This is a genomic window from Xanthomonas sp. NCPPB 1067 (genome assembly GCF_020783795.1).
In the GTDB taxonomy this organism is placed as follows: Bacteria; Pseudomonadota; Gammaproteobacteria; order Xanthomonadales; family Xanthomonadaceae; genus Xanthomonas; species Xanthomonas melonis.
Genome location: NZ_JAJGQG010000014.1, coordinates 57,300 through 114,970, shown reverse-complemented (window position 1 = coordinate 114,970; position 57,671 = coordinate 57,300). Strand labels below are relative to the sequence as shown.

Genomic DNA, 57,671 nt, shown 5'->3' with positions numbered 1-57,671 from the left:
CATCGGACGCCTGCTCCCGCGGGTGGGAGAGGGGCGCACCTGCCTGTCGGTGGGTCTGCCTGTCGGCGGGAGACGGGTCAGACTGCCGGATAGCCGGTCACTCGACGCTGATGGTCTGACCCAGGGTGTGGGTGGCGCCGGGGGCCAGGTCGATCACGTCCGGACCGGCGTTGGCCGCTTCCAGGCAGACGTAATCGCGCCAGCCCTCGCCCACATCGGCCATCTGCTTGCCGGCCTCTTCGCCCGGATTCCAGGCCACCAGCGAGCGGCTGCCTTCGGTGGCGATGACGATGCGACGGCCGAGTACCGGGTCGGTGAGCGTGTAGCGGCCGCCGGCGTCGACGTAGATGCGGTCGCTGCGACCGGGATCGCGCGGGTCGCGCAGACTCCAGTCGCCTTGCTGGCGATGCGCGGTGGCGTAGTTCTCGTACTTGTCCAGGTAGTCCAGGCCGTCCAGACCCTGCACGCTGACCTTCAGCGCATCGCCGACACGGAAGTAGTTGTGCAGCGCCTGGGTGAAGCGTACCGGCGCGGGGCTGGTGTTCTCGGTGATCAGGCGCTGTTCGAGGGTGCGACCGATACGCAAGGTCATGCGCAGCCGCAGGGCCAGGTCGTCGAAGCTGGGCGGGGTCAGCGTCAGCACCACGGTACCGTCGTCTTCGCGGCGGCTTTCGGTCAGTTGCCACGGTACGGTGCGCACGAAGCCATGCGCGGGAACCTCGCCGGTCTGATCCTGGCGGCCGAAGTACGGCCAGCACACCGGGGCGCCGCCGCGGATCGGGGTGGGTCGCTGCTTGGCGAGCGGTGACAGCCACATCACGTCCTGCCCGCCCTTGGGCACGAAGGAGAGCAGCTGGCCACCGAACAGACTGATGGCGGCGGTGGAGAACGGCGTGTCGATCAGCAGCGACGGGAAACCGTGGAAGTCGCCTGTGCTCAGGCCGGTGGTGTCGGACATGGGGGATGCCTTGTGGACGATGGGAGAGTGGACGAAGGCGGGATAGGCGGCCGGCAGTTTGAACGCGGTGCCGCGCACGGCCGCCATGCCGGTGAGCGGCGGGGCAGCGCGCAGGGCAGTGAGGATGCGCTGGCCGGGACGGCCGTCGGCCGGCTGTAGAGCCAGGCGGGTCTGTTCGACCTGGATGGCGCGACGGGTGGCGCTGCCGACCATGCCGTCGGCCTCGCCGATCTGGTGGCCGCGAGCAAGCAGCAATTGCTGCAGTTCGCGCCGTTCGGGCCGGCCCAGGCCGGGGTCGTCGGTGGGCCAGGCCGCACCCAGGCCGGGGCCGCCACGCAGGCGATCGGCGAGCAGGGCGATGGACAGGGCGTAACTTTCGGCGGCGTTGTAGGCGTAGATCGCGTCGTAGTTGCGGAACACCAGGAACGCCGGACCGCTGGCGCCGGCTGGCAGCAGCAGCGCGGCGGGCGTCTCGGCCGGCAGTCCGGTCAGGGCCAGCGGCCTGCCGTCGGTGCCGAGCAGCCCGGCGGCCTGCCAGGCTTGCACGGGTTGCCGGCGGGTGCGCCCGGCCTTGCTCGCGTCGAAACCGGGCGGCAGCCGCACCTCCGTGCCCCAGGGGCGGGCGCGCTCCCAGCCCGCCTTGACCAGGTAGTTGGCGGTGGAGGCCAACGCATCCGGGATGCTGGCGACCAGATCGCGGCGGCCGTCGCCGTCGCCATCGACCGCGATGCGTGCGTAGGTCGAGGGCATGAACTGGGTCTGCCCGAACGCACCGGCCCAGGAACCGGTGAGGCCATCGGGGGACAGATCGCCTTGCTGCAGCAGGCCGAGCAAGGCGAGGAACTCACCGCGGAAGAACGGCTGGCGGCGGCCTGCGCACGACAGCGTGGCCAGCGACACCAGCAGCGGACGCTTGCCGGTGACGCGGCCGTAATCGCTCTCCACGCCCCACACCGCCACGATGGTGGCCGGGTCCACGCCGGTCTGCTCGGACAGGCGGGTCAGCAGCTGGCGGTGGGTGACCAGCATGGCCTGGCCATCGCTCACCCGCTGGCTGTCGACCAGGCTGGCGAGATAGTCCCAGATGGGCGTGGTGAACTCCGGTTGCGCGTCCAGCAGCGGCAGCACGCTGGGATCAGGCGCCAGGCCGGCGGTGAACCGCTGGAAACTTGCGGCATCCACGCCCTTGGCGGCGGCCTGGGTCTGCAGTCCGGCCAGGCAGCGGTCGAATGCCGGATCGGCCCAGGCCATGGCCGGCAGCAGGGCGATCACGAGCGGCAACGCGCGCGGTGTCGGCATCATGGCCCGGTGGCCGGAAGGTGGACGGACGGCATGCGGTAGGGCGCTCCTGTCGCGGCAAGTCGATCGGCGAGGATAGCCAACCTGGCCAGGTCCAGGCGTGCAGAGTGGGGAAGCCGGCGCGCTGCGTACCGTCTGCTGCGCAAGCGACAGGTGGTGACGCCTTGCGCTGCAGGGGGTCGAGCGCCCACCCTGCACGGCGGCCGTTGCCGGCACACGGCTCGCCATGCCGAAGGCGGCGGATCGATGGACGCGAACCGTCGTCACGCGGCCATCGTCGCCATCACCCTCCATTGCGCTGCGCTGACAACCCTGCCGCCGACGCTGTCAGGCAATCGCTGCAACGGCCGGGCGCTTGCCGCCGGCACGAGGGTTGGCGGTGGGGTGGCGCCGCGGACTGCGTTTCGCTTCGCCACGGCGCGGCGCATCGGGTGACATGACGCCTGGGTGCGCATTGACCTGCGCATGACTTGCGCATCGGTAGGGTGAGGCTCTGTTCCCGTCAGGCGTGTCGATGACCACCGCAAAGAATCAAACCCGTCTGCTGGCCCTGGGCCTGTTCGTTTTTCTGGGGACGTTCGCGGCGATCGTCTGGTCCCTGATGCGGCCCTACGGCACAGCGTATTTTTTCCCGGTGCATTTCTTGATCGGTGCGGGACTGCCGTTCCTGATCTATGCCATCGGCGCGACGCGCCTGTGGTTCTGGCTGGGCATGGTGGTCACTGCCGGCGTGCTGCTGTGGTTCAACCTCTGGGGCCACGACCTCGACGGGGCGGCGCCGCGTTTGCTGGACTGGAGCCACTTCGCAGCGGGGGCGGTGGGCATGGCCGGGGCATTCGCGGTGCAGTTGCTGTACCGCCGCGCGCGGCCGCCGCACCGCCCGTCGATCGGCTGAGCACCGGCGCGTGGATCGCGCCGGTCGCGCCAGGCGAGAGGTGCGCGGCGCGCTGCCTGCCCTGCCGTAAGTGCCTGGGCCGATAGCTTTGCTGCGCCGCGTTCGGCGACACTCGGGGATTCTTTTTGGTACTCCGAGGTCCACATGTCGTCTTGGCTACGACGCAAATCCATCGACCAGGTCACCGTGCATGAGGCCGGTCGGCAACTGGTCCGCAGCCTGAGTTGGCCGCATCTGATCGCGCTGGGCATCGGCGCCATCGTCGGCACCGGCATCTACACCCTGATTGGCGTGGGTGCCGACAAAGCGGGCCCGGCCGTGCTGCTGTCGTTCGTGGCCGCCGGCATCGTCTGCGCCTGCGCGGCGCTGGCGTATGCGGAAATGGCCACGATGATGCCGGCTGCCGGCAGCGCCTACACCTACAGCTATACCGCGCTGGGCGAGAGCATCGCCTGGGTGGTGGGTTGGAGCCTGGTGCTGGAGTACTCCCTGGTGGTCAGCACGGTGGCGGTGGGCTGGTCGGGCTATTTCGTCGGCTTCCTGCAGTGGCTGGGGGTGGAGCTGCCGCAGGCCTTGATTGCCGGGCCGCATGCCGGCGGCATCGTGAACCTGCCAGCGGTGGTGATCACCTTCCTGGTGGCCGGCCTGTTGATGGCCGGCACCAAGGAAAGCGCCACGCTCAACGCGGTCCTGGTGGTGCTGAAGATCGTGGCATTGGCGGTGTTCGTGGCCATCGCGCTGCCGGCGTTCAACAGCGCCAACCTGCAACCGTTCATGCCATACGGCTTTTCCAAGACGATGGGCCCCGACGGCGTGGAGCGCGGGGTGATGGCGGCGGCGGCGATCATCTTCTTCGCCTTCTATGGCTTCGATGCGATTTCCACCGCGGCCGAGGAAACCAAGAACCCCGGGCGCGACCTGTCGATCGGCATCGTCGGTTCGATGGTCGGCTGCACGCTGATCTACGTGCTGGTGGCGCTGGCCGCGGTCGGCGCGATGAGCTTCACCGTGTTCGGCAAGAGCCCCGAGCCGTTGGCGCTGATCCTGCGCGAACTCGGCCAGGGCAAGGCGGCGTTGGTGATCGGTGCGGTGGCGATCATCGCGCTGCCGACCGTGCTGCTGGCGTTCCTGTACGGACAGAGCCGCATCTTCTTCGTGATGTCGCGTGATGGCTTGCTGCCGCGCGGCTTGTCCAGGGTCAATGCGCGTACCGGTACGCCGGTAGCGATCACGCTGTTCACCGCGGTGCTGGTGGCGGCGTTGGCAGGCGTGGCACGGCTGGACGAGATCGCCGCGCTGGCCAATGCCGGCACGCTGGCGGCGTTCACCGCAGTGGCGGCCTGCCTGCTGGTGTTGCGCGTGCGCGAGCCGACACGCGTGCGCGCTTTCCGCACGCCGCTGGCCTGGGTGGTAGGACCGGTGGCGATCGGCGGCTGCCTGTATCTGTTCTGGAGCCTGCCGAGCAGAACGCAGGGCTGGTTCCTCCTGTGGAATGCGCTGGGCGTGGTGGTGTACCTGGCGTATGGGCGGCGGAATAGCCGGTTGAATGGGGCGAGCTGAGCGTCCTTCTCCCTGCGGGAGAAGGTGCCCCCGCAGGGGCGGATGAGGGTCCGTGCGAAGCCTCATGCAGTGTGATGACACGAGGGCTTCGCCTCGTACCCTCACCCCAACCCCCGCTCCGCGCCCCGGCCCGCGCCAGCAGCGCGGGCGCTCCCAGGCACGCGCGCCAGTGGCGCGCAAGCTGTGCCTTATCGCCCCGCAGGAGAGGGCTTCAAGCTGCACTCCACTGGTCAGCGCTTGCGCTCACTGCACCGCTGCAGGCGTGGCGCAGAACGAGGTTGGTAACGCGTCCGCTTGCGTGCCCCAGCCTTGGGTCGGCGCCTGCCTGGTGAGCGCAAACGACAACGTGCCGCCCTGCTGCAGTTGCGCCCAGTCCAGGAATACCTGCGGCTGCTGCTTGCCGTTCCAACGGACGCCCTCCACGTATTGCAGCGCGCGCCCATCGGCGCCGGGGGCGTCGATGCGCAGGCGCTTGCCGTTGCCCAGGTCCAGCGTGGCGCGTTCGAACCGTGGCGCGTGCAACAGGAACTCGCCACTGCCCGGCACCGCCGGATACAGTCCCAGCGCGCTGAACAGATACCAGGCCGACATGGTGCCGAGATCGTCGTTGCCGGTGACGCCGTTGGGCGCGTTGGTGAACAGCTGCTGCGCGGCACGCACCACGGCGGCGGTCTTCCATGGTTGCCCGATCAGCGTGTACATCCACGGTGCGTGCAGATCCGGTTCGTTGTTGGGGTTGTAGCGGTACTGGTTGTAATAGCTGTACGGGCCGACCACCCAGTGCGAGCGCGCGCCGTCGAGCGGGTCCTTCAACAGCTCGTCGTAGGCGAAGAAGGCGTCCAGCCGCTTGCCCGCCTGTTCGCGCCCGTGCATGGCCTGCAGCATGCCGGGGATGTCCTGCTGCACCAGCCACTGGTATTGCCAGGCGGTGCCTTCGTGGAAGCCGTGCTGCGAGCGTGGGCTGTAGCGGTCATTGGACGGCGCGTACCAACTGCCGTCTTCCAGCCGCGGACGCGGGAAGCCGGCGAAGCCGGTATCGGCATCGCGCACGTCCGCGTCCCAGACGCGGTGCCAGTTGCCGCCGCGCGCACGCAACTGCGCGCTGTCCTCGCTATGGCCGAGCGCCTGCGCCATCTGCGCGAGCGCGCAGTCGGCCAGGGCATATTCCAGCGTGGCCGAGCCGCCGTGGTGCGGGTCCACGTCCATGCCCTTGGAGGGAAACGCACGGTCGTACTGCACGAAGCCATTGGCCAGGTAGCTGGCATTGCCCGAACGCCCGGCATGGCGTGAATTGATCGGCGGTTGCCCGAAGGCGTTCTGGCGTAGTGCCGCGTACGCTTCGGCTTCATTGCCCTGCAGCGCGCCGAAACGCCACAGATCGACCAGGAACGGGGTGACCGGATCGCCGGTCATGATGTTGGTGTCGAAGCTGGCGTAGCCCCAGCGCGGCAGCCAACCGCCCTGCTGATGGATCGCCAGCAACGAGCGGCCGATATCGCGTGCACGTTGCGGGCGCAGCAGCGCCAGCAGCTGATTCTGCGAGCGATAGGTGTCCCACAGCGAAAAGTATTCGTAATAGGTCCAGCCATCGGCGCGGTGGATGGCGTCGTCGTAGCCGCGATAGCGGCCATCGGCATCGCTGCCGGTGAGCGGCTGCAGCAGGGCGTGGTAGAGCGCGGTATAGGCCACGCGGCGGTCGTCGTTGCTGGCGCCTTCCAGCTGCAGGCTGGCCAGCTCGCGGCGCCAGACCTGCTGCGCGCGCTGGCGTATCTGCTCCAGGCCCAGCAGTTTGCCGCCGAGCATGCCATCGGCACGCAGGTTGGTGCGGGCGCCTTCGGCATCCACGTGCGAGATGGCGCTGACCACGGTGACCGCGCGCGCGCGCTTGTCCTTGCCCAGCGGAAAGCTGAGCCAGGCGCCATTGGGTTTGAGTTCGCCACCCATGCCGTGGCGCGCGCCCGGCACGCCGCCGTCTTCGCCCCAGATGCCGTGCGCGGTGAACGGGCGATCGAATTCCAATCGAAACCAGGTGGTGTATTCGTGGCCGCCGCAGAAACTCTGCGTCACCAGCTTGCCTTCCACGACGCGGTCGCCGATCACCTGCACCTGGCTGCCGATCACCACATGGCGATCGTTGGCCTGGGCCACGTTGACCAGCACATGGCCGGTGTCGGCGCCCGGCGCGAAGGTGTAACGCTCGGCGGCGGCGCGGGTGAGCGCGCTGGCTTCGGCATCGATGCCGCCGTAGTCGGTGAGCCGCACCTTGTAGTAGCCGGCCTGCCCCACTTCGCCGTCGTGCGTGTAACGCGCGGCGTAGCGTTTCTGGTCGAAGGCCTTGGCATCACCGGTGTCGAAGTCGCCGCCAGGACCGATGCGGCCGGTCACCGGCAACACCGAGACCTGCCCACCCTGCTCCCAGCAACCGGCGCCGGACAGGAACGAATGGCCGAAGCCGCGGATGCTGGGATCGTCGTAGCGCCAGCCGGCATAGTGCGTGCCGATCGGGCTGACCTGGATCAGGCCGAACGGTGCCGAGGCGCCGGGGAAGGTATTGCCCTCGTCCTTGCTGCCGATGAAGGTATTGACCTGCGCCGGGTCCTGCGCGGCCAGCGGTGGCGTGATCGCCATGCCAAGCAGACACAGGCTGGCCGCGGCGCGGCGCCATAGCGGCAATGATGAAAGACGCAACGGTGAGCGATGGGGGGCAACAACACAGAGCATGCAGGACACCTCGGAGGAGAGAGCGACCGAGGCCGCAGGTGGAATGACGCAGGCTGACGCGCTGCCAGGCGCGTGGATCAGCATGCCACGCGTGCGCCCGCAGCACGCGATGACATCCCGCCGGCGCATCGCCCACGGAAGGGCCTGGTCGTTGGGGGGGCCAGCGGTACTCGAAGACACTGGCGCCCGCGCTGGTCAGTGCCTGCCTTCGAAGGGTTGAGGTTGAGGCTGGTGCTGCCCTCGCCGTGTCCGGATGACCGGCGTCGCTGGCGCTTTCGCCCGTGCGCAGGGCCGGGGGATGCCCCGCGCGTTACCGAACGTCAGCGGTGGTCGTTGATGCCGGTACCGCGCCGCGCGCGCCGGATCGCGTACAGCGAATGGTCGGCCCGGTCGACCACCGCGGTCAGTGCCTCGCCCGGCTGGCGCAAGGCGGTGCCCAGGGTGAACAGGATCGGCGCCTCGTCGCTGGCCGCCATGTAGGTGGCTACCAGCTCCTCCAGCTGCGGCTCGCTGGCTTCATGCAGCAGCACCAGAAATTCGTCGCCGCCCAGCCGCACCAGATGGTCCTGGCGACGCAGCGGGTGGTTGAGGAACCAGGCCATCTGCACCAGCACCTCATCGCCACGCTGGTGGCCGTAGGTGTCGTTGACCAGTTTGAACTTGTCCAGATCCACCACCACGCAGCCCCAGCGCACGCTGGCATCGCGCTTGTCCAGGTCATCCAGGAAGCGGCGGTTGAAGCAATTGGTCAGCGGGTCGGTGAACGACCATTCCAGCAGCTGTTTCTCCTGCTGATGCTGGCTGGTGATGTCCTGGGCATGCGCCAGCACCATGGTGGCATCGGCTTCCACATCGAGCATGTTGTGGTACTTCCAGTGGCGCAGGCTGCCATCGCTTGCCACCAGTTCGATCACGCCCGAATCCTGGCCATCGAGCACCATGCGCGAGAGGTAGCCGCGCAGGCCGCCATGCCGCTCCGGGCGAATCAGCTCGAACAGCGAGCTGCCCTCCATTTCCTCCACGCTGCGGCCCAGCGAGCGTGCCGCCGCCGGGTTCACGCTGACCAGCCGGCCATCCATGTCGTGCGTGCAGATCAGGCCCAGGCTGTACTGGAACATCTTGCGGAACTTGCGCTCGCTGGCGGCCAGCGCGTCCACCGCGCGATGGCGGTCGGTGACGTCCTGGATCGCGCCGATCAGGCGCATGCGGCCATCCACATGTTCCACCGCGCCGGTGCTGTGCACCCACAGGTGGCGACCGGTGCTGCTGATCAACGGCAGTTCCAGGTCCCAGGGAATGCCTTCGTTGACGCAGGTGTCCACCGCCTCGGTGATCACCGCACGCGCTTCCAGCGGATAGAACGCGATGGCTTCGGCGAGGGTGGGCTGATAGCCCGGCGGCAGGTCGTGCATCCGGCAGGTTTCGTCCGACCAGGTCAGCGTGCCGGTGCCCACATCCACCTCCCAGCCGCCCACACCGGCCACCCGCCCGGTACGCTCCAGGAAGGCCTCGCTCTCGCGCAGCCGTTGTTGAAGCCGGGTATTGGTGTCGGCGCGCTCGAGCATCATCCGGCGCTGTTCCAGCCCTTGGGCGGCCACCCTGGCCAGTTGCTGCAGGGCCTCCAGCTGGGCCGGCTGCAGCTGGCGTGGGCGCTGGTCGATCACGCACACCGTACCCATGCGCAGGCCGTCCGGCAGCACGATCGGTGCGCCGGCGTAGTAACGGATGCCGGGCGCGTCGGTGACCAGCGCGTTGTCATGGAAACGCGGATCGGCCGGCGCGTCGGGCACCTCCATCACCGCATCGTCCTGGATGGCATGGGCGCAGAAGGCCAGTTCGCGCGGGGTTTCGGACACGCCCGGCAAGCCGATGTTGGCCTTCCACCATTGCCGATGTTCGTCCACCAGCGACACCAGCGCGATGGGCGTGCCGGCAATGGCCTGCGCGGCGGCGGCCAGCGCATCGAAGAACGGTTCGGACTCGGTATCGAGCACCTGCAACAACGCCAGGCGGGCCAGGCGCTCGGCTTCGCCGGGGGGAACGGACGACGCGGCGTCGCGCCGGTTCAATGGAAAGCTGGCTCGGCGAAAGTCATCGGCGCAGTCTAGCCGAGCTGGATCAGTCCGCCGCTACTGGCAGGCACAGGCAGGCGTGGCCGCTCGCCTAGGTGCCCCCGGAAACGGGCGAGGGCGCCGCAAGCCTCATGCCCACCTGCAGCGCGGCGGCCGCATTGCGGGCGGCGATGCGCACGTTGCCGGCCGCCTCGGCCAGGGCCTGCTCCAGCGTACAGGCGCCATGCACGGTGGCGAACATCGCATCGATGCCGTGCGCGTGCAGCCGCCCGGCGCCATCGCCCAGGCAACCGACGATGGCGATCACCGGCCTGGCATGCCGCCGCGCGAGCTGTGCCACCCCCAACGGGGTCTTGCCGTGCAGGCTCTGGCTGTCCAGGCGGCCTTCGCCGGTGATCACCAGGTCGGCATTGGCGATGAGCGCCTCCAGCCCGAGCGCCTGCATCACGATCTCCACGCCGGGCCGCAACTGCGCACCCAGGAACGCCACCAGGCCAGCGCCCAGGCCACCGGCCGCGCCGCCGCCGGGCTGGTCGTGCAGGCGCAGGCCGAGATCGCGCTCCAGCAGATCGGCATAGTGCCGCAGGTTGGCATCGAGCTGCCGCACCGTGGTCGCGGTGGCGCCTTTCTGCGGTCCGAACACCGCCGAGGCGCCGGCCGGGCCGATCAGCGGGTTGTCCACGTCGCAGGCCACTTCGAACTGGCAGTCCTGCAGGCGCACGTCCAGCCCATCGGCCTCGATCCGCGCCAGTGCCGCCAGGCCGCCGCCACCCGGGCCGATCGGCTCGCCGCGTGCATCCAGCAGGCGCGCGCCCAGCGCCTGCGCCATGCCGGCACCGCCGTCGTTGGTGGCGCTGCCGCCGATGCCGATGATGAAACGCCGCGCACCGGCATCCAGCGCGGCCAGGATCAACGCGCCCACGCCGGCGGTGCTGGTGTGCAGCGGGTCGCGATCGGCCGGCGGCACCAGCGCCAGGCCACTGGCGGCGGCCATTTCGATCACCGCCGTCCGGCCGTCGCCGCTCAACCCGAAGAACGCCGGCACCGGCGTGCCCAGGGGTCCGCCGACGGTGCAGTCCAGCACCCGGCCACCGGTGGCCGTGACCAGCGCCTCAACCGTGCCCTCGCCGCCATCGGCGACCGGCACCTTGGTGTAGCGCCAGTCGGGGAACACCGCGCGGAAGCCCGCCTCGATCTGGGTGGCCACCTCCAGCGCAGACAGGCTTTCCTTGTAGGAATCGGGTGCGATGACGACGTTCATGGCGGAACTCGCTTCAGTGCAGACCATGGGGAATCACCGGATCGACGTCGACCCGGTCCAGGTGATCGAACAGGTAACACACGAACAGGAACGGGATCAGCCGCCACAGGATCCTGCGGTAGGCGGGGTCCAGGCTGTCGGGAGGCGGCAAAGGCCGGGTGGCTTGGGTCATCGCACGCTCCAGCAGTCGGTCGGCGCCGGACGCGAGGCGCCGCAGCGCCCGCACCGCAACGGGGATGGAGGCATTCTAGTTGGGGCTTTTCCCCGACATCTTCGGCAGAGCGTTGGCGATCGAAGGCCGACGACCGCCACTTCTCGTGCAATGTCCCAACCGGATGGCGGTTCGGCCACTGCCATCGGACCGCGCCCAACGGACCGCCGCCCGTGCATCGCCAGCGGCGTGATCTGCATAGGACCGGAGCGGTGGAGCTTGGACGGTGCGACTCGAGGTGGTGAGCGCCCGACACCTGCCGGCCTCGCGTGCCAGGCGCACAAGTTCCACCCGCGCCACATCGCGAGCGGCTAGTTCGTTGCAGTTCTGAAAAATACATATCAGTATCAATTGCGCCGCCGCCGCCGCTGCGCACACTTGCGCGGCCGCCGCATCCCGCGATCGGCGTTCCCCTCACGAGCTCGACAGCGTCGCGCGTTCGGCAGGCGTTGCAAGCCTGTGCACCTCACCTTTTCCGCGAGAACCACCCATGTCCACCCCATCGCGCGCGCTGCCCCGGCGCCTGTTGAGTCTTGCCCTGATCGCCGCCGGCCTGGGCGCCGCGTCCACCGCCAGCGCGGCCTGCACGGCAGGCACCTGGGTTGCCCGCAGCAACGAAGCCGGCATGCCACCGGTGCGCTACGAAACCGCGCACTTCGCCTTCCGCTGGAATGGCGACGGCGTGGCCAGCGCCGATGTGCGCGCTGCCGGCGAGCATCTGGAAATGGTCTGGGACACCTTCATCAACCGTCTGCAATTCCCTGAGCCCTCCTGCAACAGCGCCACCAAGTACAAGGCCAGCCTGCATCTGGATCCAGGCTTCGGCCTGAGTGGCGGCGTGACCGGCAGCGGCGGCATGGGCATGTGGATGGCACCGGGCGGCCTGCGCGACCACTGGGGGCTGGCGCACGAACTCACCCACGCCCTGCAGGGCCAGACCCAGGGCATGCGCGATTCCGAGTACAGCGGCTGGATCTGGGAATCGCACGCCAACTGGATGACCCACCAACTGCCGGAGTTCCATTCCAGCGATGTGCATTGCTCGAGCATGTTGGTGAATTACCCGCACCTGTATCTGGGTTCCACTCGCGATCGCTACTGCAACTGGCAGTTCATGGAATACCTGAAGAACCGTTTTGGCTACGCCATCATCAACGACCTGTGGGCCAAGGCGCCCAAGCCGGGCGAGGCCGGCCAGCGCACCGCCGATCCGTTCTCGGTGATCAAGACCAACATGGGCTGGAGCCAGTCGCAGATGAACGATGTGTTCGGCGACTGGGCCATGCGCAACGTCAACTGGGACTACACCAACCCCGACGGCAGCGATCAGGGCGCGCTGTACCGCGCACGCTATGGCAGCAATCTGGCGTTCAATCCGCAGCGCCCGCAGGACTGGGACAACCGCGACCGCGCGCTGCGCATGACCGTGCTCGATCCGGTGGCCGGGCAGGCCAATCGCTACCGGGTGCCGTTCGAGTGGGCGCCGCAGCGCTGGGGCTACAACCTGGTGCAGCTGATTCCCGCCAGCGGCGCCAGCAGCCTCAAGGTCGCCTTCGAAGGCCAGGTACAGAGCGCGCCGGCCGTCACCACCCTGCCCGGCCTGGCCACCGACCCGTCGAGCATTCCGCTGCCGGATTCGGATTGGCGCTGGGGCGTGGTGGCCATCGACAGTGCCGGCAAGGCGCGCTACAGCGCGCTGCAGCGTGGCGCCAGGGCCACGCTCACCGTGGCGTTGAACAGCGGCGACCGCGCGGTGTACCTGATGGTGATGGGCGCGCCCGGCAGCATGCAGAAGATCAAGTGGGATCAGTCCTACTACGCCATCTACCGCTACCCATGGAGCGTCACGCTGACCAATGCCGCCCCGGCCGGCAGCCAGCCCAACGCGCCCACCCCGACCCCGGTGGGACGCCGCCACGCCAATGGCGGCGGCTGGGTCGCCAATACCGCCAATGTCGCCTCCACCGCCTATGTGGGCCCGTACGCACGCGTGCTGGCCGGCAATGTGCTGGGCAATGCCCGTATCGACGGGCATGCCTCGGTGATGGGCGGCACCGTGCAGGGCAATGCGGTCCTGGGCGGGCTCACCGTCTGGCACCCCGGCGCCACCATCGGCGCCAGTGCGCAGGCCAACACCGTGTTCATGGGCCCGGGCGCCTTCGGCGCGGTCAACGTGGCCGGCACCACCCAGGTGCGCGGGGATCTGGAACTGCGCGAAGGCACCACGCCCAGCCAGGGGGTGTTCTACGGCTATGCCGACGGCGCAACCATGCGCAATCCCGAATTCGGTGCGGACCTGCGCCAGCCAGTGCCGGAGATCACTGCCCGCCCGGCCGGCTGGTGAGGGCAGCAGGGCAGGCGGTCTTCGCCTGCCTGCCTACGTGCGCCCGAGCGCCAGGGATGGCCACGCCGGCGCAGGTATCGGAGCGGTTGCGCCAGCTACCTGGCGCAGGCTGCGGTCGCCGACCCTGGAGATAACGGACGCGTGGCGCGTCGGTGCAGGGCCGGCAGCATGCGCGGCACCGCCTGGATCATCGCGGCGTATGCCGGCCGCACCGCGCACCGGGGGGCGCAGCGTCAGCGCTCGCCCAGTTCGGCCAGCCGCGCGCGCACGCTGTCCACATCGATGTGTTCGCGCACATGCGGCCACTGCCGTGCCCACACCGCGCGGAACACCACCCAGGCACCGAACACACCCAGGCAGGTCGAGCCCAGCGCCAGCAGCAGCGGATGCAGCGGCGAGCCGTCGCCGGTCTGGAACAGGTACATGAAAGCGCCGGAGAACAGCAGCCACACGCCGAACACCGGCCAGTTGCTGGCCAGCAGGCTGGCATGCGGCCGTTCGATCTCGCGCAGCAGCCGGCGCAGGGCCTTGCGTTCGTCTTCGTCGCTGGAGGTCATCGGCTGCCGGCTCCTGATGGATGTCTGCATTGATCCGTATTCGCCGGCGATGGCGGTGCCAGGCGACATCGCGGGCTGCATACGGCAGACCGCGTCTGCTGCCTGGCGCAGCTACATCACGCGGCAGAACACCGCCTTCAGATAGCGCGATTCCTGCACGTGCGCCATGAACGGATGATCCGGGCCGGCGCCGGCCACCTTCAGGATCTGGATGGTGCGCCCGGAGAAGTACGAGGCGCGCCGCAGCATGTCCAGGAACTCCTGCTCGGCCACCAGCCCGGTGCACGAGAAGGTGGCGAACAAGCCACCCGGCTTGACCACGCCCAGCGCCAGCTTGTTCATGTCCAGATACTTCTTCAGCGCTGGGATCACCTGATCGCGGTCGCGGGTCATCTTGGCCGGATCCAGGATCACCACGTCGTACTGCTCGCCGCGGTTGGCCGCATCGCGCAACCACGGGAAGATGTCGGCCTGCACGAACTTCGGCCGCACGTTGTTGAGCTTGGCATTGCCCTTGGCGATGGCGATGACGTCTTCATCGATGTCCACGCCCAGCACCTCGGCCGCACCACGCGCGGCCGCATACACCGCAAAGCCGCCGGTGTTGCAGCACAGGTCCAGCACGCTCTTGCCTTCCACCTGCTGGCTCAGCCACTGGCGATTGTCGCGCTGATCGGCGAAGAAGCCGGTCTTGTGCGCACCGGCCGGGTCGGCGCGGAACCTGATGCCGTGCTCGGTGATGACCGCCGCTTCGGTGGTGGTATTGCCGTGGAAATCGAAGCTTTCCTGCTTCTGCACGTGTTCGTCGGCGAAGCTGTGGAAGCGGCAACCCGGGAACTGTTCGCGCAGCGCCTCGTAGATCCACTCGCGGTGGCGGAACATGCCGGCGGCGAAGAATTCCACCACCACCAGGTCGCCGTAGCGGTCCACCACCAGGCCCGACAGGCCGTCGCCTTCGCTATGCACCACGCGCCAGGCGTCGGACACGCCATCGAGCTTGAGCCAGTCGCGGCGCAGGCTCACCGCCGCGGCGATCTTGCGCGAGAACCAGCCCGCATCCACCGGCACCGAGGGGTCGGTTTCCAGGATGCGCACGGCAATGCGCGAATGGCCGTTGTAGAAGCCGCGGCCGACCCACTCCCCGTCCACGCCGACCACATCGACGATGGTGCCGGGTTTGGGCTTGGCGGCGGGCTTTTCCACCAGCTTCTGGAAGATCCACGGGTGGCTGGAGCGCCACGCATTCTTGAGACGGACGACGGGGGCAGGAATATTCATCCGCGCATTGTATCCGGCTGGATTGACGTGCCTGACGCCGGCCCGCAGAATCGGACCCCAGAAGGGGAGTAGCTCCCAAGAACGACCAACAGAACGTAGCAAGCGGTCGCCAGGTGGATTCGGGCGGCGCGCAGGAACCGCAGTGTACGCGTGGTACATGCCGATTCCGAGCACCGACCGGGCCCGCCTGACGGTCGCGTCGTAGTTCTGTTTGGTGTTCTAGCGTTGTCGCCGTCATGACGAGCCCTGGCATCAGGCGCTCCGGTGCAACGGCAACCGGCCCGCCCGGTTGCGAGCGAGACCTTCGCCGCGCAGGCGAAGGTCCGTCACCCGGAATCCACGATTTCCGTGTCACAAGACCTCAGCCCACGCGGCTGGTCCAGGTCGTTTCATTTTCGGGATTTCTCATGCAAACCATTGGCAATGTCTGGTTATGGGGTGGCTTCGCGGTCGTGGTGATCGCGGCGCTGCTGGTCGATCTGGTGCTGATGCGCCATGGCGGTGCGCACAAGGTGACCTTCAAGGAAGCCACCTGGTGGAGCATCGGCTGGGTGCTGCTGGCGCTGGCCTTCAACGCCGGCCTGTGGTGGTACCTGCAGGGCAGCATGGGCGATGCGGCGGCGGACCGGATCGGGCTGGAGTTCCTCACCGGCTACCTGGTGGAGAAATCGCTGGCGGTCGACAACATCTTCGTGTTCCTGATGGTGATGACCTACTTCGGCGTGCCCGAGGAACAGCGCCAGCGCGTGCTGATCATCGGTGTGCTGGGCGCGATCGTCCTGCGCGCGATCATGATCTTCGCCGGCTCGATGCTGCTGGCCAAGTTCCACTGGCTGCTCTACGTGTTCGGCGCATTCCTGCTGCTCACCGGCATCAAGATGTGGTTCTCTGCCGGCAAGGAGCCGGACCTGGAGGCCAATCCCGTGCTGCGCTGGATGCGCGGGCACCTGCGTTTGAGCCCGCAGTACCACGGCAACCAGCTCAGCGTGATCAAGGACGGCAAGCGCTGGTTCACGCCGCTGTTCGTGGTGTTGATCCTGATCGCGGTGATCGACGTGATCTTCGCGGTGGACAGCATCCCGGCGATCTTCGCCATCACCACCGACCCGTTCATCGTGCTGACCTCGAACGTGTTCGCGGTGCTGGGCCTGCGCGCGATGTTCTTCCTGCTGGCCGGCATGGCCGACCGCTTCCACCTGCTGCCTTACGGCCTGGCAGTGATCCTGGTGTTCATCGGCATCAAGATGATGATCATCGATCTGTACAAGATCCCGGTACTGGTCTCGCTGGGCGTGGTGGTGGCGATCCTGATCGCGACCATCGTACTGAGCCTGCTGCGCCCGCCAAAGCCGGCCGGGCACTGAGGAGCCGGGATTGGGGAATCGGAAATCGTGGCGCAGCCTCCGCTGCTGGCAACCATGCACACCGACCATCTCGACTGGTCCTTGCCCGCCCACCATCACGGGACCTTACGCGGCATGGATGCCGCGTGAGAGCTACAAGGACGTACTTGCAGCGTGTCCCGCGATGGTGGGCGGCCAAGGGCCCCGCAGCCAAGCCGCAGATCGTCCGTGATGACGCGCAGGCCGAGCCGCCACAGATCCGCGCCGGGGCTGGATTATCCCGTCGCCGGGTCTGCTTATCCCACGTTCGTTGGGCTTGTAAAAAACCTGCACGCCGCCATCCGTGAGTGCATGACAACGCATTCGCTCGCCCCCGATCCCGCCACCCAGAGCCGCCTGGACCGCTCGCGGGTGCTGCGTGCCTTCAACTTCAGCCTGGCGGCCGTGCTGCTGCTGGTGGCGGTGTTCACTGCCCAGGGAATGTTCGACTGGCGCGCCTGGGCGGTGGCGCCGCTGCAGGCCGACGGCCTGCTCGGCATCCTCACCGCACCGCTGCTGCATGGCTCGCTCGCGCATCTGGGCGCCAACGCGGCGGCGCTGCTGATCCTGGGCACACTGGCCGGCAGCGTGTATCCGCGTGCCACCGCCATGGCGCTGCCGTTGTTGTGGCTGGGCTCGGGGTTGGGCGCGTGGTTGCTGGGCGAGCCCGGCAGCCGCCACCTGGGCGCCAGCGGCATCACCCACGGGCTGATGTTCCTGGTGTTCGTGCTGGGCCTGCTGCGCCGCGACCGCCCGGCGATCGCCACCAGCATGATCGCCTTCCTGTTCTACGGCGGCATGCTGATCACGATCCTGCCGCACGAGGCCGGTGTGTCCTGGCAATCGCATCTGGGCGGTGCGGTCGCCGGCCTGATCGCCGCGCTGCTGCTGCGCCTGCGCGATCCGCAACAGGCCAGGGCGCGCTACAGCTGGGAAGACGAAGACGAGGACGCCAACTGGGAAGTGAGCCATCCCGACCACGCCATGCTGGAGCCGCCGCCGCCGCGGCAGGTGCCGGTGCTGTGGCAACGCCAGGACGATGGCTCGCAGAGCGTGGTGCTGCATTTCCCCCCGCGCGAACGGCCGCCGGGTGCCTGAGCTTTTTCTCAGTCGATAGATCGTGTTGCCCTGCCCTGCGTAGATGCAGAGCCGATCCACGATACAAGCTCGAGGCTCAAGGAGCGCATGGGCTTTTTGCATCTGCTCCGATGATCAGTCGGAAGACATACCGCCGTTAGGCGGCCATGTCCAGATACAGGGAGCGCGCCCGGGTGCGCTTCTACACGTGCTGCCTAACGCGATGCTGGTGCGCTCAATGCGCGCCGCGCCAGGCTGGGGTCGTCGGCGAACAACGCGTCGATGCCGGTATCCAGATAACGTCGCAACTCCGCCAGCGCGCCGGCCTCGTTGCGTTCGGTTGGCGCACCGCCATCGCGGTTATCGGCGGCCAGGAAGTAATTTTCCGGTCGAAAGGTGTACGGCTGCACCTGCAATCCAGCCGCATGCGCATCGCGCACCAGAGTGGTCGGTCGAGCCAGGCGCTGCTGCGCATCCAGCGGAATGATGCTGCGGATGTCGGGGCCGATCGCGTCGGCGTAGCCGGCAATCTGCTTCAGCCCTTCCGGCGTGATCATCTGGCCATAGGTCTGCGGCGCGGCGCCCACACCTGCATCGGGCAAGTGTGTCTGCGCGCCACCCAGCAACTGCAGCAGACCGAGGTTGCTGCTGCGCCCGATCTTGCTGCGCAGATAGCGCAGGTTGTTGGTCTCGAACGACTGGATGATCACCGGCGCGGTCCGGGTATAGGTATGCGCATGCACGGTGGCCAGCACCTTGTCTTCCATCGGCAGGCCGAGCGCCCTGAAATAGCTAGGATGCTTGATCTCCGGAATCAGACCGATACTGCGTCCGGTCGCTGCAGATTGCGCCGCGACAAAATCGATGATCTCGTCGAGGGTGACGATCTGGAAGTGCCCATCCCAGCGCGTACCGCGCAGTTGCGGCAGCCGCTCGCGCGCACGCAGGGTCTTCAACTCGGCCAGGCTGAAGTCTTCGGTAAACCAGCCTTCCATCGATTGGCCATCGATGCGCTTGCGGGTCTTGCGTGCGGCAAACTCCGGGTGATTCGCCACATCCGTGGTGCCGCCGATTTCGTTCTCGTGGCGCGCGATCAGCACGCCGTCCTTGGTCGACACCAGATCCGGCTCGACGAAATCGGCGCCATCGACAATGGCCTTGGCGTACGCCGCCAGCGTGTGTTCCGGGCGCAATGCGCTGGCGCCACGGTGCGCAAAGATCTGCACCGTCTTCGCCAGCGGTGCTTCGGCCACCACCGGGCCGCTCATGCCAACCATGATCGCGCCCACCAGCCAAAGACACTCGAATCGCATCATGCATGTCTTCACGAAAACATGTACTAGATCAACGGGTGATCGCAAGCCATGCCTTGCCGATGAGCGGTGCGGAATGACGACTGTACACTCCGCACCGCTCATCATCTGCACCGCCCGACACTCAGGTGTGAGGTCTTATCACCCGCTGTGAAAATCGTCTACGTCGAAAGACGGTCCGAAATTCGCGCAACCGCGGTACCCGCTTTTGCGAATCCCGAATCCCATCCTCAGAACCTGGCATCCAGCGTCAAAAACACCTGCCGCGGCGCGCTGGCGTGGAAGGCCAGCTGACGCCCATTGGGGTCGCTGTTGGCAAAGGCGGTGAGGTTGGAGGCGTAACGCTTGTCGGTCAGATTGGTGACGTTGAGCGAAAGCTTGAGTGCCTGCAGCACGCCGACCTGCCCGAACGCGTAGCCGGCGCCGGCATCGAACGCGGTGTAGCCTCCGAAGCCCTGATCGTTGGTATAGGTGTAGAAGCGCTCGCCGGTGTACTTGCCGCGCAGGTTGAGATTCCACGGACCATAGTTGAAGGCCAGCTCGCTGGCGAACATGCGCTTGGGCGTGTCCACCGTGTATTTGCCGGCCGTGGGAATCACCACGCCGTTCTGCACGTAGTTGTCGTCGTAGGTGGAGCGGTTGATCGACGCCGAGTTGTACCACTGCAGATGGCTGGTCGGTTTCCAGATCACCGTCAGTTCGCCGCCACGGCTGCTGACCGAGCCCACGTTGAAGAAGCGCGTGGTGCAGGCCGGGCTGGTTCCTTGCTGGATGCTGGGACAGGGATTGAGCGACAGCAGGCGGTTGTCGAAGGTGACGTCGTAGCCGACCAGCGAGGCTTCGAAACGGTCACCCACGAAGCGGTAACCGGCTTCCAGGGTGCGCGATTTCTCCGGCTCCAGCGCGCCCACGCTGGCATCGAACGAGGCCTGGGTCACCAGCAACGGTCCGCCAGCGCCACCACCCTGGAACGCGGCGATGTTCTCGGCGTAGGAAGCGAACACCTCCTGGCCTTCGGCGATCTTGAAGCCCAACCCGACCTGCGGCAGCACCGACTCGCTGGCCTTGAGCGAGCCTGTCGCCACCGGCGCTTCCACCGCAAGCCCCGGCGTGGCGCGTGCAGTCATCTCGGTGCTCGGGCTCTTGATGCCCAGGTCCAGGCTCAGGCGTTCGTCGAGGAATCTGAAGTTGCCCTGCGCGTAGAACTGGCGCGTGGTGATGATGTAGTTCTGCGAGAACAAACGTCGATTGGGATTCTGAAGGAACTTGTCATCGCTGACCGGACCATCGATCCAGTAGAAATTGCGCTCCACATCGTGGTGATTGCGCTCGTACCACAGCCCGGCCTCCAGGTGGTGCGGGCCCAACTCCCAGCCCAGCGAGGCGATGCCGCCGGTGCGGTTGATCCAGTAGTTGGTGCTGCGGATGGAGATCGGCAACGCCTGCGGCGTGCCCGGATTGGATGCCTGGCCCGGCGACCACCAGTGGCCCTGGCCCTTGTTCTCGTGGTGATAGACCTGCGTGTGCAGGCTGATCGCATCGTTGGGCTGGAAGTCGCCGGCCACGTAGAACAGGTCGTCGTCGCGCAGCGCGCGGCTCTGGTAGTACGCATCGTCGATGTTGTCCACGCCGCCACTGAAGCCGCAGCGCGCCGCATTGCGTGTGGCCGGCGCGCAGTACGCCGCTGCAAGGGCGCGTTTCCAGTCCGGCGCATACAGGTTCCAGTCCCAGCCCAGGCCGCGCGCCATCCCGCTCTTGGACAGATAGGAATAATCCGCCTGCGAGGTGCGCGACGTATCGGCAAAGGCGGTCAGCTTGCCGCCGTCGAACTGGTACACACCCTTGGCATTGAACTGGCGCGTGGTGGTCGGCGATTGCGGGCGCGCCCACATGTCGGCTTCTGCATTGATGCCGGACAGATATGCCGAGAACCCGTTGTAATCGCCGGTGTCCACGCGCAGGAAGGTGCGGCGGTTGGCATCCGAACCCACGGTCTGCGCCACCTGCGCGCCGAACACGCTGGACGGATCGGCCGAGTAATACTGGATGGTGCCGCCCAGGTTGCTGGTGGACGCGGTACCGAGCGCACCGATACCCGAGGCCAGCTCCACACCGCCGAAGTTCTCTGCAATCAGTGCGCGGCTGATGTTGAGGCCGTTGTAGTTGCCATAGGCGTTGTCGCCCAACGGCAGGCCGTCCAGGGTGTAGCCCAGGCGCGTGCCGTTGAAGCCGCGCAGGCTGATCGTCTGCGACTCTTCGTTGGCGCCGAAGGCATCGTTGGATTGCACGTTCACGCCCGGCATGCGGTTGAGCAGCTTCTGGATGCTGGTGCCCGGCGGCAACACCGGGATGTCCTGCGCGGTGATGCGCTGCACCTGCCGCGTCTCGCCCTGCCCGATCACCGACACCGCATCGAGCTGCTGCACGGTTCCCGTGGCAGCGGAGGCATCGGCCGCGACATCGGCAGATGGATCGGCGGCCCTGACGGCCGGCGACAGCAGGAGCGCGGTGAGCACGGCGGCACTGAGGAGATGGGTCTTGGGCATGGTGACGTGGGGGAGGAGTCAAAAGATGGCGGCAAGCGTGCGACAGCTGTCTTGCGTCGAGACGACGGCCAGATGACAGTGCCGCGACACGCGATGCGCCTGCCGCGCCGCCGCTGCGTTGCGCTGGCATGCAGGTGTCATCTGTCCGTCGTAATCTGCGCACTCTTCCGGTCGTGCTCTGTCGAGGATTTGCCCATGTCCCACCGTATCGCTCGCCACCGGCAACCGACGCTGGCAGGCGTCGCCATCGCCGCGTTGGTGCTGGGCAGCGGCTTGGCAGCTGCGCGGCAGCCGGCAGCGCCGGCAGGCACGGTGCTTGCCACCGATGCCCGCGGCTATCTGGACAGGGAACAGATCCCCGACAGCCTGCAGCTGGTTCCGCCACCACCAGCGGACGGCAGTGCCGCGCTCGCCAACGACGAGTCCATCGCCAAGGCCATGCTCGCCCTGCGCGACACACCGCGCTGGAAGCTGGCCACACAGGATGCGGTGCTGAGCTTTCCTGCTGCCGCCGGCGCCTTCAGCTGCGCGCTCGGTGTGCAGATCGACCAGGCCGGCACGCCGCGCCTGCTGCGTCTGCTCGAACGCAGCATGCGCGATGCCAGTACCAGCACCAGCGCCGCCAAGGCACGCTATCAACGCCAGCGCCCGTTCATGCGCAACGCGCAACCGATGTGCACACCCGCCGACGAGGCCGGGCTGCGCAGGAACGGCTCCTATCCGTCCGGTCACACCGCCATCGGCTGGACGTGGGGTCTGATTCTCGCCGAGATCGCCCCCGCCCGCCGCGATGCGCTGCTGGCACGCGGCCGCGCCTTCGGCGACAGCCGCCTGGTCTGCAACGTGCACTGGCAGAGCGATGTCCTCCAGGGCCGCATCATGGGCGCCGCCACCGTCGCCGCCTTGCATGGCAATACCGAGTTTCAGAAGGATCTGGCTGCAGCACGCGGCGAGATCGACAAGGCGCGTGCGACGCGGGCCGGGTCACCTGCATCCCAGGCCTGCGATGCCGAGAACGCTGCGCTGCAGACCGTGTTGCCCGATGTGATGTAAGCGGCAGCGCACTCTCGACGCGCTGGGCCGTTGCTTGCAAGCGCAGTCACAACGACCTGACGGACACGCCTTCGATGCTGCAGGTGTGGGCCGAGCGCGCTGCCTCGGCCCACGCCATTCGTTGCTGGGGGCGTCACACCGCTCTGCCGTGCCCCTTGGCAATCAGCCAGCGCTGCGTCATGGCTGATCGCATTTGACTGCCGTTGTCGCCTGGATCGCTCGCTTGCGCGTGCGATCGGCCTGTGCGTCCTCGCGCGTCTGGTCGTGCTTACCCGCGCCTCTCTCGTGGCGTCTGCCTCAGGGTCGCTCAGTCAGTCGATCCAGTAGAAGAATCCCGGATGCCGGATACCACGACCTCGGCCCCGGACCCTGCGGCGGGGCCAGCAGGCGCAATCGTTCGCTACACGAATCTACTTGCCGATACCTGGCCCGGAAGCGCTATTTCAGGCGAAAGTTCCCCAAAGATGACACACTCGTAAATCCTGGGTTAATCTTCAGGTGGCCTTCAGAAAGATGACAGTGATTCAACTTGCTGTGACTTGAAGCGCACCTCCCCCCTTAGTTGCTGCAAGGCAGCTGGGTTCCACAGTCGAAGTCGTTGTGAGCGTAGTTCATCAGGAGAGAGAGGAATGACGCGTCCAGGAGTTCGTGGTTCGTTGTCCAGAAGTGTCGCGCGCAGTGCCTTGAGCCTTGCCTTGGGCATGTGCGTGGCAGGTGGTGTGCAGGCGCAGAGTGCGGTGGGTTCCATCTTCGGTAGCGGGCAGCCGGGCGGCACCGTTGCCATCCAGAGCCCGCAGACCGGCATCACCCGCTCGGTGACCGCCGCAGCCGACGGCAGATTCAGCTTTAGCCAGCTGCCGCCGGGCAAGTACGTGGTGACCGCCGGCGGTGTGACGCGGGAAGTCGAGGTCAAGGTCGGTAGCGGCTCGCAGGTCGTGTTCGGAAGCAATGCGACGACCCTCGACAGGGTCAACGTGATCGGCACCGGCGCGCTCAATCCCATCGACGTGTCGTCGGTGGAATCCACCACGGTGTTCACTGCCGAACAGCTGATCTCGCTGCCGGTGGCCAGCGATGTTTCCTCGGTCGCCCTGCTCGCACCTGGCGCGACGAGAGGCGATAGCGGACTGGGGGCCGGAAACCTCGCCTCGTTTGGCGGTTCGTCCGTGGCCGAGAACGGCTACTACATCAACGGCTTCGACGTGACGAACATGCGCACGTTCCTGTCGTTCGCCAACGTGCCATTCCAGGGCATCGGCCAGTTGCAGGTCAAGACCGGCGGCTACGGCGCCGAGTACGGCCGCTCGCTGGGCGGTATCGTCAGCATCGTCACAAAATCCGGTTCCAACGATTGGCATTACGGCGGTAGCGTCGAATGGGCACCGGACTGGGGCGCCGCCGCGGGTAAGAATGTGCGCGAGCGCGACCCGGACGCCGCGGACCCGCTGTACCAATATCGCAGCGACAACCAGTTTGACAGCACCATCTACTCCGCCTACGCCAGCGGTCCACTCATTCGGGATCGCCTGTTCTTCTTCGCGCTGGTCGAAGGCCGTGAGGAAACCGAGAACACGTTCGATGCACTGACCAGCCGACGCGTCAGCGACACAACGCCACAAGGTCTGGTCAAACTCGATTGGTACATCAACGACAGCAATCTGGTCGAATTCACTGGCATCTACAACCAGGCCAAGACCAAGTACGCCACATACGAATACAACCTGGATGCCAACGGCGAGAATCGCTACAACGTCGGGCGCCACGAAGCGCCGATCGAACGCTATGAGATGGAAAATGGCGGCAAGGTCGGCATCCTCAAGTACACCGGCTACTTCACCGACAATTTCACCCTGTCGGCGCAATACGGCTATCTGAGCAATCTGATCAACTCACGTCTGCCGGCCAATCCCGCCGGTGGCGACTGCCCCTGGGCCTACAGTTTCGGCCTGACCACCAGCGTGGTTGATCGGTATATCGGCTGCAATCCGGGCACCATTTCCACCATTGCCGACCGCAATGCCGAACCGGACGAAGACATCCGCAAGGCGTTCCGCGTCGACGGCGAGTGGGTATTGGGCGATCACCGGCTGCGCTTCGGTGTGGACCAGGAGGAGTACGAATCCAGCCACCGCGGGCAGACCTATGCCGGCGGCATCAACTGGGCGTACTACAGGGTCCCCGGCAATTCCGTGGCCACCGGCGCATTCGCCGGCCAGCCCGGACGCACCGTCAACGGTCAACTGGTGCCGCGTGGAGCGCTCTATGCGCGTTCGCGCGTGTTCCAGAGCAGCAGCTCCACCTACGAGAACACCAACAATGCGTTCTACCTGGAAGACAATTGGCAGGTCACCGAAAACTTCCTTGCCGTGCTCGGTCTGCGCGGGGAGAAGTTCGAGAACAAGAACGGCGATGGCATTGCCTGGATCGAGTCCGATTACAAGATGGCGCCACGCCTGGGCTTTTCCTGGGACGTCCTGGGCGATTCCAGCCTGAAACTGTTCGGTACCGCTGGCCGCTACTACATCCCGGTGGCGAGCAACTCCAGTATCCGCGCCACCGGCGCCGAATCGACGGTGTCCAACTGGTACTTCGTCAATGGCTGGAGCGAGGCCGACGGCACACCGGTGGGCCAAGGCGCGCAGATCGGCCAGACCCAGACCAATGGCTCACTGGTCGCCCCCAACCCCGCTTCAGTGGCTTCCACCAATCTTTCTCCGATGTACCAGGACGAAGTGATCCTGGGTGGCCAGCTGCAGCTGACCGAACACTGGATGGCGGGCGCCCGCATGATCCGCCGCGAAGTGAAGTCCGGTATGGACGACACCTGCACGACCAATCCCTGGATCGACTGGGCGACAGACAACGGCTATCCGGATTTCGATCCCGGCTCGGTGCCCAGCTGCTACTTCCTGAATCCAGGCAGCGATGTGACCATCAACGTCGATTTGAACGGCGATGGCGAACTGGAACTGGCAACCCTGCCGGCCTCGTATTTTGGCTTGCCGGAGTATCGCCGCCTGCATACCGCACTGGAATTCTTCTGGGAGCGCACTGGCGAGAAGTTCAACTTCCAGGGCTCGTATACGTTCGCCAGAACACGCGGCAACGTCGAAGGCTACGTCAATTCAACGCTGGAGCAGGAAGACGCAGGCCTGACCCAGGACTTCGACCACCGTTTGTTCACCGATGGCACCTACGGGCCGACACCGAACGATCGGCAGCACACGCTCAAGCTGTTCGGTGCCTACACCCTCACACCGGAATGGCAGCTCGGTGGAAACCTGGTGTTGCAATCGGGGCGCCCGATCAACTGCCAGGGCTATATCCCGCTGGACGACATCCCGCAGCCTGACCAGGGCACACTGACAAACTACAGCGGCTCAAGTTTCTATTGCCTCAATGCTCAGGGCGACCGCGTGCTACGCCAACGTGGCGACGAAGGCCGCACACCGTGGACCTGGACGTTCGACCTGGCGGCGGTGTACATGCCGAACTGGGCGGATAACAAACTGCGCATCAAACTCGACGTCTTCAACCTGTTCAACAACGACCGCGTCACCGAGTACAACGAGTTCAGTGAAGCATCGCGCGATGTGATCAGCCCGAACTACCTGAACGATCAGAACTATCAGACGCCCCGTTCGTTCCGTCTGACCGCTCGCTACGATTTCTAAATCGCTTCATGCGTCATCGACAGATCCGGCCTCGAACGAGGCCGGATCTGTTTTACGCCCGACCGACAGAGGAAGGGTGATCGCCAGCGATTGTGCTTGGCGCATCACTTGCCGATGCAGAAGCTCGAAAAGATCTTCCCGAGGAGTTCATCGGCGCTCAGCTTGCCGGTGATCTCACCAAGCGCATCCTGCGCCAGGCGCAATTCTTCGGCGGCCAGTTCGAGCTGTTCGAAACGCAACTCCAGATCGGCGGCATCGGCGTGCTGTTCGGCGCGGCGTAGCGCGTCCACGTGACGAGTGCGGGCGGAAAATTCGCCGTCCACGCCTTCGCCTGCATCTCCGAGCGCCAGTTCACGAAGCCGGGTGTGCAGCTGCTCCAGCCCTTGCCCGGTGATCGCCGAGACTGCGATCGCATCGTTGTCCAGCGGTAGGTCGCCGCTCAGCAGATCGCATTTGTTGTGGATCCACAGCTGGCGCGGTACCGCAGCGAGCGCATCGCCAATGGCCTCGCGTGCCGCCTGCGGATCGCGTGCATCCAGCACCACCAGCGCCAGATCGGCGCGCTCGAGTTCTGCGCGTGCGCGGCGCATGCCTTCACGCTCGATCGCGTCGCCCCCCTCGCGCAGGCCGGCGGTATCGACCAGGGTCAGCTCGAAGCCATCGAGCCGAATCGCTTCGTGCAAGGTATCGCGGGTGGTACCGGCCACATCGGTGACGATGGCACGGTCGCTGCCGGCCAAGGCATTGAGCAGCGAGCTCTTGCCGGCATTGGGCGGGCCGATCAGTACGGCATGCAGGCCATCGCGCAGCTTGCGGCCGCGCTCGGCATCGCGCAGCAACCGGGCCAGCAAGGCGCGGGCCTGCTCCAATCCTGCGCGCACCTGCGCTCCACCCAGGGTATCGAGCGGCTCGTCGGCGAAATCGATCGCCGCTTCCACGTGCACGCGCAACCGCGTCAGGTGCTCGCTCACCGCCTCGATACGGCGCGAGAACACGCCGTCCAGCGAACGCCGCGCGGCACGTGCGGCGCGCACATCGCCAGCGGCGATCAGATCGGCGATGGCTTCTGCCTGCGCCAGATCGAGTTTGCCATTGAGAAAGGCACGCTCGCTGAACTCGCCCGCGCGTGCCTGCCGCGCGCCCAGCGCAACGCATCTCGCCACCAACTGCCGCAACACGACCGGGCTGCCGTGGCCCTGCAGCTCCACCACATCCTCGCCGGTGAAGCTGCGCGGCGCCTTGAACCACAACGCAATCCCGTCGTCGATGACCTCGCCCTGCACATCACGGAAGCGCGCATACCGCGCCTGCCGTGGCTCCAGTCGCGCAACGCCCAACCCGGCAGCGATCTGCATCGCCCGCGGCCCGGACAGGCGCACGATACCGACGCCACCGGCTCCGGCGGCACTGGCGATGGCAACGATGGTGGAGGTGGAAGACGACATGGGCACTGCTCTGACGTGGATTGAAGAAGACCGGCGCGGCGACGCATCGACCGCGCGGCCGGCAGTGGCATCCAGCCGATGCCCGTCCTTGGCGCATCACGCCTCCATCCAGGGGCGCGCTCTGCTGACAAGCTTCGCTGCAACGCGTCAGCCGTATGGAATCACAGCGACTGCAGCTGGGTACGCGCCTGCTCTGCACCGCTGCCTTGCGGTTGCAGTTCCAGATAGGTGGAGTACGCCTTGCGCGCCTTCTCGCGATCACCGGCCTTGGCATAGGCGTCGCCGAGATTGAGATAGGCCACTGCACGCGAGGGGTCGATCTTCAAAGTGTTTTCCAGCCAACGCGCCGCTTCGGCATAACGTTGCTGACGGTAGTACACAAAGCCCAGGTTGTTGGCAGCCAGCGCGAAGTCCGGACGCAGCTTCAATGCTTGGGCAAATTGTTCGGCGGCGTCGGCATAGCGCTTTTCCTTGTACAGCTGCAGGCCACGTTCGTTGGCCAGCTGTGCGCGTTGGCGGTCGCTGCTCTTCACCGCCGTCGGCAGTACCAGCTTGGCTTCGCCGCCTTGTAGCGTCTTCACCGTGACCGGCGCCGCGGTGGCAGCGGTACCGGCCGGGGCCGGCGCGGGACGTGCAGCATCCACGCGCCCGTTGAGCGCGATGGCATCGGCCGACAGCTGCGCGGTATCGGCAGTGAGGAATTCCTCACCGCTAGGCACCTGAAACACGAATTCGCCGCCCTGCGATCCGGGCAGGCTGCCGAACGCCGGCGTCTGCGCCGAGACAGCCGACACCGCCGGTGCCACATACGCGGCCAGCTCGGTGCCGGTGATCAGGCCATCGCCATTGAGATCGCCCTTGCCGGCCAGCGCCTGCAACAGCACCCAGGTGAACACCGAATGCCCATTCGGCCCGCTGTCGGCCACCTGCTGATCGGCTCCACCGGCGGTGAGCATCTGGCGCGCGATGCGGCGCGCGTTTTCGCGCAGATAGGCACTGGAGGTCGGCCCGCCACGCGTCAGGCCCAGCCCGCTGTAACACGCATCCATCACGAACAACACGTGCTTGGCCTGCAGACTCTCGGCGATGTTCTGCAGATCGCTCATTGCGATCGCGTCGCTGGCCAGATGCTGCGGATCCGAATCGACCGGAATGATGTAGCCCAGGTCGCGCCCCGATGCGAGCCGACGGGTGGCGCCATGCCCGGCGAAGAACACGAACACGCGATCGTTGGTCTGCGCGCGGCCTTCGCCGAGCCGATCATGGAACGCGGCAAGGATGTTGTTGCGCGTGGCCTGTGCGTTCTTGAGCACGATCACCTGCGAGGACGGAAATCCCAGCGGCCCGGTCAAGGTACTGGCAATCGCTTGCGCATCGTTGGCCGCGTATTCCAGCTTGGGCCAATGCGCGTAATCGTCGATGCCGATCACGATCGCCCAGGATTTCGCGTAGCCGGTGGTCACCGTGGCATCGGCCACCGCGCTGGGCGCACGCGCCACCGAGAACTCGCGGCCATTCCAGCCGGCGAACTGGTAGCCGTCGGCGATCAGTCGATCCAGAATCTGCGGCAAGGCCTTGACTGCGCGGTCGTGGATGTCATGGAACAACACGATGCCGCGCTGTTCCCTGTTCACCTGGTCCAGCACGCGTTGCACGATCGATTCCGGTACCGGATCGGCCCAGTCCAGCGAGTCGATGTTCCACATGATCGACTTGAGCCCGGCCTCTCCCAGCAGCTGCAAACCTTCGGCGTTGCGCGCGCCATACGGGAACCGGAACAGCGGCGCACGTTTGTCGTCCACTGCGCGCAGCAAGATATCGGCATCCAGCACCTGGCTGCGCAGCGCAGCGCCGGTGGTCTTGGACAGCTGCGCATGGGTCAGGCTGTGGTTGCCCACCGCATAGCCTTCTTCCATCAGCGTGTGGCTGATCCTGGACAGCGGCGCGAGTTGCGGCTTGCCGTTGGCATCCAGGCTACCGAGGTTGCGCCCCACTTCGAAGAACACGCCGGGCACGTCGTAGCGCTTGAGGATCGCCACGATCTGTTCGGTGTAGGCCTTGTGCGGGCCATCGTCGAAGGTGAGTACCACGGTCTTGGGCGGCAGGTCGCGGCCGAACACTTCGCTGTCGCTGTCGCGCGCGGAGAACGGATACGGCTCCACCACGCCGTGGTCGCGCAGGATGGTCTCGCGCGTGTACAGCGTGCGCAGGTGCGCCACGTAGTCGTCCCACTTCTCACGCTTGGGCACGATCGCGCGGCTGCGGTCGAAACGGCTGAAGATCTGGGTCAACTCGGCGTTGTAGCTGCGCTCGATCTCTTCCAGTGCGTCGAGATCCTCGCCGATACGCTGGTGCAGCTTGACCGCCGGCAGTGCCGAGTCCTTGCCGATACGCGCATGCAGATCGCGCAGTACTTCAGCAAATGCCAGGCGGTCGGCATCGTAAAGGTCAGGCGCGGATTCCACCTCGTCCAGTACCGTGGCGATGGTGGCGAGCCGGGTCGGGGCCCTGGACGCCAGCACCGTATCGAAGGCTGCGGCAATGCGTTCACGCTGCTGCAGATTCTCATGGAACAACTGCTGCCCCACGCTGCTGGAGGTGGCGCGATCGCGCGGGCTTTGTCTGGCTTCATCGGCCAGCAACACGATGATGCGGCGATGGCGATCCAGCTGGTCGCGCAGCTGTGCGATCAGCGCTCGCGCGTCGGCGCCGTCGCCTTGCACCGGTGTGCTCGCCGCGCCGTCGGTCGCTGGCGTTGCCGCGGCAGGGTCGCTGGTGTGCTGCGTGCCGCAGCCAGCCAAAGCCAGCAGTCCGGCGCAGCTTGCGCGCAGCAACAGGCGATGCAAAGGCGGTGAGGTCACGGCAGCGTCCTTGGCGATGACGAAGGCAGGGCGGATCGTATGCAGAAGGCCCGCCTTGCGGCGGGCCTTCTCGAACTTACTTGGTGTTGGCCTGGATGATCTTGCTCGGCTGCTCGCCATGCTGGCGGATCATCCACCACTGGATCAGCAGACCCAGGCCGCCGTTGACCACCCAGTACAGCACCAGGCCGGCCGGCATGAAGGCCATCATGACGCCGAATACCAGCGGCATGAACTGCATCATCTTGGCCTGCATCGGGTCCATGCCCGGGGTCGGGGTCAGCTTCTGCGTCGCCCACATGATGGCGATGTTGAGCACCGGCAGGATGAAGTACGGGTCGCGCGCGGTCAGGTCCTGGATCCAGCCCAGCCACGGCGCCTGGCGCAGTTCCACCGATTCCACCAGCACCCAGTACAGCGCGAAGAAGATCGGCATCTGGATCAGCAGCGGCAGACAGCCGCCCATCGGGTTGATCTTCTCCTTCTTGAACAGCTCCATCGTCGCCTGCTGGTACTTGACGCGATCGTCGCCGTAGCGCTCTTTCAGCTGAGCAAGGCGCGGCTGGAAGCGGCGCATCTTGGCACCGGACTTGTACTGCGCGGCCGACAGCGGATACAGCGCCAGACGCAGCAGCACCACCAGGCCGATGATGGCCCAGCCCCAGTTGTGCAGGAAGCTGTGCAGATGGCTCAGCACCCAGAACAGCCCCTGGCCAATGATGGCCATCAGCGAAAAGCGGCTGTAATCGACCACGCGGTCCAGGCCTTTGACGTCTTCCTTGGCGATCTGGCTGACCAGCTTGGGACCGACCCACAGGCGCGCTTCGGTGGTCGCGGTCTGGCCCGGCGCCACGGTGAAGGCCGGCCCACGCAGCTCGGCCACATCGCGCGGACCGTCCTGGGCCAGCACATACAGCGAGGCCTGGTCCTTCTGCGGGATCCACGCGGTAAAGAAGTGGTGCTGCAGCAGGGCGACCCAACCACCGGTGATCTGGCGATTCAGGCCGCCGTCGTCCATGTAGTCCTTGAACGCACGGCGCTCGTAGCCTTCCTGCGGGCTGTACCAGGTGGCCCCATTGAAGCTGAAGGAATCCGGGTTGGTCATGCCGCGGCTGAGGATGGTCGGCACCCGGCTCAGCTTGCGGAACACATAGCCATTCCAGGGCGTGCCGCTCTTGTTGATCACCTCGTCCTTGATCGCGATGGCATAGCGGCCGCGTTCCAGGGTGAAGGTGCGGCGAATCGAGACGCCGTTGGGGCCATTCCAGACGAACGGCACCACCAGCGTCTTCTGGCCGTCGGCCAGCTCGAAGCGCGTCCCCGGTTGCTCGGCGCGGAAGCCACCGACGCCCGGCACCGGCGACTGTTCGCTGGCCCAGCCGCTGACCGCGCTATAGGGATGGGCCGGATCTTCGGTCAGCAGACTGACCGGTGCGGTGCCGTCCTTGGTCTGCGGGAACTGCAACAGCTCGGCATCCAGCACGCTGCGTCCGTCCAGCTTCAGGCGCAACACGTCCGAAGTCACGGTCAACACCGGTGCGGCGCCTGCGGTGGCCGGCGCGGTGGTGGAGCTGCCGGTTGCCGGCACTGCGCCCGGAGCGCCTGCCTGCGGAATCGCCTGTGCGTTGGGCACAGTGACAGGTGTGGCTGCCGCATCCGGATCCCGCGCGGCCGGCACGGCCTGGGTCGTGACGGACGCCGGCGCGTTGGCGGCCGCCTTGTCCTTGCCCCACTCCATCCACAGCAGCGCCGCGACCATCAGCCAGGCAAAGATCAGAAAAACACGGGTCTGGTTCATCGGGCAGCAACTCACTCAGTCGGAACTAGCGTTCCGGCTCGGTCGTGGAAAGGGAGGATGGGCACACCGTCGTGGCGGGCGGCATTGTGCCGGGCGCGGCAGGCAGGGGCAATGCGCCGGCGCGGCGCAACAGCCGCACGAAAGCGTCGCGGATCTGTGGATTGGTCGCCTTGGCGGCTGCCGAACGCGCCACGATCACATAGTCGCCACCCGCCAGCTCGGGCAGCAGGTGGCGCATCGCATCGCGCAGCACGCGCTTGATGCGATTGCGACCCACCGCGCGCGTATCGACCTTGCGCGATACCGCCATGCCCAGACGCGGCGGCGTATCGCCAGTGCGCCAATGCAGGCTCAGCAGCGGGTCGGAGGTACGGCGCGCGGTGTCGAAGACAACGGTATATTGCGCACGCGTACGAACCCGCGCAGAACGAGGAAATCGCCTGCACGGGTTCGATGCGTTCACGTTAGGGACTGCCTCGGCCGCAGGGAGCGGCGCGGCAATCAAGCGCTCAGGCGCTTGCGGCCCTTGGCGCGGCGGCGAGCCAGGATCTTGCGGCCGTCGGCGGTCGCCATACGTGCGCGGAAGCCATGGTCGCGTGCTCGCTTCAGGTTGCTGGGTTGGAAAGTACGCTTGGTGGCCATGGGGCCCTCTGCATGAATGGAAACGGTGAACCGGCAATTTTATAGGTTCGTTCCATGCCAGGTCAACTCCTTGTGAGTTTCGCGCCGTGCCCGACGCTCGCGCCCTGTGGATGGCCCTGTGAATAAGTCTGGGAAAAGCCGGCCTGCGATGCTAGTCTGGCCCATCCTCTTTTCACTTCCGGGCTGCGTGCACGGCGCCCTGCTGCGCGCCGCAGCCAGCAACAGATGATCACACTTTGATGGATGCTTGGCCCCGCTGTCTGGAACGTCTCGAAGCCGAATTCCCGCCCGAGGACGTCCACACCTGGTTGAAACCCCTGCAAGCCGAGGATCGCGGCGACAGCATCGTGCTGTATGCGCCCAATGCGTTCATCGTCGATCAGGTCCGCGAACGCTACCTGCCGCGTATCCGCGAGTTGTTGTCGTATTTCGCCGGCAATGGCGAGGTGGCACTGGCCGTCGGCTCGCGCCCACGTGCGCCGGAGCCGGCGCCTGCACCGACCGCCGCGCCCAGCGCGCCGGTCGCCACCGCCCCGATCGTGCCGTTCGCCGGCAACCTGGATTCGCACTACACCTTCGCCAACTTCGTCGAGGGCCGCAGCAACCAGCTCGGTCTGGCCGCCGCGATCCAGGCCGCGCAGAAGCCCGGCGACCGGGCGCACAACCCCTTGTTGCTGTACGGCAGCACCGGTCTGGGCAAGACCCATCTGATGTTCGCGGCCGGCAACGCGCTGCGTCAGGCCAATCCGGCCGCCAAGGTGATGTACCTGCGGTCGGAACAGTTCTTCAGCGCCATGATCCGCGCATTGCAGGACAAGGCGATGGATCAGTTCAAGCGCCAGTTCCAGCAGATCGATGCGCTGCTGATCGACGACATCCAGTTCTTTGCCGGCAAGGATCGCACCCAGGAAGAGTTTTTCCACACCTTCAACGCGCTGTTCGATGGCCGCCAGCAGATCATCCTGACCTGCGACCGCTATCCGCGCGAGGTGGAGGGCCTGGAGCCGCGGCTCAAGTCGCGCCTGGCCTGGGGCCTGTCGGTGGCGATCGATCCACCGGATTTCGAAACCCGTGCGGCCATCGTGCTGGCCAAGGCGCGCGAACGTGGCGCCGAGATTCCGGACGACGTGGCGTTCCTGATCGCCAAGAAGATGCGCTCGAACGTGCGCGACCTGGAGGGTGCTCTCAACACGCTGGTGGCGCGCGCCAACTTCACCGGGCGCTCGATCACGGTGGAGTTTGCCCAGGAGACGCTGCGCGACCTGTTGCGTGCCCAGCAGCAGGCCATCGGCATCCCCAACATCCAGAAGACCGTGGCCGACTACTACGGGCTGCAGATGAAGGATCTGCTGTCCAAGCGCCGCACCCGCTCGCTGGCGCGTCCGCGCCAGGTGGCGATGGCGCTGGCCAAGGAGCTCACCGAACACAGCCTGCCCGAGATCGGCGACGCCTTTGCCGGTCGCGACCACACCACCGTGCTGCACGCCTGTCGGCAGATTCGCACCTTGATGGAGGCCGATGGCAAGCTGCGCGAGGACTGGGAAAAGCTGATTCGCAAGCTCAGCGAGTGATGCGGCGCGCCGATGTTTGTCGGGCTTGGAAAAAAGCGTGGATGAGTTGGTGCCAAATGCGGGAGAATCTGTGGATAAATACGTCTGCAGTGGCGGGCGGAAAACTATCCACAGGTTTTCCCACCGCTCCAGGCAGACTAGTCCAACGACTTTTCCGGCTAGAAAAACGAGTTGAAACAATGGCTTAGAGTGGTTGTCCGCTGAAAACAGCCCTACCATCACCACCAAGCTTTTGATTTATTCCACATCTTTAAAGCATAGGGGCACGGAACCACATGCGTTTCACACTGCAACGCGAAGCCTTCCTCAAGCCGTTGGCCCAGGTGGTCAATGTGGTCGAACGGCGTCAGACATTGCCGGTGCTGGCGAATTTGCTGGTGCAGGTAAACAACGGGCAACTGTCGCTGACGGGTACTGACCTGGAAGTGGAGATGATTTCCCGCACCCAGGTCGAAGATGCGCAGGACGGAGAGACCACGATTCCGGCTCGCAAGCTGTTCGACATCCTGCGAGCCCTGCCCGATGGCAGCCGTGTCACCGTGTCCCAGAGCGGGGATAAGGTCACCGTGCAGGCCGGGCGTAGCCGGTTCACCCTGGCGACCTTGCCTGCCAACGACTTCCCGTCCGTCGACGAAGTGGAGGCCACCGAGCGTGTGGCGGTGCCCGAGGCCGGCTTGAAGGAACTGATCGAGCGCACGGCGTTCGCGATGGCCCAGCAGGACGTGCGTTATTACCTCAACGGGCTGCTGTTCGACCTCCGCGAGGGCTTGCTGCGCTGCGTGGCGACCGATGGCCACCGTCTGGCGCTGTGCGAAACGGAGCTGGAGAAGGCCGGCGGTGCCAAGCGCCAGATCATCGTGCCGCGCAAGGGCGTGACCGAGTTGCAGCGCCTGTTGGAAGGTGCGGATCGTGAGGTCGAGCTCGAGGTGGGGCGCAGCCATATCCGCGTCAAGCGTGGCGATGTCACGTTCACGTCCAAGCTGATCGACGGCCGTTTCCCGGATTACGAAGCGGTCATCCCGATCGGTGCGGACCGCGAGGTCAAGGTCGATCGCGAGGCCCTGCGTGCGTCGCTGCAGCGTGCAGCCATCCTGTCCAACGAGAAGTATCGCGGTGTGCGCGTGGAAGTGTCGCCGGGTCAGCTGAAGATCAGTGCACACAACCCGGAGCAGGAAGAAGCCCAGGAAGAGATCGAGGCAGACACCAAGGTCGACGATCTGGCCATTGGCTTCAATGTGAATTATCTGCTGGATGCGCTGTCCGCGCTGCGCGATGAGCATGTCGTCATCCAGCTGCGCGATGCAAATTCTTCGGCATTGGTGCGTGAGGCCAGCAGCGAGAAGTCGCGACATGTGGTGATGCCGCTGCGTCTCTGACGTTGCGTTCCACGTGGAACACGGAAGCCCGGCGAGAGCCGGGCTTTTTTGTGCGCGGGGACAAGACCTGGACACTTGCAGACGAAGCCGAGCTCGGGCAGGGGAAGAGGTCCAGCGATCGATTGGGTCTACAGCACACATCGATGCGCTCAAGGCATCCGCAATTGGAGGTTTGGGGCTTAGCAGGGGGTGCGCCCATTGATCGATGAGCACTTCCGACTCGCTATGGCGTCGACAGACAGCACACGGTTTGGTCTCGCCATGGCTGTTGCAGGACGCCCTTGGCTGCTGTGCGAGATATCGCTGTCGCGGTATGCAATGACGAGACGCGTCAGCCGTGAGACCCGGTATCCCGGAGAAGTGACCGAGATTCAATTCGTTGGAAGAGTGAAGCTGCCTGTTAGCGCCGAATTCGATCGCATTAGACATGGCCAATCTGCAAGCAAAGGCGACATAAGAGAGACCAGGTCTCAGATATTTGCTTGCAGTGTCAAATGGGTTGCCAACATAAATGACGGGTGTCGAAGTGGATCGAGGTCAACCAAGTCTCAGAAGCGAAAGAGACAAAACTGTCGCGTCCGTCCTCAGTGTTCCCTCGGACATTGGGTTGAAGATCCCGCCCGCCGCCTTGCGCTCGGCCGTCCCAAGAATTTGCCGGTTTTGACTTATGCACATCTGCTTTTGCTTTTAAATCTATAAATAACTTAAGAGCTTTGTGGTGATGGTAGGGGCAGATTTCGCCGAAAAGTAGGTCAAGTAACTGTTTTAATTGTGATTTTTGGTATCGAAACCCTGTGTTTTGAGGCGGGTTTTTGGCCTGATGGCTTGTGGATAAGTGCTGTGAGGGTTTGCAGCTGCTTTTTTGTCCCCAAGTTATCCCCAGGCCATCCTCTGGCGATCGCCGGCGCCGGCTGCGCGTAAACTATCCAATCACGTATCCTCCGCTGCGACCGGGAGCGCCGGATCACAGCCCGGAGTACACCGATCGATGCACGTAGTGCGGTTGTCCATCCATCGACTTCGTCGATTCGAGACGGTTGAGCTCTACCCTGCCACTTCGCTGAACCTGCTGACCGGCGACAACGGTGCAGGCAAGACCAGCGTGCTCGAGGCACTTCACCTGATGGCCTACGGCCGTAGCTTCCGTGGCCGGGTGCGCGATGGATTGATCCAGCAGGGCGCTGGTGATCTGGAGGTCTTCGTCGAATGGCGGGAGGGCAGCGGCACGACGCAGGCCCGCACGCGGCGTGCGGGCCTGCGCCATAGCGGACAGGAATGGACCGGGCGACTCGATGGGGAGGATGTCGCCCAGCTGGGCACCCTCTGCGCGGCGCTTGCGGTGGTGACGTTCGAGCCAGGAAGCCACGTTCTGATCAGTGGGGGCGGCGAACCGCGTCGGCGCTTTCTGGATTGGGGCTTGTTCCACGTGGAACCTGACTTCCTGGCGCTATGGCGCCGCTATGCGCGTGCACTCAAACAGCGCAACGCCCTGCTCAAACAGGGAGCGCTGCCTCGGATGCTGGACGCTTGGGACCATGAACTTGCCGAGTCGGGAGAATCCCTCACCTCCAGGCGACTGCACTACCTCGAACGACTGCAGGAGCGCCTGATTCCGGTCGTCACTGCCATCGCCCCGTCCCTCGGCCTGTCTGCGCTGAGCTTCTCCCCGGGCTGGAAACGTCACGAGGTGTCGCTTGCAGATGCCTTGCTGCTGGCACGCGAGCGCGATCGTCAGAACGGCTATACCTCGCAAGGGCCGCATCGCGCCGACTGGGCGCCGCAATTCGATGTGCTTCCCGGCAAGGATGCGTTGTCGCGAGGTCAGGCCAAGCTCACCGCCCTGGCCTGCCTGCTCGCTCAGGCGGAAGACTTTGCCCACGAACGCGGCGAATGGCCAGTGATCGCGTTGGACGATCTGGGGTCGGAACTGGATCGACACCACCAGGCCAGCGTGCTGCGGCGTCTGGCGCAGGCGCCCGCGCAGGTGCTGATCACCGCGACCGAGACTCCGCCAGGGCTGGCCGAAGCGGGCGGGTTGTTGCACCGGTTCCACGTGGAACACGGCGCGCTCATCCAGCAGGCGGCGCTGTCGTGACCCAACGGCCCATGCGGGCCGACTGGTATAATTCGTACGCTATCCCCCTTTTCCCACGGTGCGATGCGGCTCCCGCCGCCTACGCCCGTGTTGTGGAGCCAACGGCACGCGCATGACCGACGAACAAAACACCCCGACGCCCCCCAACGGCACCTACGACTCCAGCAAGATCACCGTGCTGCGGGGCCTGGAAGCCGTCCGCAAGCGCCCCGGCATGTACATCGGCGACGTCCACGACGGCACCGGCCTGCATCACATGGTGTTCGAGGTGGTCGACAACTCCGTCGACGAAGCGCTGGCCGGCCACGCCGACGATATCGTGGTCAAGATTCTGGTCGACGGGTCGGTGTCCGTGTCCGATAACGGGCGCGGCGTTCCGGTGGACATCCACAAGGAAGAAGGCGTCTCCGCAGCCGAGGTCATCCTCACCGTGCTGCACGCCGGTGGCAAGTTCGACGACAACAGCTACAAGGTATCCGGCGGCCTGCACGGCGTGGGCGTGTCGGTGGTCAACGCGCTGTCCGAGCAGCTCTGGCTGGACATCTGGCGCGACGGTTATCACTACCAGCAGGAATATGCGCTGGGCGAGCCGCAGTACCCGCTCAAGCAGCTGGAAGCCTCGACCAAACGCGGCACCACCTTGCGCTTCAAGCCGGCGGTGGAGATCTTCAGCGACGTCGAGTTCCACTACGACATTCTGGCCCGCCGTCTGCGCGAACTGTCCTTCCTCAATTCCGGTGTCAGGATCACCCTGATCGACGAACGTGGCGACGGGCGTCGCGACGATTTCCACTACGAAGGCGGTATCCGTAGCTTCGTGGAGCATCTGGCCCAGCTCAAGACCCCGCTGCACCAGAACGTGATTTCGGTGACCGGCGAGCACAACGGCATCGTGGTGGACGTCGCCCTGCAGTGGACCGACGCCTACCAGGAAACCATGTACTGCTTCACCAACAACATTCCGCAGAAGGACGGCGGCACCCATCTGGCCGGTTTCCGGGGGGCGTTGACCCGGGTGTTGAGCAGCTACATCGAGCAGAATGGCATCGCTAAGCAGGCCAAGGTCTCGCTGACCGGCGACGACATGCGCGAAGGCATGATCGCGGTGCTGTCGGTCAAGGTGCCCGACCCCAGCTTCTCCTCGCAGACCAAGGAAAAGCTGGTCAGTTCCGACGTGCGCCCCGCGGTGGAGAATGCGTTTGGAGCACGCCTGCAGGAGTTCCTGCAGGAGAATCCGAACGAAGCCAAGGCCATCACCGGCAAGATCGTCGATGCCGCGCGTGCGCGCGAAGCCGCCCGCAAGGCACGCGACCTCACCCGCCGCAAGGGCGCGCTGGATATCGCCGGCCTGCCCGGCAAGCTGGCCGATTGCCAGGAAAAGGATCCGGCGCTGTCGGAACTGTTCATCGTCGAGGGTGACTCGGCAGGCGGTTCTGCCAAGCAGGGGCGTAATCGCAAGAACCAGGCCGTGCTGCCGCTGCGCGGCAAGATCCTCAATGTCGAACGCGCGCGTTTCGATCGCATGCTCTCCTCCGACCAGGTCGGCACGCTGATCACTGCGCTCGGCACCGGCATCGGCCGCGACGAATACAACCCGGACAAGCTGCGTTACCACCGCATCATCCTGATGACCGACGCCGACGTGGACGGCTCGCACATCCGCACCCTGCTGCTGACCTTCTTCTACCGGCAGATGCCGGAGCTGATCGAGCGCGGCTACATCTACATCGGCCTGCCGCCGTTGTACAAGCTCAAGCAGGGCAAGAGCGAGCTGTACCTGAAGGACGATGCCGCGCTCAATGCCTATCTGGCCAGCAGCGCGGTCGAAGGCGCAGCGCTGATTCCGGCAGCCGATGAGCCGCCGATCACCGGCGAAGCATTGGAGAAGCTGTTGCTGCTGTTCGCCAGCGCCAACGATGCGATCGCCCGCAATGCGCATCGCTACGACCCGGCCCTGCTGACCGCCCTGATCGATCTGCCGCCGCTGGATGTCGCCCAGCTGCAGGCCGAAGGCGAGGTGCATCCCACCCTGGATGCGCTGCAGGCCGTGCTCAATCGCGGCACCCTGGGCACGGCGCGCTACGCGTTGCAATTCCAGCCGGAGAGCGAGCAGCGTCCGGCGACACTGGAGGTCACGCGCCGCCACATGGGCGAGGAGCTCACCCGCTGGGTCCCGATGGCGGCTTTCGAGAGCGGCGAGCTGCGCCCCCTGCGCGACGTGGCACTGGCTCTCAATGGCCTGATCCGCGAAGGTGCCCAGATCGTGCGCGGCAACAAGGCCCATCCGATCGGCAGCTTCGGCCAGGCGCATGCCTGGTTGCTGGAAGAGGCGAAGAAGGGCCGCCAGGTGCAGCGCTTCAAGGGCCTGGGCGAAATGAATGCCGAGCAGCTGTGGGAAACCACGGTCAACCCCGATACGCGCCGTCTGTTGCAGGTGCGCATCGAGGACGCGGTGGCTGCCGACCAGATCTTCAGCACCTTGATGGGGGACGTGGTGGAACCGCGTCGCGACTTCATCGAAGATAACGCGCTGAAGGTGTCCAACCTGGATATCTGAGTCGCCGTTGTCGCTGTGGCGTGGCACTGCGGTGCGACGCCGCAGCCCCGGTGCTGGCAGGACGACGATGAGCACAGAACCTTCTCCCTTGCCGGCGCCGCCCGGCGTTGCCGGCAAGCGGCCGCTGGCCCCGGTATTGCTCGGCTTTGGCGTCGATGTGCTGATCGCCATCGGGCTGTTGCTGACCCTGAGCGTGGCCGGCTTCGCGCTATGGGGCGCACTGCGCGGGATCGCGCATGTGCAGGCCGCCAAGGCGCAGGGGCTGACGCCCTCGCCCGCCGAGGTCATGGCCGCAATCGGCCAGCCCGGGGTCATGGTGCAACTGCTCGTCGCGCTGGTCAGCACCGCCACACCAGCGCTGGTGCTGTACTACTGGCGCCGACGCGCCACCCCCGCCGAGCAGGCCGCCTCGCGCAGCGCCGCGCGGCGCGTCTCCACCTGGGCCTGGACCGGGCTGATTGCCGCTGCCGTGTTCCTGCTCAGCAATCTGGTCAGCGCCGTGGCCTCGGCGCTGGGAATCAAACCGGTGCCGACCAATCTTCCGTTGATGGAGGAAGCCATCCAGCAATGGCCATGGGCGCTGGCCGTGTTTGCGGTGCTGATCGCTCCGGCGTACGAAGAGCTGCTGTTTCGGCGGGTATTGTTCGGCCGGCTGTTGGCCGCCGGCCGTCCATGGTTGGGCATCGTGCTGAGCGGTGCGATCTTCGCATTGATACATGAAGTGCCCGGCATCAGCGGCAACGGCCCGGCCGCCATCGTCCAGCTGTGGCTGGTGTACGGCAGCATGGGCGCGGCCTTCGCCTGGCTGTACTGGCGGACCGGCACGCTATGGGCTCCGATCGCCGCCCATGGCATCAACAACGCCACCGCCCTGGTCGCGCTGTACTTCTTCGGCGGCGCCTGAAGCCCCCTGCCCGCCGGCAGTTATCCGTTTGCACGGCGCCACCGCTGCGCTCAGGGGAGCGGTCCAGGCGGTGCACACTGACCATTGCCAACCGCTCGTCCGGGATTTCGCGCAGGTTCGGCCCGTTTGACGAAAAGTTAAGACGGGCCTGCCAAAATAGCGAACGGGTAGAGGGGGATCTGATGAAATCTAGGCTGTTGATCGTTGTCGCTGTCCTCGCACTGACGGCATGTGCCACCACCACTTCGCCAACCGGCCGCCGACAGGTGGTGGGCGGCGTGTCGCAGGAACAGTTGGACCAGCTCGGCGCGCAGTCGTTCGCGCAGACCAAGGCCAAGGAAAAAGTCAGTACCGACAGCAAGCAGAACGCCTACGTGCAATGCGTGGTCAATGCGCTGGTCGCGCAGTTGCCACCGCAGTGGCGCGAAACCAACTGGGAAACCGCGCTATTCGTCGACAACGAGGCCAATGCGTTCGCCCTGCCCGGCGGCAAGGTCGGGGTGAACACCGGCATCTTCACCGTCGCCAAGAACCAGGATCAACTCGCTGCCGTCCTCGGGCACGAAATCGGCCACGTGATTTCGCGCCACCACGAAGAACGCATCACCCGGCAATTGGGCACGCAGACCGGTCTGGGCATCATCGGCGCCCTGGCCGGTGCGGCCTACGGCGAAGGCGCGGCCAGCGCCGTGAACCAGGTCGGTGGAATGACCGCTCAGACAGTGTTCCTGCTGCCCGGCTCGCGTACCCAGGAAAGCGAGGCCGATGTGGTCGGTCAGCGCCTGATGGCGCAGGCCGGGTTCGATCCTGCGCAGGCGGTGGCCCTGTGGCAGAACATGATGGCCGCCAGCGGCAACCGCCAGCCGCAGTGGCTGTCCACCCACCCCGATCCCGCCAACCGCATCCGCGAGCTGGAGGCCGACGTCGGCCAGCTTCAGCCGGTGTACCAGCAGGCACGCCAGGCAGGACGGCAACCCAGGTGCGGCTAGGTCCCGCGCCGGGCGGCGCTGCGGTCACCGATTCGGCCCAGGTCAGCCCCGGCGAACCGAGACGTGGACCGGTTCTGCCCGGATCACCTCGCACGCGCCGACCCCAAGCCGGCGACCGTTAGTCCTGCTCCACAACTGTCCGCGGCTCGATTGTCGCACCACAACATGGAAACCGTTTTCGGGAACTGGGACTTTCTGCTAAGTTTGCCGGCTCAGATTTTTCGTACAGCTTCCATTCCGCTTTTCGTACCGCCAGACGGCGGCTCGTCCGAGGTGAATCATGAAACTGCTCAACCGCAAGCAAGCCTTGTTGTCCCTGTTCATTGCCGCGTCGCTGGGTGGGGCTGTCGTCGCCGATGCGGTGGCGCAGTCGGATCGTTCCTCCGAGCGCGCCAGCCGCAAGTCCAAGAACAGCGGCAAGGCTGAGGAACTGTATCCGCAGTCGACCCGCCAGGCGCCCACGGTCAAGCCGTCCTCCAAGCTGAGCAGCAAGCTGCAGAAGCTGATCGAGACCTTCAACAAGGGCGAGGATTACGCGGCGGTACGCACGCAGGCCGACGAGATCCTCGCCAACAGCGCGGCTAACGAGGCCGACAAGGCGCTGGCCGGCCAGCTGGCTGCGCAAGCGGCCTACAACCTGGACGACACTGCCGCTGCCAAGACCTATCTGCAGCAGGCCATCGCCCTGAACGCACTGGACAACAACGGCCAGTTCCAGTCGATGCTGATGCTGGCCCAGCTGCAGATGCAGGACGACCAGCAGGCCGAGGGCCTGGCCACGCTGGACAAGTATCTGGAAGAGAGCAAGTCGCAGCGTCCGGAAGACCTGATCCTCAAGGGCCAGGCGCTGTATCAGGCAGAACGCTACAAGGAAGCGATTCCGGTGCTGAAGCAGGCCATCGCCGCGTCGCCCGAACCCAAGGACACCTGGAACCAGTTGTTGATGGCGTCCTACGCCGAAGCCGGTCAGACCGGTGAAGCGGTGGCTGCGGCCGAAGCGCTGGCAGCCAAGACGCCGAACGACAAGAAGGCCCAGCTCAATCTGGCCAGCATGTACATGCAGGCGGATCAGATGGACAAGGCGGCCGGCGTCATGGACAAGCTGCGTGCATCGGGGCAGTTGACCGAAGAGAAGGAATACAAGCAGCTGTACTCGATCTACGCCAATACCGAGAACAAGGAAAAGGACGTCATCGCGGTCATCAACGAGGGTATGCAAAAAGGCATCCTCAAGCCCGATTATCAGACATACCTCGCCCTGGCGCAGTCGTATTACTACAGCGAGGACGTGCCCAAGGCGATCGAAAACTGGCAGAAGGCCGCTCCGCTGTCCAAGGACGGCGAGACCTATCTGAATCTGGCCAAGGTGCTGCATTCGGAAGGGCGCATTCCGGAGGCCAAGCAGGCCGCGCAGCAGGCAATCGCCAAAGGTGTCAAGAAGCCCGAAGACGCCAAGAAGATCATCAACCTGAAGTAAAAAGAAAAATAAACCCCCGAAATCCCTGTGTTTTTAGTGGTTACAGGACTCGGGATTGGTATAAGCTTGGGAGTTCCTGCGGTGTCAAAGCCGTCCGAAAACCTGGGGATCATCACAGTGATCCGGGCCCCCACTGAAAGAGCCATTGGCGCATGACGGAACAACTCGTTATCCACAGGCATGACTATGATGCCGGGAACCAGGGTCTGAGCTGGGCCCGCATTATCGGTATTGCTTTTGTAATTGCCCTGCACCTCACTGCACTGATGATGTTGCTGATCCCTGCAGTGGCGCCGAAGGCTCCGGCAGAGAAGGAGCGCACCACCATGGTCACCCTGGTGGATGCACCGCCTCCTCCCCCGCCGCCGCCGCCGCCGCCGCCGCCGGAAGACAAGCCGCCACCGCCGGTCAAGAATCTGTCGCCGCCGAAGCCGTCACCGGTTCCGCCGCCGCCGGAAGCGCCGGTCGTCGATGTTCCCGAACCGCGTCCGAGCGATATCGTCACGCCGCCGAGCCCGCCGGCTCCGCCGCAACCGCCGAGTGACATCGGCGCCAGTGTCGATATCTCGTCCAAGAACATGAACCCGCCGAAGTACCCGCCGGCTGCATTCCGTGCCGGTATCCAGGGCGAGGTCATCCTGATCGTGGATGTGGATGCCAACGGCAACGTGACCAACGTGTCGGTCGAAAAGTCCAGCCGCAACCGCGACCTTGACCGTGCCGCGATGGACGCAGCACGCAAGTGGAAGTTCAACGCGTCCACCGTCAACGGGCAGAAAGCCGCCGGCCGCGTCCGCGTCCCGGTCAACTTTGCTCTGAACTGATCCCACGGGCCGGCCACGGCCGGCCCAGGATCCTGTCTTCCTTTCGCTCCACCCTTCATCACCACACACAACAAAGGTAAGCGTCATGCTGCAGGAATTCTTTATCGCCGCCGCTGCAGGGGGCTCCAATCCGTCGGCCGCTCTGTCGCAGATGGGCTTCGAGCACTTGATCACCGAAATGACCTCCAGCCCCGGCGACTTCGCCGTGTCCTGGGTCGTGTTGATCACCCTGGTCGCCATGTCCGCTGCCTCCTGGTACTGGACCGTCATCAACATCTTCCGCGCCACCCGTCTGAAGAGCGCGGCTGACCGCGTGACCACCGCGTTCTGGGAAGCCCCGAATGCACAGGACGCCATCCGCGCCATGGAAGAGCAGCCGGCTTCGGAGCCGTTCTCCAAGATCGCACTGGACGCTGCGCAGGCTGCTGCTCACCACCAGCGTGCCGAAGGCAACACCGGTGGCCTGGGCGAGAGCCTGAGCCGTTCGGAGTTCGTCGACCGCGCCCTGCGTCAGGCCGTGACCCGCGAAAGCACCAAGCTGCAGTCGGGCATGACCCTGCTGGCCACCGTCGGTGCGACCGCGCCGTTCGTCGGTCTGCTCGGTACCGTGTGGGGCATCTACGGCGCGCTGATCAAGATCGGTGCGACCGGTTCGGCCTCCATCGACGCCGTTGCCGGCCCGGTGGGTGAAGCGCTGATCATGACCGCGATCGGTCTGTTCGTCGCCATCCCGGCCGTGTTCGCGTTCAACTTCTTCTCCAAGGTCAACAGCTCGGTGATCGCCAAGTTCGACACTTTCGCTCACGACCTGCACGACTTCTTCGCCACCGGTTCGCGCGTTCGCTGATCCGGTCGCCAAGAACGCCTTCGCAACGATTTAGACGGAGCCCGTTATGGCCTTCAGTAGTGGAAACAGCGGCGGCCCGATGGCCGACATCAACGTGACGCCCCTGGTGGACGTGATGTTGGTGCTGCTGATCATCTTCATCATTACGGCACCGCTGATGTCCCACAAGGTCAAGGTGGAGCTGCCCGAGGCCAACCTCATCCAGAATCCGGATGAGGCCGAGAAGCGTTCTGCGCCGATCACCCTTGCCGTCAAGGAAGACGGGTCGCTGTACTGGAACGACGAGCCGATTTCCAAGGAAGCCCTGGAGTCGCGCCTGTCCACCGCTGCACAGCAGACCCCGCAGCCGCCGCTCAACCTGCGCGGCGACCGCACGACCAAGATGCGTACGATCAACGAGATCACCAAGATCGCGCAGGGTCAGGGCATGCTGGACGTCGGCTTCGTTGCAACCAAAGAGAAGGGGCAGTAAGCCATGGCATTCAGTACCGGTGGAAACCGCGGCCCAATGGCCGACATCAACGTCACGCCCCTGGTGGACGTGATGTTGGTGCTGCTGATCATCTTCATCGTGACCGCGCCGATCATGACCTACCCGATCGCCGTGGATCTGCCGCAGCGGGTGCTCAACCCGCCACCGCAGACGACCGAACCGCCGCCGCCGATCGAACTGCGCATCGACGCGAGCAACCAGGTGTTCTGGAACAACAGTCCGACCCCGGTCTCGCAGCTGCAGCAGAAGATGGAGGAAGTGGTTCAGGCCGATCCGACCAATCAGCCGGAGCTGCGCATCGATGCCAACGAAGATGCCGAGTACGAAGTGATGGCCAAGGTACTGGCCGCAGCGAAGAACTCGCAGATGAAGAAAATCGGCTTCATGCAGTAAACGTATCTGCGTTACCGCAACACCACAGTCATGACGCGACTGCAACGCCACCGGAAACGGTGGCGTTTTTTTTTGCGTGCGCTTCAGCTGGGGCGACCGGCGCTGCCGCATCGGCGCCGATGAGGGACGAGCACGACGACGCGCTTGCGCGCTGCGAGCGCTGCCTTGGCATCAGGCAGCGCAGATGCCAGCCACGTGTCGACGTCCACGGTGATGGTGCGTGTGTAGACGCCTGCTGATGGATCTCGTGCCGCATTCCGCCACAGCAGCCTGGCGCACGCTGATCGATGCCAGGGAGGCCATCGGCCCGCCAGGGCGCCGGGCTGGCCACGCTCCGAAGCCCTTCCCTATTCCGGCGGCAGGCGTATGCTCGGTGATGCAACACCCACCATCACAGCATCGGAGGCAGTCATGGCGTTTGGCACGGCGGGTAATCGCGGACCGTTGGCGGACATCAATGTCACGCCCTTGGTGGATGTCATGTTGGTGTTGTTGATCATCTTCATCGTCACCGCGCCGATGGTGACGCGTACGCTCACGCTGGATCTGCCGCAGAGCAGCCCTCAACCACGCACGCAGGTGGAGCCACCTGCACCGATCGCACTGCGCCTGGAAGCCGATGGCCAGCTGTTCTGGAACGCGAGCCCGATGCCCGTGCAGAACTGCAGCTGCGGCTGAGCGAACAGATGCGCCAGAACGCCGGCAACCCGCCCGAGCTGCGCATCACCGCCAGCCAGGATGCCGAATACGCGCTACTGGCCAAGGTGCTCGCCGCGGCCAAGAATGCGCAGGTTCAACGCATCGCCGTCGTGCAGTGAAGCTGTGCCGATGGTGTGCGCCGCTGCTGCGACAACCGATCGGTCGACCAGCTGTCTTGCGCCGCCGCGGTAGCGCGCGCAGATCCGCCGGCATCGCCTCGCGCTGACCGCACAGCGCAGGCTTTTCGTCCAGCGCGGTGCAGGCCGGTTGGGTTGCAGTGCCGATACATTCGCAGGCTGGGGAACGTTGCTGCGTTCGCACCGCCGGTCTGGTCATCTATGCACAGCGTGACCAGACTGGCAGCGTATCCGGTCGGCGTCCGCCGCTGCACATCGTTCGCAGACGCAGCTGCCGATGGAAACGCAGCTGGCGCGCATGCCGCTCACGATGCGCCTGTCCCCTTCAGACCCCGTGCGTCTTCGAGCCAGCACGCGATCGGCTGCGGAGCGTGCGCTATGCCGGCGTGCGTGTCTGGCGCAGGAGCTGCACATACGCGCTTACCGTGGCATCCAGCCCCTGATACAGCGCTTCGCCGATCAAGGCGTGGCCGATCGAGACCTCCAGCACTCCGGGGACATGGGCGAGAAAGTCGCCGAGGTTGGCCTGCGACAGGTCATGCCCGGCGTTGACGCCCAGTCCGTGCTGCGCGGCGCTGCGGGCGGCACGCGCGAACTCCGCCAATGCATCGGCCGGCTGCCCGTCTGCGTGCGCCTGCGCATAGGGCCCGGTGTACAACTCGATGCGGTCGGCTCCCAGGACGGCTGCCTGGCCGATCTGCACATTGCCGGCATCGACGAACAGGCTGACGCGGCTGCCCAGCGCCTTGAACACGGCGATCAACTCGCCCAGCCGGGCGGTGTCCTGTGCGAAGTCGAAGCCATGGTCGGAGGTGAGCTGACCGTCGCCGTCCGGTACCAGGGTGACCTGCTGCGGACGGGTGGCGCGGCACAGCTCCAGCAACCCCGGGTAGCCTGGACGTGGCGGCGCGAACGGATTGCCTTCGATGTTGAACTCGACACCGTGCTCGCGCGTGAGCGTGCTCAGCGCCAGCACATCGTCGGCGCGGATATGTCGCTGGTCCGGACGCGGATGCACGGTGATGCCATGTGCACCGGCAGCGATGCAGGCGCGCGCGGCCTGCACGACGTCCGGGTCGTGCCCGCCGCGCGAGTTACGCAGGACCGCGATCTTGTTGACGTTGACGCTGAGCTGGGTGGTCACGAGTGCATTCAGGCCTGCGGTTCGCCATCGCGGGCAGCTGCCAGCGCCGCGGCCTTGCGGGCCTCGGCCAGCTCGCGCAGGCGGCGCAGCTCGGCCGGGTCGATCATGCTGCTGGTATCGCGCTGGCTCTCGCCCATGCGCGAGGCGAACCAGCCGCGCGTCCACAGCAGCAACAGCACCAGCGCCGCCAGCAACGATGCGATCAACAGCCACATATGCGGCGTGCTGAACGCCAGCACCAGCGCCCCCAGTGCCATAAGCAGAAACAGCCAGTGCATGACGAGCTCCCCGTTGAGTGGCCGCAGTGTAGCGCCGCGCCGGATGCGGTTCCACGTGGGCGGCGACGGATGGGCGCGCGCGGCGAGCCGGGCCAGCCCGCCGTTGCGACATGGAAGCCGATGGCATGCAGATACCGCCTACGCCTGGCTGCCAGCCGCGCGGCGGTATCCGCAGTCACCTCACAGCAGCGGCGACAGCAATCTTGCGAAGGCTTCGGGCAGGCGTGAGCGCCACAACGGGCGCTGGCGGATGAAGCGCACTTCCTGCGCATCCTGCAGGTCGACATCGATCATGCCGGCCAGTTCGGCGGCCACTGTCTGATCGCGGAACAGCATCGACAGCTCGAAGTTCAGACGGAAGCTGCGGCTATCGAAATTTGCGCTGCCGACGATGCAGACATCGTCGTCGGCCAGCAGTGCCTTGGTGTGCAACATGCGCGGGCCGTATTCGTAGATGCGCACACCGGCCTCGAGCAGTTCGTCGAAGTACGAGCGCGCCGCATACGTCACCAGACGCGAATCGCTGATGCGCGGCACCAGCAGGCGCACGTCCAGCCCACCCAGTGCGGCCGAGGTCAGCGCCATCCGCGCGGCCTCACCGGGGACGAAGTACGGGGTGACCAGCCAGACCCGGTGCCTGGCCTCGTGAATCGTGGCCACCATGAGGCGGTGGATGGACTCCCACGAAGAATCAGGCCCGGAGACCAGCACCTGCGCATCGACCGTGCCCTGCGCACGGCTCGGCACGTCCCCGGGCCAGAGCTGCTGCCCGTGGAAGGCCGCGCGGCCCTGGCCGGTGGCGTAGAGCCAGTCTTCCAGGAATACCAGCTGCAGGCTGCGCACCACATGCCCTTGCAGCCGCACATGCAGGTCGCGATAGGCGTCGGGCCGCACCTGTTCGTTTTCTTCGTCGGTGACATTGATGCCGCCGGTGAAGCCGACCCGCCCATCGACCACCACCAGCTTGCGGTGGGTGCGCAGATTGAGCCACGGCCGCTTGAACGGCTTGAGGAACTGGGAGGGATGGAACCAGGCAGTTTCCACGCCCGCTTCGCGCAGCGTGCGCAGGACGCGCCGGGGCATCGCCGACGAGCCGATCGCATCCATCAGCAGGCGGACCTTCACGCCGGCGCGGGCGCGTTCCATCAAGGCATCGCAGATCGCGGTGCCGCTGTGGTCCGGCTGGAAGATGTAGTACTCCAGATGGATATGGTCGCGTGCGCCGCGGATCGCTTCGATGATGGCGGCATACGTCGCCGCGCCGTCCACCAGCCAGTGCACCTCGGTGGCACTGCTCGGCGCCAGGCCGGTGGTGGACTGGGCGATCTTGGCCAGCTCGGTGCAATCGGCGTCGGGCGGACACACGCTGCTGTAGCTCTCCATGCCCGAGCGTGAGCGACCGCGGCGCAAGCGCTGCCGTTTGACCTTCTGCGGCCCCAGCCAGTAGTAGATCAGCAGGCCGAGATAGGGCAGCGCCGCCAGCGACAGCACCCAGCTCAGCGTGGCCACCGGCTCGCGCTTCTGCAGCACGATCCAGGCGGCGATCCACAGCAGGTACAGCACATAGGCGGCCACGAGAAGCGCTTCGAGGTGGGGAAGGCTGGCCAGCCAATCCCACGCGCCCTGAGCAAGTGCAAGCATGCACGGATTCTACGGGGCGCACGCCGGCTTGCGATGATCAGGGCTTGACCAGCGCATCTGCCTTCAAACACATGCGCGCCGGTGCGGACGACCAACGTGCCGGCGCGATCGGACCTGCGGCAATCGCCGACAGCGTGCTGCAACCGTTCAACGGCACCAGCCTGTCATTCGACGTGGCCGTTGCTGCGCTGTTCCTGTTGGCGACCGCGCACCACGCGCCGACAGCCGAACGGGGCGCGCGTGCGCTTCGGAGCCGATGCCGGCGTTGGCACCACGGCGCGGGTGAGCAAGATCGCAACCCGCGGGATCAGAACAGGTCCAGTTGTGGCGTGTCCGGTCTGGGCGGACGGAACTGCGTGGTATCGAGCCGTGGCATTCGCCCGAATCCGAAGCGTCGATACGCAACCGAAAATCGCTGTGAAAGCAGCTGTGCGAAGGGGCCTTCGCCGACCATGCGCTTGCCGAAACTGCTGTCGTAGTCCTTGCCGCCACGCATCTGCTGGATCAGGCTCATCACATGCCTGGCGCGGTCGGGATAATGCAGTTCGAGCCACTCGCGCCACAGTTGCGTCAGCTCGTGCGGCAGGCGTAGCAACACGTATCCCGCCGAACACGCGCCGTGGGCTTTGGCTGCTTCCAGGATATGTTCGATTTCCCTGTCGTTGATCATCGGGATCACCGGCGCGACCAGCACGCCCACCGGTACCCCAGCGGCATGCAACGTGCGCATCGCCCGCAGCCGTGCATGCGGCGCCGCGGCGCGCGGCTCCATCTTCGCGGCAAGGCGGTTGTCGAGCGTGGTGACGGAAAAGTACACCGACACCAGGTTGTGCTGCGCCATCTCGGCCAGCACGTCGATATCGCGTTCGATCAACGCCGCCTTGGTGACGAAGCTGACAGGATGCCGGGCCTGCGCCAGCACCTCCAGGCATTGCCGGGAAATGCCGTGGCGCCGCTCTGTGGGCTGGTAGGCGTCGGTGTTGATCCCCAGCGCAATGGGCGAGCACTGGTAGGACGGGCGCGCGATCTCTGCACGCAACAGCGCTGCGGCGTTCGGCTTGGCGAAGATCCGCGTTTCGAAGTCCAGGCCCGGCGACAGATCCAGATAGGCATGCGACGGCCGGGCAAAGCAGTACACGCAGCCGTGCTCACACCCGCGGTAGGGATTGACCGACTGCGAGAACCCGATGTCGGGCGAGGAGTTGCGGCTGATGATGCTGCGCGCGATTTCCTCTGTCACCACGGTCTTGGGGACAATGGCGGTCTCGCCATCGGCATCGAGCGCGCCCCAGCCATCGTCTATCTCGACGGCGGTGGTGACCGCGAAGCGACCGGGCACGTAGGCGGTGGTGCCGCGCCCCTTGATGACCGTGCGCGAGCTGCGGACATCCCGATCGGCCCCATCGCTCGCGCCCGTTTGGAAGTTCCTGCTACGCATATCGTTAGTATTAATGCTAACGACCCGCATCGCAAGCAGGACACTGCCCCGGTCAAGCGGAGTGGCCTACGCCGCCCAACAGGTCGCCCCCCGCCCTCGAGCGCACCGCCCACCCGGATCGGCAACCAAGCCGTAACCTACAAAACGCCGATCAACCCGCTCCTACCAATCCCCAATCCCGGCTCCCGAATCACGGCCCCGCCCCATACAACGCCTGCGCCGACTGAAACAGGATCCAGCTGGTCGCGATGAACTTGTCGCCGCCGACCGGACGGTTGCCGCGGTGGGTGTGGGTGAAGGCGGTAGGCGCGATCAGCAGGCTGCCGGTGCGCGGGACGGCCTTGCGCTGCTGGAACAGGAATTCGGTTTCGCCCTGTTGGAAGTCGTCGTTGAGGTACAGCGTCCACAGCAGATGCCGATGCAGCGTCTCGGCACTGGCATCGCGCGGATACAGCTCGCAATGCCAGTACGGGTAGCCGCCCTGGTCGGCGAGGTACCACTGCAGATTGATCGCGCCCGGGCGCAGACAGGTGCGCGCCAGATCGCCCAGCGCCTGGTCGCTCATCCCTGCGATGTCCTCGGCCACCAGCCGGTGCGGTGTCCCGTCGGCGGTGGTGACCTGCAGCATCAACGGCGAGATCAGCGCCTGTGGGTATTGCCGCAGGTAGGTCAACACGCCTTCGAACACCGCCTGCTGGATGCGGCCCTCCACCGCCGCCCAGTCGGCGATACCGCTGATGCGCAGATCGCGGCTGTGTTTGAGTTCGGGAAACACGCCGCCGCCCACGCGGCCCGGGTGCAACTGCTGGCTGTCGCGCATGCGCTGCACGATCGCTGCGCAGTCGGCGGCCGAGAGCGCGTTGTCGGTGATCTGGATGAAGTCGGTCTGGCTCATGCGCACGACCATAGCAATCCGCCGTGCAGGCTGCACAGCCCGCTCGCGATGCCGCAGGCGTCGACGCCTGCGGCCTTGGTGACGGTGCATCGTGCTGCGGTGGGCTGTGGCGAGCGGCGTTCGCTTCACGCGGAGGGTGGCTGCAGGCCTCGCCCGGTAGCGCGATGCGCCGCTGCGGCGTCGGCCAGGTCGTGAGCTGCAGACGCAGCGGCAGACGGATGGCTGCGGTCGTCGTCGCCCGAGCCGCGCGCGGTGGGCGCGTCCAGCGCATGCCAGCGCAAAGAAAAACCCCGCCGTAGCGGGGTTCTTCATCATGCGCCTTGCGGTATCGATCAGAACTTGTAGTTGATCGAGGCAGCCAGGATGTTGCCCTGCACGTCGTAGCTGCCCGCCAGACGATCGCCGGTGGCGCTGCGGGTGTCGCTGGTCGGGTCGCTGACGAACAGGTGGGTGTAGCCGAAGTTGTACTCGGCCTGCTGCGACGGACGCCAGCTCAGACCCAGCGAGACCCACTTGCGGCTCGCATCCGGCACGCGCACATCGCGGTGTTCGGCGGTGGTCGGGGTCTGGTCGTAGGCCAGGCCGCCACGCAGGGTCAGCGTGTCGCTCATGCGGTAGTCGGCACCGATCGAGGCGAAGGTGGTGTCGCGGTAGGAAAAGTCCAGCAAGGTGTTGGGCTGGTTGGAGGCGAAGTCCACCGTCACCTGGTCGAACTTGCTCCAGGCGGTGCGGGTGACGTCGGCCATGATCGACCACTGCTCGTTCACGTTATGCGTGAAGCTGGCGGTGGCGCTGGCCGGCAGCTTGACGGTGGCGCGGCCCTTGGTGTCGACGAAGGTGCCGGGCGCGGCGCGACTCAGGACGGCGGCGGCGTTCGGCGGGGTGGTGAAGTCGGCAGTGCCGTCGGTGATCTTGTGTTCCACTTCCGAGCGGTAGCTGAAGCCGATGTGGGTGTTCTCGTCGATGCTGAACAGGCCACCCAGGGTGAAGCCCACTTCGGTGCTGTCGCCCTTGATGCGCGAGTAGCCGTCGGCGCTGCCCGGCGCGAAGCCCGGCACGCGGCGGGCAGCCAGGATGCTGCCGAAATCCACTGCATTGGCCAGGTCGATATCCAGACGCTCGGCGAACACCGAGGCACCGAAGGATACATACGGATTCACGTCGTAGGAGAACGCGACGTTGAGGTCGATCGCCTGCAGCTCGGTCTTGGTGCCGTGGTAGCGGCCCACCCAGTTGCGGTCGTATTCGGTCTTGAAGCCGAACGGCACGGTGAGCGAAGTGCCCAGGTGCATGTTGTCGTTCTCGCCGAACGGCACATGGAAGTACATCGCCGGGACCGGCGCGATCATGCCGGCATCGCCGCCATTGCCACCGGAGACCGGGGCGCCATTGGCGTAGGTGGCGGTATCGGGCTTGAACTTGGCCGAGAAGTGGATGGCGCTGACGTCGGCCTGGAACATGCGGCCGTCCAGCTGGCGCATGCCGGCCGGGTTGTTGGTGATGATCGAGGCGTCGTCCGGGGCGCTGCCCGAACCCGCGAATGCGCGGCCGAGGCCCTTGGCGCTGTTTTCCTTCAGCTGGAAGGCGGCAGCGTGCGCCTGGCCGACGGCCAGGACGCCGGCGATGCCGACGGCGAGCAGGGTGACGCGGCTGAGAGTGGAAGCAGTAGACATGAGTTGTTGCTCTCCGGATAAGGACTGCAATGGTCGATTCAGCGCCCGCGCCCAGCACCAATCCAGTGCCCGGAGCGCGCCGGAGACCCCCCCCGACATACGACGCCGTACGCAGTATACCCACCACAATTAACCGAACAATAACGGCCATTGCCGTCCAAACGCTGCCGGATTGGGGTTGGGTTCAGGCCCATGGACCGGCTATTGTGCTGCTCCGATGTTCGTCTCCCTGCCCTCCCGCAAGAAATCCACGCCACGCTGGGCGGTGCCGCTGCTGTTCGCCGCGGTCTGGCTGGCCTACCTGTGGTCGATCAGCCGGCCGGGCGAGGCGCGCAATACGCTGTGGCTGGATTGGGGTGCCCTGTCCAGCGGCGTCGCCAATCTGGGCGACTGGTGGGCGACGCTGCGCGACGGCAGTGTGCTGCGCCTGTTCACTGCGTTGTTCCTGCATGCCGACTGGTCGCATCTGCTGGGCAATCTGGTGTTCCTGCTGATCTTCGGCCTGCCGGCCGAACGCATCCTGGGACCGTGGCGGCTGGTGCTGCTGTTCCTGCTGGGCGGGGCCGCTTCCAACCTGGCGGCCATTTTCGCCATCGGCACGCCGGACCGGGTGATCATCGGCGCCTCCGGTGCGGTGTCGGCGTTGATCGGCACCTATCTGGCGCTGTTTCCCGGCGCCAAGCTCGGCGTGGTGTTGCCGCTGGGGCTGTTCCTGGAATTCATCCGCGTGCCGGCGCCGCTGCTGATCGGTGCGTGGGCGTTGCTGCAGGTGGTGTTCGCCTACATCGGCCCGGCGTTCGGCATGGTGGCCTGGTCGGCGCATATCGCCGGCTTCGTGTTCGGTATCGTCTATGGGCTGTACGTGCGCGCGGCGATCGCCCGGCGCCTGCGCAAGCGCCACGGGTTCTAGCGCGGAGCGACCGCCTCTGCGCGCCGCGCGCTACGTGCACAGCAGCGGCGCGCCTATAATCGGGCGCATGTCCAAGCCTCTGTACAAAGTCACCTTTCTCAACCACGGCAAGGTGTACGAGCTCTATGCGCGCGAAGTGACCGGCAGCCATCTGTGGGGCTTCAACCAGATCGGCGAGCTGGTGTTCGACGTGCACGACGGACTGGTGGTCGATCCCACCGAAGAGCGCCTGCGCGAAGAATTCGGCAACACCAAGACACTGCACCTGCCGATGCAGAGCATCGTGCGCATCGAGGAGGTGGAAAAGAAGGGCCAGTCGGTGATCCGCGATGCCACCACCGGCGACAAGGTGGTCACGCCGTTCCCGCTGCCGGGCAAGCCGCGCTGACGCGCATCGTGCTGCCCGACGCTCACCAGGGCGGTGCGTCAGCTGTCCTGCCTGTAGCGCCTGCACGGCCACGCGATACAGCTGTGGGGTGCGTTGGCTCCTGACCCCTGCGAATGGGCCGAACGGTTGGTCGACGCCGATGCGTTGAAGTACGGGTGATCGCGCAATTGGGATCCGCTCGTCACGGTCAGGTCCGCTCCTACCGACGCCTCGGGGTCCAACCCAGCCGGCGTTTTGATGGCCGGATGATCCCGGGATGTGTGCAGGCGGCGTGGCAGTGCCGACGCGTCTCGATCGGCCCGGCGCGCAGCGCGTGATTCACCCGCCACGCGCTGGCCGGATTACCTGGCCGGTTCGGCCGGCGCCGGCGCGGACGGTTCCACCGGCGGCACTGGCTTGGCCTTTTCAGCCGCTTCGCTCGGCTTGTCGGCAGGCTTGGGCTTGTCGGCCGCTGCCGGGCGCGCGGCGGCCGGCTTGGGCTCGGCGGCGGTCTTGGCGGCCTTGGCCTTCTGCGCGGCCTGCGCCTTGGCCTTGAGCGCGGCTTGCGCCTTGGCCGCCGAGCCGGGTTGCTTGAGTTCGGCCAGCGCCGCGGCGACCGGGCCGTCGCCTGGCAGCACGTCGCCGGCGGCATAGCCCTCCTCGCCCTCGGCGTCGCCGCGCAGGTGGCCTGGCAGGGTCGCTTCGCTGTAGTCGCTCAGGCTGGCCGGCACGTCCGCATCGCCCGGCTGCGGCTCGGGCATCAGCTGCACTTCCGGCACGATGCCGCTGGCCTGGATCGACTTGCCGCTGGGCGTGTAATAGCGCGCGGTGGTGAGCTTGACCGAATCGCCGTTGTCCAGCGGCAGCACGGTCTGCACCGAGCCCTTGCCGAAGGTGCGGCTGCCGATGATGCGTGCGCGCTGGTTGTCGCGCAGCGCGCCAGCCAGCACTTCGGAGGCGCTGGCCGAGCCGGCGTCCACCAGCACCACGACCGGGGCGCCGCCAAGCAGGTCGCCCGGGGTGGCATCGAACTTGGCATCGCTGATGGAGATGCGCCCGCGCGTGCTGACGATGTTGCCCTTGTCCAGCAGATCGTCGGCCACCTGCACTGCCGAGGTCAGCAGGCCGCCCGGGTTGCTGCGCAGGTCCAGCACCAGCCCGCGCAGCTTGCCGCCGGCCTGCAGCTGCTTGAGGTTCTTCTGGAAATCGGCGCCGGTGTCGGCCTGGAAGGTGCTGATGCGGATATAGCCGTAGCCCGGCTCCAGCACCTTGCTGCGCACGCTGGCCACGCGGATGGTCTGGCGTTGCAGGGTGACATCGAATGGCTTGGGTGCTTTGTCGCGCACGATGGTCAAGGTGACCTTGCTGCCGGATTCGCCGCGCAGCGGCTCCATCGCCTTGCTGGCGTCGATCGGCTTGCCGTCGATGGCCACGATCACATCGCCAGCGCGAATGCCGGCGCGCGCGGCCGGGGTGTCGTCGATGGGCGCGATCACCTTCAGCGTGTTGTCCGGCTGCTGCTGCAGCTCCACCCCGATGCCGTCGTATGCGCCACTGGCCTGTTCGTCGAAGGCTTCGGCGTCTTCCTTGTCGAAGTAGGTGCTGTGCGGATCCAGATCCGAGAGCAGCCCGCGGACTGCCGCATGCATCAGCTTCTTGTCTTCCACCGGGTCCACATAGGCCTGCTTGACCGCGTTGTACACCGCGACGAAACGGCGGATCTCGTCCAGCGGCACCTTGGAGACGGCAGCTTCGTTGGCTTGCGGATCGTCTGCGGCGGCCTGGGTGGCAGCGGCGGCAGGACGGTCGGTCTGCGCCCAACCAGGCGACGCGAACAAAGCCAGCGACAGGGCAACGGACAGGACGGCTACGCGCATGAAGCACTCCGACAAAGAGACGAGATGCCCCGCAGCGCGGAGCTGAGCGATTATGCGCGAAGCGGCGGTAAATCCGCGTTGAATCGCCGCCGTGCGCTGTGGCGACGATCGAGCGTCGATCCGCGGTCGGGCGATCGCG

Annotated in this window: 42 protein-coding genes, 1 other RNA gene and 1 pseudogene; 22 read left to right on the top strand and 22 right to left on the bottom strand. The window is 65.9% G+C overall.

Annotation, left to right across the window (positions count from 1 at the left end):
- Positions 1-97 precede the first annotated feature (97 nt).
- Positions 98-2,260 (bottom strand): lytic murein transglycosylase, encoded by a 2,163-nt coding sequence (locus LL962_RS12460; protein ID WP_228317110.1) that lies wholly within the window; start codon positions 2,258-2,260, stop codon positions 98-100.
- Positions 2,261-2,503: 243 nt separating this feature from the next.
- Between LL962_RS12460 and LL962_RS12455 the strand changes: the two genes are divergently transcribed.
- From LL962_RS12455 to LL962_RS12445, 3 genes are all read left to right on the top strand, one after another.
- Positions 2,504-2,692 (top strand): hypothetical protein, encoded by a 189-nt coding sequence (locus tag LL962_RS12455; protein ID WP_228317109.1) that lies wholly within the window; start codon positions 2,504-2,506, stop codon positions 2,690-2,692.
- A gap of 79 nt (positions 2,693-2,771) precedes the next feature.
- Complete coding sequence (locus LL962_RS12450; protein ID WP_228317108.1) at positions 2,772-3,152, top strand: hypothetical protein; 381 nt, start codon at positions 2,772-2,774, stop codon at positions 3,150-3,152.
- A gap of 144 nt (positions 3,153-3,296) precedes the next feature.
- Entirely contained in the window at positions 3,297-4,712 is a 1,416-nt protein-coding gene (locus LL962_RS12445) for an amino acid permease (protein WP_104588230.1), read from the top strand.
- A gap of 243 nt (positions 4,713-4,955) precedes the next feature.
- On the opposite strand, the gene LL962_RS12440 is transcribed toward LL962_RS12445, so the two are convergent.
- The 4 genes from LL962_RS12440 to LL962_RS12425 all read right to left on the bottom strand — a co-directional run bounded on the left by LL962_RS12440 (position 4,956) and on the right by LL962_RS12425 (position 10,938).
- Positions 4,956-7,433: a GH92 family glycosyl hydrolase gene (locus LL962_RS12440; protein ID WP_228317107.1), complete on the bottom strand. Its 2,478-nt coding sequence runs from the start codon at positions 7,431-7,433 to the stop codon at positions 4,956-4,958.
- A 320-nt stretch (positions 7,434-7,753) separates the two neighbouring features.
- A complete protein-coding gene (locus LL962_RS12435) occupies positions 7,754-9,502 on the bottom strand; it encodes a sensor domain-containing diguanylate cyclase (protein WP_228317106.1) in 1,749 nt (582 codons plus the stop codon).
- A 94-nt stretch (positions 9,503-9,596) separates the two neighbouring features.
- Positions 9,597-10,766 (bottom strand): glycerate kinase, encoded by a 1,170-nt coding sequence (locus tag LL962_RS12430; RefSeq protein WP_228317105.1) that lies wholly within the window; start codon positions 10,764-10,766, stop codon positions 9,597-9,599.
- Between the two features lie 13 nt (positions 10,767-10,779).
- The gene (locus LL962_RS12425; protein WP_228317117.1) at positions 10,780-10,938 is read right to left on the bottom strand and encodes a hypothetical protein; all 159 of its coding nucleotides are present in this window, start codon (positions 10,936-10,938) and stop codon (positions 10,780-10,782) included.
- A gap of 529 nt (positions 10,939-11,467) precedes the next feature.
- On the opposite strand from LL962_RS12425, the gene LL962_RS12420 reads away from it, so the two are divergent.
- On the top strand, positions 11,468-13,321 hold the full coding sequence (locus LL962_RS12420; RefSeq protein WP_228317104.1) for an Svx/AvrXca family virulence/avirulence protein: 1,854 nt from the start codon (positions 11,468-11,470) through the stop codon (positions 13,319-13,321).
- Positions 13,322-13,554: 233 nt separating this feature from the next.
- On the opposite strand, the gene LL962_RS12415 is transcribed toward LL962_RS12420, so the two are convergent.
- The 3 genes from LL962_RS12415 to LL962_RS12405 form a co-directional block, all read right to left on the bottom strand.
- Positions 13,555-13,878: a hypothetical protein gene (locus tag LL962_RS12415; protein WP_104588225.1), complete on the bottom strand. Its 324-nt coding sequence runs from the start codon at positions 13,876-13,878 to the stop codon at positions 13,555-13,557.
- Positions 13,879-13,989: 111 nt separating this feature from the next.
- The gene (locus tag LL962_RS12410; RefSeq protein WP_228317103.1) at positions 13,990-15,156 is read right to left on the bottom strand and encodes a class I SAM-dependent rRNA methyltransferase; all 1,167 of its coding nucleotides are present in this window, start codon (positions 15,154-15,156) and stop codon (positions 13,990-13,992) included.
- A gap of 83 nt (positions 15,157-15,239) precedes the next feature.
- A non-coding RNA gene (locus LL962_RS12405) (sX9 sRNA) lies at positions 15,240-15,315 on the bottom strand.
- 248 nt (positions 15,316-15,563) lie between these two features.
- On the opposite strand from LL962_RS12405, the gene LL962_RS12400 reads away from it, so the two are divergent.
- Complete coding sequence (locus LL962_RS12400; RefSeq protein ID WP_228317102.1) at positions 15,564-16,520, top strand: TerC family protein; 957 nt, start codon at positions 15,564-15,566, stop codon at positions 16,518-16,520.
- Between the two features lie 330 nt (positions 16,521-16,850).
- Entirely contained in the window at positions 16,851-17,636 is a 786-nt protein-coding gene (locus LL962_RS12395) for a rhomboid family intramembrane serine protease (RefSeq protein WP_228317101.1), read from the top strand.
- A gap of 194 nt (positions 17,637-17,830) precedes the next feature.
- Here LL962_RS12395 and LL962_RS12390 read toward each other — a convergent pair whose 3' ends face one another.
- Both LL962_RS12390 and LL962_RS12385 read right to left on the bottom strand, forming a co-directional pair.
- Positions 17,831-18,931, bottom strand: coding sequence for a glycerophosphodiester phosphodiesterase (locus tag LL962_RS12390; RefSeq protein ID WP_228317100.1), 1,101 nt, complete (start codon positions 18,929-18,931; stop codon positions 17,831-17,833).
- A gap of 227 nt (positions 18,932-19,158) precedes the next feature.
- On the bottom strand, positions 19,159-21,474 hold the full coding sequence (locus LL962_RS12385; protein ID WP_228317099.1) for a TonB-dependent receptor: 2,316 nt from the start codon (positions 21,472-21,474) through the stop codon (positions 19,159-19,161).
- Between the two features lie 195 nt (positions 21,475-21,669).
- Here LL962_RS12385 and LL962_RS12380 point away from each other — a divergent pair, with 195 nt between their 5' ends.
- Positions 21,670-22,527, top strand: coding sequence for an acid phosphatase (locus LL962_RS12380; protein ID WP_228317098.1), 858 nt, complete (start codon positions 21,670-21,672; stop codon positions 22,525-22,527).
- A gap of 629 nt (positions 22,528-23,156) precedes the next feature.
- The gene (locus LL962_RS12375) at positions 23,157-26,201 is read left to right on the top strand and encodes a TonB-dependent receptor (protein ID WP_228317097.1); all 3,045 of its coding nucleotides are present in this window, start codon (positions 23,157-23,159) and stop codon (positions 26,199-26,201) included.
- A 104-nt stretch (positions 26,202-26,305) separates the two neighbouring features.
- Here the strand turns inward: LL962_RS12375 and mnmE are convergent, their stop codons facing one another.
- The 5 genes from mnmE to rpmH all read right to left on the bottom strand — a co-directional run bounded on the left by mnmE (position 26,306) and on the right by rpmH (position 32,947).
- The gene (mnmE, locus tag LL962_RS12370) at positions 26,306-27,646 is read right to left on the bottom strand and encodes a tRNA uridine-5-carboxymethylaminomethyl(34) synthesis GTPase MnmE (protein WP_228317096.1); all 1,341 of its coding nucleotides are present in this window, start codon (positions 27,644-27,646) and stop codon (positions 26,306-26,308) included.
- 161 nt (positions 27,647-27,807) lie between these two features.
- Entirely contained in the window at positions 27,808-30,507 is a 2,700-nt protein-coding gene (locus LL962_RS12365; protein ID WP_228317095.1) for a polysaccharide deacetylase family protein, read from the bottom strand.
- Between the two features lie 76 nt (positions 30,508-30,583).
- Positions 30,584-32,305, bottom strand: coding sequence for a membrane protein insertase YidC (yidC, locus tag LL962_RS12360; RefSeq protein WP_228317094.1), 1,722 nt, complete (start codon positions 32,303-32,305; stop codon positions 30,584-30,586).
- 25 nt (positions 32,306-32,330) lie between these two features.
- The gene (gene rnpA / locus LL962_RS12355) at positions 32,331-32,768 is read right to left on the bottom strand and encodes a ribonuclease P protein component (RefSeq protein WP_228317116.1); all 438 of its coding nucleotides are present in this window, start codon (positions 32,766-32,768) and stop codon (positions 32,331-32,333) included.
- 38 nt (positions 32,769-32,806) lie between these two features.
- Entirely contained in the window at positions 32,807-32,947 is a 141-nt protein-coding gene (gene rpmH / locus LL962_RS12350; RefSeq protein ID WP_002805908.1) for a 50S ribosomal protein L34, read from the bottom strand.
- 239 nt (positions 32,948-33,186) lie between these two features.
- On the opposite strand from rpmH, the gene dnaA reads away from it, so the two are divergent.
- The 12 genes and pseudogenes from dnaA to LL962_RS12290 all read left to right on the top strand — a co-directional run bounded on the left by dnaA (position 33,187) and on the right by LL962_RS12290 (position 47,291).
- Positions 33,187-34,518 carry a chromosomal replication initiator protein DnaA gene (gene dnaA / locus LL962_RS12345; RefSeq protein WP_104588204.1) on the top strand — a complete coding sequence of 444 codons (1,332 nt, stop codon included), beginning with the start codon at positions 33,187-33,189 and terminating at the stop codon, positions 34,516-34,518.
- A gap of 275 nt (positions 34,519-34,793) precedes the next feature.
- Positions 34,794-35,894: a DNA polymerase III subunit beta gene (dnaN, locus tag LL962_RS12340; RefSeq protein ID WP_228317093.1), complete on the top strand. Its 1,101-nt coding sequence runs from the start codon at positions 34,794-34,796 to the stop codon at positions 35,892-35,894.
- Positions 35,895-36,882: 988 nt separating this feature from the next.
- Positions 36,883-37,989 carry a DNA replication/repair protein RecF gene (recF, locus tag LL962_RS12335; RefSeq protein ID WP_228317092.1) on the top strand — a complete coding sequence of 369 codons (1,107 nt, stop codon included), beginning with the start codon at positions 36,883-36,885 and terminating at the stop codon, positions 37,987-37,989.
- Positions 37,990-38,101: 112 nt separating this feature from the next.
- On the top strand, positions 38,102-40,546 hold the full coding sequence (gene gyrB, locus LL962_RS12330; RefSeq protein WP_228317091.1) for a DNA topoisomerase (ATP-hydrolyzing) subunit B: 2,445 nt from the start codon (positions 38,102-38,104) through the stop codon (positions 40,544-40,546).
- 67 nt (positions 40,547-40,613) lie between these two features.
- Positions 40,614-41,450: a CPBP family intramembrane glutamic endopeptidase gene (locus LL962_RS12325; protein ID WP_228317090.1), complete on the top strand. Its 837-nt coding sequence runs from the start codon at positions 40,614-40,616 to the stop codon at positions 41,448-41,450.
- 182 nt (positions 41,451-41,632) lie between these two features.
- Positions 41,633-42,439: a M48 family metallopeptidase gene (locus LL962_RS12320; protein WP_228317089.1), complete on the top strand. Its 807-nt coding sequence runs from the start codon at positions 41,633-41,635 to the stop codon at positions 42,437-42,439.
- A 280-nt stretch (positions 42,440-42,719) separates the two neighbouring features.
- The gene (locus tag LL962_RS12315) at positions 42,720-43,916 is read left to right on the top strand and encodes a tetratricopeptide repeat protein (protein ID WP_104588198.1); all 1,197 of its coding nucleotides are present in this window, start codon (positions 42,720-42,722) and stop codon (positions 43,914-43,916) included.
- Between the two features lie 152 nt (positions 43,917-44,068).
- Positions 44,069-44,740 (top strand): energy transducer TonB, encoded by a 672-nt coding sequence (locus LL962_RS12310; RefSeq protein ID WP_104588197.1) that lies wholly within the window; start codon positions 44,069-44,071, stop codon positions 44,738-44,740.
- Positions 44,741-44,825: 85 nt separating this feature from the next.
- Positions 44,826-45,587, top strand: a complete 762-nt coding sequence (exbB, locus tag LL962_RS12305; protein ID WP_104588196.1) for a TonB-system energizer ExbB — start codon at positions 44,826-44,828, stop codon at positions 45,585-45,587.
- Between the two features lie 46 nt (positions 45,588-45,633).
- Positions 45,634-46,059 (top strand): ExbD/TolR family protein, encoded by a 426-nt coding sequence (locus LL962_RS12300; RefSeq protein ID WP_104588195.1) that lies wholly within the window; start codon positions 45,634-45,636, stop codon positions 46,057-46,059.
- Positions 46,060-46,062: 3 nt separating this feature from the next.
- Positions 46,063-46,473: an ExbD/TolR family protein gene (locus LL962_RS12295; RefSeq protein ID WP_104588194.1), complete on the top strand. Its 411-nt coding sequence runs from the start codon at positions 46,063-46,065 to the stop codon at positions 46,471-46,473.
- Between the two features lie 411 nt (positions 46,474-46,884).
- Positions 46,885-47,291, top strand: a pseudogene (locus LL962_RS12290) (ExbD/TolR family protein).
- A gap of 394 nt (positions 47,292-47,685) precedes the next feature.
- Here the strand turns inward: LL962_RS12290 and LL962_RS12285 are convergent.
- The 6 genes from LL962_RS12285 to LL962_RS12260 all read right to left on the bottom strand — a co-directional run bounded on the left by LL962_RS12285 (position 47,686) and on the right by LL962_RS12260 (position 54,378).
- A complete protein-coding gene (locus LL962_RS12285; RefSeq protein ID WP_228317088.1) occupies positions 47,686-48,453 on the bottom strand; it encodes a pyridoxine 5'-phosphate synthase in 768 nt (255 codons plus the stop codon).
- A gap of 8 nt (positions 48,454-48,461) precedes the next feature.
- A complete protein-coding gene (locus tag LL962_RS12280; protein ID WP_104588191.1) occupies positions 48,462-48,731 on the bottom strand; it encodes a hypothetical protein in 270 nt (89 codons plus the stop codon).
- A gap of 180 nt (positions 48,732-48,911) precedes the next feature.
- A complete protein-coding gene (gene cls / locus LL962_RS12275) occupies positions 48,912-50,372 on the bottom strand; it encodes a cardiolipin synthase (protein WP_228317087.1) in 1,461 nt (486 codons plus the stop codon).
- Between the two features lie 307 nt (positions 50,373-50,679).
- Positions 50,680-51,810, bottom strand: coding sequence for a PA0069 family radical SAM protein (locus LL962_RS12270; protein WP_228317086.1), 1,131 nt, complete (start codon positions 51,808-51,810; stop codon positions 50,680-50,682).
- 190 nt (positions 51,811-52,000) lie between these two features.
- A complete protein-coding gene (locus tag LL962_RS12265; protein WP_104588246.1) occupies positions 52,001-52,705 on the bottom strand; it encodes a 2OG-Fe(II) oxygenase in 705 nt (234 codons plus the stop codon).
- Between the two features lie 332 nt (positions 52,706-53,037).
- A complete protein-coding gene (locus tag LL962_RS12260) occupies positions 53,038-54,378 on the bottom strand; it encodes an outer membrane protein transport protein (RefSeq protein WP_228317085.1) in 1,341 nt (446 codons plus the stop codon).
- A gap of 217 nt (positions 54,379-54,595) precedes the next feature.
- On the opposite strand from LL962_RS12260, the gene LL962_RS12255 reads away from it, so the two are divergent.
- Together LL962_RS12255 and LL962_RS12250 are read left to right on the top strand one after the other, a co-directional pair.
- Complete coding sequence (locus LL962_RS12255) at positions 54,596-55,288, top strand: rhomboid family intramembrane serine protease (RefSeq protein WP_228317084.1); 693 nt, start codon at positions 54,596-54,598, stop codon at positions 55,286-55,288.
- 67 nt (positions 55,289-55,355) lie between these two features.
- Positions 55,356-55,676, top strand: coding sequence for a DUF1820 family protein (locus tag LL962_RS12250; RefSeq protein WP_228317083.1), 321 nt, complete (start codon positions 55,356-55,358; stop codon positions 55,674-55,676).
- Positions 55,677-56,017: 341 nt separating this feature from the next.
- Here LL962_RS12250 and LL962_RS12245 read toward each other — a convergent pair whose 3' ends face one another.
- Positions 56,018-57,532: a S41 family peptidase gene (locus LL962_RS12245; protein ID WP_228317082.1), complete on the bottom strand. Its 1,515-nt coding sequence runs from the start codon at positions 57,530-57,532 to the stop codon at positions 56,018-56,020.
- Positions 57,533-57,671: the final 139 nt, after the last annotated feature.

What these genes read in the sequence shown, in the direction of transcription:
- gyrB (WP_228317091.1), top strand. Translation starts at nt 38,102, where the DNA reads ATGACCGACGAACAAAACACCCCGACGCCCCCCAACGGCACCTACGAC.
- LL962_RS12385 (WP_228317099.1), bottom strand. Translation starts at nt 21,474, where the DNA reads ATGCCCAAGACCCATCTCCTCAGTGCCGCCGTGCTCACCGCGCTCCTG.
- LL962_RS12445 (WP_104588230.1), top strand. Translation starts at nt 3,297, where the DNA reads ATGTCGTCTTGGCTACGACGCAAATCCATCGACCAGGTCACCGTGCAT.
- LL962_RS12430 (WP_228317105.1), bottom strand. Translation starts at nt 10,766, where the DNA reads ATGAACGTCGTCATCGCACCCGATTCCTACAAGGAAAGCCTGTCTGCG.
- LL962_RS12420 (WP_228317104.1), top strand. Translation starts at nt 11,468, where the DNA reads ATGTCCACCCCATCGCGCGCGCTGCCCCGGCGCCTGTTGAGTCTTGCC.
- recF (WP_228317092.1), top strand. Translation starts at nt 36,883, where the DNA reads ATGCACGTAGTGCGGTTGTCCATCCATCGACTTCGTCGATTCGAGACG.
- LL962_RS12390 (WP_228317100.1), bottom strand. Translation starts at nt 18,931, where the DNA reads ATGATGCGATTCGAGTGTCTTTGGCTGGTGGGCGCGATCATGGTTGGC.
- LL962_RS12280 (WP_104588191.1), bottom strand. Translation starts at nt 48,731, where the DNA reads ATGCACTGGCTGTTTCTGCTTATGGCACTGGGGGCGCTGGTGCTGGCG.
- LL962_RS12375 (WP_228317097.1), top strand. Translation starts at nt 23,157, where the DNA reads ATGACGCGTCCAGGAGTTCGTGGTTCGTTGTCCAGAAGTGTCGCGCGC.
- rpmH (WP_002805908.1), bottom strand. Translation starts at nt 32,947, where the DNA reads ATGGCCACCAAGCGTACTTTCCAACCCAGCAACCTGAAGCGAGCACGC.
- LL962_RS12295 (WP_104588194.1), top strand. Translation starts at nt 46,063, where the DNA reads ATGGCATTCAGTACCGGTGGAAACCGCGGCCCAATGGCCGACATCAAC.
- mnmE (WP_228317096.1), bottom strand. Translation starts at nt 27,646, where the DNA reads ATGTCGTCTTCCACCTCCACCATCGTTGCCATCGCCAGTGCCGCCGGA.
- LL962_RS12440 (WP_228317107.1), bottom strand. Translation starts at nt 7,433, where the DNA reads ATGCTCTGTGTTGTTGCCCCCCATCGCTCACCGTTGCGTCTTTCATCA.
- LL962_RS12460 (WP_228317110.1), bottom strand. Translation starts at nt 2,260, where the DNA reads ATGATGCCGACACCGCGCGCGTTGCCGCTCGTGATCGCCCTGCTGCCG.
- cls (WP_228317087.1), bottom strand. Translation starts at nt 50,372, where the DNA reads ATGCTTGCACTTGCTCAGGGCGCGTGGGATTGGCTGGCCAGCCTTCCC.
- LL962_RS12260 (WP_228317085.1), bottom strand. Translation starts at nt 54,378, where the DNA reads ATGTCTACTGCTTCCACTCTCAGCCGCGTCACCCTGCTCGCCGTCGGC.
- LL962_RS12410 (WP_228317103.1), bottom strand. Translation starts at nt 15,156, where the DNA reads ATGAATATTCCTGCCCCCGTCGTCCGTCTCAAGAATGCGTGGCGCTCC.
- LL962_RS12255 (WP_228317084.1), top strand. Translation starts at nt 54,596, where the DNA reads ATGTTCGTCTCCCTGCCCTCCCGCAAGAAATCCACGCCACGCTGGGCG.
- LL962_RS12270 (WP_228317086.1), bottom strand. Translation starts at nt 51,810, where the DNA reads ATGCGTAGCAGGAACTTCCAAACGGGCGCGAGCGATGGGGCCGATCGG.
- LL962_RS12245 (WP_228317082.1), bottom strand. Translation starts at nt 57,532, where the DNA reads ATGCGCGTAGCCGTCCTGTCCGTTGCCCTGTCGCTGGCTTTGTTCGCG.
- dnaN (WP_228317093.1), top strand. Translation starts at nt 34,794, where the DNA reads ATGCGTTTCACACTGCAACGCGAAGCCTTCCTCAAGCCGTTGGCCCAG.
- LL962_RS12400 (WP_228317102.1), top strand. Translation starts at nt 15,564, where the DNA reads ATGCAAACCATTGGCAATGTCTGGTTATGGGGTGGCTTCGCGGTCGTG.
- LL962_RS12415 (WP_104588225.1), bottom strand. Translation starts at nt 13,878, where the DNA reads ATGACCTCCAGCGACGAAGACGAACGCAAGGCCCTGCGCCGGCTGCTG.
- LL962_RS12325 (WP_228317090.1), top strand. Translation starts at nt 40,614, where the DNA reads ATGAGCACAGAACCTTCTCCCTTGCCGGCGCCGCCCGGCGTTGCCGGC.
- LL962_RS12450 (WP_228317108.1), top strand. Translation starts at nt 2,772, where the DNA reads ATGACCACCGCAAAGAATCAAACCCGTCTGCTGGCCCTGGGCCTGTTC.
- dnaA (WP_104588204.1), top strand. Translation starts at nt 33,187, where the DNA reads ATGGATGCTTGGCCCCGCTGTCTGGAACGTCTCGAAGCCGAATTCCCG.
- LL962_RS12250 (WP_228317083.1), top strand. Translation starts at nt 55,356, where the DNA reads ATGTCCAAGCCTCTGTACAAAGTCACCTTTCTCAACCACGGCAAGGTG.
- LL962_RS12380 (WP_228317098.1), top strand. Translation starts at nt 21,670, where the DNA reads ATGTCCCACCGTATCGCTCGCCACCGGCAACCGACGCTGGCAGGCGTC.
- LL962_RS12315 (WP_104588198.1), top strand. Translation starts at nt 42,720, where the DNA reads ATGAAACTGCTCAACCGCAAGCAAGCCTTGTTGTCCCTGTTCATTGCC.
- exbB (WP_104588196.1), top strand. Translation starts at nt 44,826, where the DNA reads ATGCTGCAGGAATTCTTTATCGCCGCCGCTGCAGGGGGCTCCAATCCG.
- LL962_RS12320 (WP_228317089.1), top strand. Translation starts at nt 41,633, where the DNA reads ATGAAATCTAGGCTGTTGATCGTTGTCGCTGTCCTCGCACTGACGGCA.
- LL962_RS12455 (WP_228317109.1), top strand. Translation starts at nt 2,504, where the DNA reads ATGGACGCGAACCGTCGTCACGCGGCCATCGTCGCCATCACCCTCCAT.
- LL962_RS12265 (WP_104588246.1), bottom strand. Translation starts at nt 52,705, where the DNA reads ATGAGCCAGACCGACTTCATCCAGATCACCGACAACGCGCTCTCGGCC.
- LL962_RS12425 (WP_228317117.1), bottom strand. Translation starts at nt 10,938, where the DNA reads ATGACCCAAGCCACCCGGCCTTTGCCGCCTCCCGACAGCCTGGACCCC.
- LL962_RS12300 (WP_104588195.1), top strand. Translation starts at nt 45,634, where the DNA reads ATGGCCTTCAGTAGTGGAAACAGCGGCGGCCCGATGGCCGACATCAAC.
- LL962_RS12395 (WP_228317101.1), top strand. Translation starts at nt 16,851, where the DNA reads ATGACAACGCATTCGCTCGCCCCCGATCCCGCCACCCAGAGCCGCCTG.
- yidC (WP_228317094.1), bottom strand. Translation starts at nt 32,305, where the DNA reads ATGAACCAGACCCGTGTTTTTCTGATCTTTGCCTGGCTGATGGTCGCG.
- LL962_RS12310 (WP_104588197.1), top strand. Translation starts at nt 44,069, where the DNA reads ATGACGGAACAACTCGTTATCCACAGGCATGACTATGATGCCGGGAAC.